The 57,671-nt window shown below is 37.3% G+C and carries 62 protein-coding genes (2 of these 62 only partly in view); 30 read left to right on the plus strand and 32 right to left on the minus strand.

Going from position 1 to position 57,671, the window contains the following annotated elements; genetic code table 11:
* A protein-coding gene (locus tag FW768_RS10190) for a serine hydrolase (protein WP_185151965.1) crosses the window boundary here: on the plus strand, positions 1–1,456 show its 3' portion. The gene continues 167 nt to the left of window position 1, outside the view; 1,456 of the gene's 1,623 nt are visible here — the last part of the coding sequence; the start codon falls outside the window, past its left edge; its stop codon occupies positions 1,454–1,456.
* Between the two features lie 31 nt (positions 1,457–1,487).
* Here the strand turns inward: FW768_RS10190 and FW768_RS10195 are convergent, their stop codons facing one another.
* From FW768_RS10195 to FW768_RS10205, 3 genes are all read right to left on the minus strand, one after another.
* Entirely contained in the window at positions 1,488–2,000 is a 513-nt protein-coding gene (locus FW768_RS10195; protein ID WP_153395096.1) for a nitroreductase family protein, read from the minus strand.
* A 41-nt stretch (positions 2,001–2,041) separates the two neighbouring features.
* Positions 2,042–2,683, minus strand: a complete 642-nt coding sequence (locus FW768_RS10200; protein ID WP_153395098.1) for a DoxX family membrane protein — start codon at positions 2,681–2,683, stop codon at positions 2,042–2,044.
* Between the two features lie 79 nt (positions 2,684–2,762).
* Positions 2,763–3,212 (minus strand): hypothetical protein, encoded by a 450-nt coding sequence (locus FW768_RS10205; RefSeq protein ID WP_153395100.1) that lies wholly within the window; start codon positions 3,210–3,212, stop codon positions 2,763–2,765.
* A 155-nt stretch (positions 3,213–3,367) separates the two neighbouring features.
* On the opposite strand from FW768_RS10205, the gene FW768_RS10210 reads away from it, so the two are divergent.
* The gene (locus tag FW768_RS10210; RefSeq protein ID WP_153395102.1) at positions 3,368–3,736 is read left to right on the plus strand and encodes a hypothetical protein; all 369 of its coding nucleotides are present in this window, start codon (positions 3,368–3,370) and stop codon (positions 3,734–3,736) included.
* Positions 3,737–3,807: 71 nt separating this feature from the next.
* Here the strand turns inward: FW768_RS10210 and FW768_RS10215 are convergent, their stop codons facing one another.
* Positions 3,808–4,332, minus strand: a complete 525-nt coding sequence (locus FW768_RS10215; protein WP_153395104.1) for an SRPBCC family protein — start codon at positions 4,330–4,332, stop codon at positions 3,808–3,810.
* A 209-nt stretch (positions 4,333–4,541) separates the two neighbouring features.
* Between FW768_RS10215 and FW768_RS10220 the strand changes: the two genes are divergently transcribed.
* The 7 genes from FW768_RS10220 to FW768_RS10250 all read left to right on the plus strand — a co-directional run bounded on the left by FW768_RS10220 (position 4,542) and on the right by FW768_RS10250 (position 11,001).
* On the plus strand, positions 4,542–6,590 hold the full coding sequence (locus FW768_RS10220; protein WP_153395106.1) for a M3 family metallopeptidase: 2,049 nt from the start codon (positions 4,542–4,544) through the stop codon (positions 6,588–6,590).
* 13 nt (positions 6,591–6,603) lie between these two features.
* Positions 6,604–7,023, plus strand: coding sequence for a hypothetical protein (locus tag FW768_RS10225; RefSeq protein WP_153395107.1), 420 nt, complete (start codon positions 6,604–6,606; stop codon positions 7,021–7,023).
* Between the two features lie 210 nt (positions 7,024–7,233).
* Entirely contained in the window at positions 7,234–7,434 is a 201-nt protein-coding gene (locus FW768_RS10230; protein ID WP_153395109.1) for a YqaE/Pmp3 family membrane protein, read from the plus strand.
* A gap of 163 nt (positions 7,435–7,597) precedes the next feature.
* On the plus strand, positions 7,598–8,329 hold the full coding sequence (locus tag FW768_RS10235; RefSeq protein ID WP_153395111.1) for a class I SAM-dependent DNA methyltransferase: 732 nt from the start codon (positions 7,598–7,600) through the stop codon (positions 8,327–8,329).
* 121 nt (positions 8,330–8,450) lie between these two features.
* The gene (locus FW768_RS10240) at positions 8,451–8,708 is read left to right on the plus strand and encodes a serine hydrolase domain-containing protein (RefSeq protein WP_231128668.1); all 258 of its coding nucleotides are present in this window, start codon (positions 8,451–8,453) and stop codon (positions 8,706–8,708) included.
* 250 nt (positions 8,709–8,958) lie between these two features.
* The gene (locus tag FW768_RS10245; RefSeq protein WP_153395113.1) at positions 8,959–9,474 is read left to right on the plus strand and encodes a hypothetical protein; all 516 of its coding nucleotides are present in this window, start codon (positions 8,959–8,961) and stop codon (positions 9,472–9,474) included.
* A gap of 111 nt (positions 9,475–9,585) precedes the next feature.
* Positions 9,586–11,001 carry a gluzincin family metallopeptidase gene (locus FW768_RS10250; RefSeq protein WP_153395115.1) on the plus strand — a complete coding sequence of 472 codons (1,416 nt, stop codon included), beginning with the start codon at positions 9,586–9,588 and terminating at the stop codon, positions 10,999–11,001.
* An 81-nt stretch (positions 11,002–11,082) separates the two neighbouring features.
* On the opposite strand, the gene FW768_RS10255 is transcribed toward FW768_RS10250, so the two are convergent.
* The 4 genes from FW768_RS10255 to FW768_RS10270 are packed head-to-tail and all read right to left on the minus strand — an operon-like array spanning position 11,083 to position 13,566.
* The gene (locus FW768_RS10255) at positions 11,083–11,772 is read right to left on the minus strand and encodes a response regulator transcription factor (RefSeq protein ID WP_153395117.1); all 690 of its coding nucleotides are present in this window, start codon (positions 11,770–11,772) and stop codon (positions 11,083–11,085) included.
* A gap of 17 nt (positions 11,773–11,789) precedes the next feature.
* Entirely contained in the window at positions 11,790–12,566 is a 777-nt protein-coding gene (locus FW768_RS10260) for a sensor histidine kinase (protein ID WP_153395119.1), read from the minus strand.
* 21 nt (positions 12,567–12,587) lie between these two features.
* The gene (locus FW768_RS10265; RefSeq protein WP_153395121.1) at positions 12,588–13,220 is read right to left on the minus strand and encodes a hypothetical protein; all 633 of its coding nucleotides are present in this window, start codon (positions 13,218–13,220) and stop codon (positions 12,588–12,590) included.
* Between the two features lie 13 nt (positions 13,221–13,233).
* Positions 13,234–13,566, minus strand: coding sequence for a hypothetical protein (locus FW768_RS10270; protein WP_153395123.1), 333 nt, complete (start codon positions 13,564–13,566; stop codon positions 13,234–13,236).
* Positions 13,567–13,850: 284 nt separating this feature from the next.
* Between FW768_RS10270 and FW768_RS10275 the strand changes: the two genes are divergently transcribed.
* From FW768_RS10275 to FW768_RS10325, 11 genes are all read left to right on the plus strand, one after another.
* Entirely contained in the window at positions 13,851–14,690 is an 840-nt protein-coding gene (locus FW768_RS10275; RefSeq protein WP_153395125.1) for a T9SS type A sorting domain-containing protein, read from the plus strand.
* A gap of 92 nt (positions 14,691–14,782) precedes the next feature.
* Complete coding sequence (locus tag FW768_RS10280; RefSeq protein WP_153395127.1) at positions 14,783–16,144, plus strand: phosphatidylinositol-specific phospholipase C domain-containing protein; 1,362 nt, start codon at positions 14,783–14,785, stop codon at positions 16,142–16,144.
* A gap of 162 nt (positions 16,145–16,306) precedes the next feature.
* Positions 16,307–17,545 carry a hypothetical protein gene (locus tag FW768_RS10285; RefSeq protein WP_153395129.1) on the plus strand — a complete coding sequence of 413 codons (1,239 nt, stop codon included), beginning with the start codon at positions 16,307–16,309 and terminating at the stop codon, positions 17,543–17,545.
* Positions 17,523–17,993 (plus strand): VOC family protein, encoded by a 471-nt coding sequence (locus tag FW768_RS10290; RefSeq protein ID WP_153395131.1) that lies wholly within the window; start codon positions 17,523–17,525, stop codon positions 17,991–17,993. The genes FW768_RS10285 and FW768_RS10290 overlap by 23 nt, the downstream gene beginning before the upstream one ends.
* Before the next feature lie 141 nt (positions 17,994–18,134).
* Entirely contained in the window at positions 18,135–18,752 is a 618-nt protein-coding gene (locus FW768_RS10295) for a hypothetical protein (protein ID WP_153395133.1), read from the plus strand.
* A 172-nt stretch (positions 18,753–18,924) separates the two neighbouring features.
* Positions 18,925–19,566, plus strand: a complete 642-nt coding sequence (locus FW768_RS10300; protein WP_153395135.1) for a hypothetical protein — start codon at positions 18,925–18,927, stop codon at positions 19,564–19,566.
* Positions 19,567–19,989: 423 nt separating this feature from the next.
* A complete protein-coding gene (gene tyrS, locus FW768_RS10305) occupies positions 19,990–21,186 on the plus strand; it encodes a tyrosine--tRNA ligase (protein WP_153395137.1) in 1,197 nt (398 codons plus the stop codon).
* A 54-nt stretch (positions 21,187–21,240) separates the two neighbouring features.
* Positions 21,241–21,777 carry a hypothetical protein gene (locus FW768_RS10310; RefSeq protein ID WP_153395139.1) on the plus strand — a complete coding sequence of 179 codons (537 nt, stop codon included), beginning with the start codon at positions 21,241–21,243 and terminating at the stop codon, positions 21,775–21,777.
* 3 nt (positions 21,778–21,780) lie between these two features.
* Positions 21,781–22,302, plus strand: a complete 522-nt coding sequence (locus tag FW768_RS10315; protein WP_153395141.1) for a 3'-5' exonuclease — start codon at positions 21,781–21,783, stop codon at positions 22,300–22,302.
* Positions 22,303–22,428: 126 nt separating this feature from the next.
* Positions 22,429–22,881, plus strand: a complete 453-nt coding sequence (locus tag FW768_RS10320) for a hypothetical protein (protein WP_153395143.1) — start codon at positions 22,429–22,431, stop codon at positions 22,879–22,881.
* A gap of 45 nt (positions 22,882–22,926) precedes the next feature.
* Positions 22,927–23,376 carry a GNAT family N-acetyltransferase gene (locus FW768_RS10325; protein WP_153395145.1) on the plus strand — a complete coding sequence of 150 codons (450 nt, stop codon included), beginning with the start codon at positions 22,927–22,929 and terminating at the stop codon, positions 23,374–23,376.
* A 156-nt stretch (positions 23,377–23,532) separates the two neighbouring features.
* On the opposite strand, the gene FW768_RS10330 is transcribed toward FW768_RS10325, so the two are convergent.
* The 8 genes from FW768_RS10330 to panD all read right to left on the minus strand — a co-directional run bounded on the left by FW768_RS10330 (position 23,533) and on the right by panD (position 30,971).
* Complete coding sequence (locus FW768_RS10330; protein WP_153395147.1) at positions 23,533–25,044, minus strand: helix-hairpin-helix domain-containing protein; 1,512 nt, start codon at positions 25,042–25,044, stop codon at positions 23,533–23,535.
* A gap of 3 nt (positions 25,045–25,047) precedes the next feature.
* The gene (locus tag FW768_RS10335; protein WP_153395149.1) at positions 25,048–26,331 is read right to left on the minus strand and encodes a PP2C family serine/threonine-protein phosphatase; all 1,284 of its coding nucleotides are present in this window, start codon (positions 26,329–26,331) and stop codon (positions 25,048–25,050) included.
* A gap of 12 nt (positions 26,332–26,343) precedes the next feature.
* Positions 26,344–27,387 carry a TerY-C metal binding domain-containing protein gene (locus tag FW768_RS10340; protein WP_153395151.1) on the minus strand — a complete coding sequence of 348 codons (1,044 nt, stop codon included), beginning with the start codon at positions 27,385–27,387 and terminating at the stop codon, positions 26,344–26,346.
* A gap of 22 nt (positions 27,388–27,409) precedes the next feature.
* Complete coding sequence (locus FW768_RS10345; protein WP_153395153.1) at positions 27,410–28,048, minus strand: vWA domain-containing protein; 639 nt, start codon at positions 28,046–28,048, stop codon at positions 27,410–27,412.
* 82 nt (positions 28,049–28,130) lie between these two features.
* The gene (locus FW768_RS10350) at positions 28,131–28,805 is read right to left on the minus strand and encodes a TerD family protein (RefSeq protein ID WP_153395155.1); all 675 of its coding nucleotides are present in this window, start codon (positions 28,803–28,805) and stop codon (positions 28,131–28,133) included.
* Positions 28,806–28,829: 24 nt separating this feature from the next.
* A complete protein-coding gene (locus FW768_RS10355) occupies positions 28,830–29,405 on the minus strand; it encodes a TerD family protein (protein ID WP_153395157.1) in 576 nt (191 codons plus the stop codon).
* A gap of 183 nt (positions 29,406–29,588) precedes the next feature.
* Positions 29,589–30,617, minus strand: a complete 1,029-nt coding sequence (locus FW768_RS10360) for a lysylphosphatidylglycerol synthase transmembrane domain-containing protein (RefSeq protein ID WP_153395159.1) — start codon at positions 30,615–30,617, stop codon at positions 29,589–29,591.
* A 3-nt stretch (positions 30,618–30,620) separates the two neighbouring features.
* Positions 30,621–30,971 carry an aspartate 1-decarboxylase gene (gene panD, locus FW768_RS10365; RefSeq protein WP_062702848.1) on the minus strand — a complete coding sequence of 117 codons (351 nt, stop codon included), beginning with the start codon at positions 30,969–30,971 and terminating at the stop codon, positions 30,621–30,623.
* Positions 30,972–31,370: 399 nt separating this feature from the next.
* Here panD and FW768_RS10370 point away from each other — a divergent pair, with 399 nt between their 5' ends.
* Positions 31,371–31,661, plus strand: coding sequence for an HU family DNA-binding protein (locus tag FW768_RS10370; protein WP_062702846.1), 291 nt, complete (start codon positions 31,371–31,373; stop codon positions 31,659–31,661).
* 126 nt (positions 31,662–31,787) lie between these two features.
* Here the strand turns inward: FW768_RS10370 and pdxH are convergent, their stop codons facing one another.
* The gene (gene pdxH, locus FW768_RS10375) at positions 31,788–32,429 is read right to left on the minus strand and encodes a pyridoxamine 5'-phosphate oxidase (protein WP_153395161.1); all 642 of its coding nucleotides are present in this window, start codon (positions 32,427–32,429) and stop codon (positions 31,788–31,790) included.
* Positions 32,430–32,453: 24 nt separating this feature from the next.
* Here pdxH and FW768_RS10380 point away from each other — a divergent pair, with 24 nt between their 5' ends.
* Together FW768_RS10380 and FW768_RS10385 are read left to right on the plus strand one after the other, a co-directional pair.
* On the plus strand, positions 32,454–33,002 hold the full coding sequence (locus tag FW768_RS10380; RefSeq protein WP_153395163.1) for a YqgE/AlgH family protein: 549 nt from the start codon (positions 32,454–32,456) through the stop codon (positions 33,000–33,002).
* A gap of 108 nt (positions 33,003–33,110) precedes the next feature.
* Positions 33,111–33,692: an N-acetylmuramoyl-L-alanine amidase family protein gene (locus FW768_RS10385; RefSeq protein WP_153395165.1), complete on the plus strand. Its 582-nt coding sequence runs from the start codon at positions 33,111–33,113 to the stop codon at positions 33,690–33,692.
* A gap of 84 nt (positions 33,693–33,776) precedes the next feature.
* On the opposite strand, the gene FW768_RS10390 is transcribed toward FW768_RS10385, so the two are convergent.
* The 9 genes from FW768_RS10390 to FW768_RS10430 form a co-directional block, all read right to left on the minus strand.
* A complete protein-coding gene (locus FW768_RS10390; protein WP_231128804.1) occupies positions 33,777–34,529 on the minus strand; it encodes an aminotransferase class IV in 753 nt (250 codons plus the stop codon).
* 135 nt (positions 34,530–34,664) lie between these two features.
* Positions 34,665–35,051, minus strand: a complete 387-nt coding sequence (locus tag FW768_RS10395) for an START-like domain-containing protein (protein WP_076551122.1) — start codon at positions 35,049–35,051, stop codon at positions 34,665–34,667.
* Positions 35,052–35,241: 190 nt separating this feature from the next.
* Entirely contained in the window at positions 35,242–36,417 is a 1,176-nt protein-coding gene (locus FW768_RS10400; protein ID WP_153399861.1) for an aspartate aminotransferase family protein, read from the minus strand.
* 419 nt (positions 36,418–36,836) lie between these two features.
* A complete protein-coding gene (locus tag FW768_RS10405; RefSeq protein WP_153395169.1) occupies positions 36,837–38,579 on the minus strand; it encodes an OstA-like protein in 1,743 nt (580 codons plus the stop codon).
* Between the two features lie 3 nt (positions 38,580–38,582).
* Positions 38,583–39,056 carry a Fur family transcriptional regulator gene (locus FW768_RS10410; RefSeq protein WP_055984478.1) on the minus strand — a complete coding sequence of 158 codons (474 nt, stop codon included), beginning with the start codon at positions 39,054–39,056 and terminating at the stop codon, positions 38,583–38,585.
* 66 nt (positions 39,057–39,122) lie between these two features.
* Positions 39,123–41,114 carry a KUP/HAK/KT family potassium transporter gene (locus FW768_RS10415; RefSeq protein ID WP_153395171.1) on the minus strand — a complete coding sequence of 664 codons (1,992 nt, stop codon included), beginning with the start codon at positions 41,112–41,114 and terminating at the stop codon, positions 39,123–39,125.
* A 119-nt stretch (positions 41,115–41,233) separates the two neighbouring features.
* Complete coding sequence (locus FW768_RS10420) at positions 41,234–42,214, minus strand: pyruvate dehydrogenase complex E1 component subunit beta (protein ID WP_153395173.1); 981 nt, start codon at positions 42,212–42,214, stop codon at positions 41,234–41,236.
* Positions 42,215–42,472: 258 nt separating this feature from the next.
* Positions 42,473–42,892, minus strand: coding sequence for a DUF2147 domain-containing protein (locus tag FW768_RS10425; protein WP_153395175.1), 420 nt, complete (start codon positions 42,890–42,892; stop codon positions 42,473–42,475).
* A gap of 178 nt (positions 42,893–43,070) precedes the next feature.
* Positions 43,071–44,999, minus strand: coding sequence for an LTA synthase family protein (locus FW768_RS10430; protein WP_153395177.1), 1,929 nt, complete (start codon positions 44,997–44,999; stop codon positions 43,071–43,073).
* 89 nt (positions 45,000–45,088) lie between these two features.
* Here FW768_RS10430 and FW768_RS10435 point away from each other — a divergent pair, with 89 nt between their 5' ends.
* From FW768_RS10435 to FW768_RS10455, 5 genes are read left to right on the plus strand one after another with little or no spacing between them, the layout of a single operon-like run.
* Positions 45,089–45,802, plus strand: a complete 714-nt coding sequence (locus FW768_RS10435) for a CDP-alcohol phosphatidyltransferase family protein (RefSeq protein ID WP_153395179.1) — start codon at positions 45,089–45,091, stop codon at positions 45,800–45,802.
* A 28-nt stretch (positions 45,803–45,830) separates the two neighbouring features.
* Positions 45,831–46,595 (plus strand): 3'-5' exonuclease, encoded by a 765-nt coding sequence (locus FW768_RS10440; protein ID WP_153395181.1) that lies wholly within the window; start codon positions 45,831–45,833, stop codon positions 46,593–46,595.
* 5 nt (positions 46,596–46,600) lie between these two features.
* Entirely contained in the window at positions 46,601–46,999 is a 399-nt protein-coding gene (locus tag FW768_RS10445) for a putative signal transducing protein (RefSeq protein ID WP_153395183.1), read from the plus strand.
* Positions 47,000–47,044: 45 nt separating this feature from the next.
* Positions 47,045–47,650: a fumarylacetoacetate hydrolase family protein gene (locus tag FW768_RS10450; RefSeq protein WP_153395185.1), complete on the plus strand. Its 606-nt coding sequence runs from the start codon at positions 47,045–47,047 to the stop codon at positions 47,648–47,650.
* A 59-nt stretch (positions 47,651–47,709) separates the two neighbouring features.
* Positions 47,710–48,147 (plus strand): universal stress protein, encoded by a 438-nt coding sequence (locus tag FW768_RS10455; protein ID WP_153395187.1) that lies wholly within the window; start codon positions 47,710–47,712, stop codon positions 48,145–48,147.
* Between the two features lie 83 nt (positions 48,148–48,230).
* Here FW768_RS10455 and FW768_RS10460 read toward each other — a convergent pair whose 3' ends face one another.
* Complete coding sequence (locus FW768_RS10460; protein WP_153395189.1) at positions 48,231–48,464, minus strand: DUF6341 family protein; 234 nt, start codon at positions 48,462–48,464, stop codon at positions 48,231–48,233.
* A 42-nt stretch (positions 48,465–48,506) separates the two neighbouring features.
* Between FW768_RS10460 and FW768_RS10465 the strand changes: the two genes are divergently transcribed.
* The gene (locus FW768_RS10465) at positions 48,507–49,412 is read left to right on the plus strand and encodes a DUF6427 family protein (protein ID WP_153395191.1); all 906 of its coding nucleotides are present in this window, start codon (positions 48,507–48,509) and stop codon (positions 49,410–49,412) included.
* A gap of 5 nt (positions 49,413–49,417) precedes the next feature.
* Entirely contained in the window at positions 49,418–50,002 is a 585-nt protein-coding gene (locus FW768_RS10470; RefSeq protein ID WP_153395192.1) for a DUF3109 family protein, read from the plus strand.
* A 50-nt stretch (positions 50,003–50,052) separates the two neighbouring features.
* Here FW768_RS10470 and FW768_RS10475 read toward each other — a convergent pair whose 3' ends face one another.
* The 5 genes from FW768_RS10475 to FW768_RS10495 form a co-directional block, all read right to left on the minus strand.
* On the minus strand, positions 50,053–52,896 hold the full coding sequence (locus FW768_RS10475; protein WP_153395194.1) for a M16 family metallopeptidase: 2,844 nt from the start codon (positions 52,894–52,896) through the stop codon (positions 50,053–50,055).
* A gap of 151 nt (positions 52,897–53,047) precedes the next feature.
* Positions 53,048–53,734 carry a hypothetical protein gene (locus FW768_RS10480; protein WP_153395196.1) on the minus strand — a complete coding sequence of 229 codons (687 nt, stop codon included), beginning with the start codon at positions 53,732–53,734 and terminating at the stop codon, positions 53,048–53,050.
* A 254-nt stretch (positions 53,735–53,988) separates the two neighbouring features.
* Positions 53,989–55,323, minus strand: a complete 1,335-nt coding sequence (locus FW768_RS10485) for a trigger factor (RefSeq protein WP_153395198.1) — start codon at positions 55,321–55,323, stop codon at positions 53,989–53,991.
* 143 nt (positions 55,324–55,466) lie between these two features.
* Positions 55,467–56,033 carry a hypothetical protein gene (locus FW768_RS10490; protein ID WP_153395200.1) on the minus strand — a complete coding sequence of 189 codons (567 nt, stop codon included), beginning with the start codon at positions 56,031–56,033 and terminating at the stop codon, positions 55,467–55,469.
* A gap of 31 nt (positions 56,034–56,064) precedes the next feature.
* Positions 56,065–57,671, minus strand: partial view of a TonB-dependent receptor gene (locus FW768_RS10495; RefSeq protein ID WP_153395202.1) — the 3' portion only. Its footprint extends 778 nt past the window's final position; only the last 1,607 of its 2,385 coding nucleotides appear in the window; its start codon lies off the right edge, out of view; it ends in the stop codon at positions 56,065–56,067.

The following is a 57,671-nucleotide window of genomic DNA, read 5'->3' on the forward strand; positions in this document are numbered from 1 at the left end:
TTATGGCATCAAAAATTTCCAGACCAAAGAAAAGAATACTAATCAGACTATTTACCGGATCTACTCTACCACCAAATCATTCACAGCTACCGTTGTTTTATTGCTGGAAAAACAGGGAAAATTATCTCTGCAGGATAAACTATCCAAATATTTTCCAAAATTTCCAAAAGGAGACAGCATTACCATTGAACAATTACTTACCCATACTTCCGGCATTCAGAACAATACCAATTCTGAGCAGACCAAAGATGAAGAAACATTTCTGAACTATATAGCGGGCCAGCCTTTAGATTTTTCTCCCGGCAGCAAATGGAGTTACAGCAATTCCAATTATTACTTATTAGGATACATCATCAACAAAACGGCAGGAATGTCTTACCAACAGGCTGTAAAAAAATATATTCTAAATCCTTTAAGCATGACCAGTACAGGTTTTGGATTTAAAGATTTAAAAGATAAAAACAAAGCAACAGGCTATGATTTTTTATCCAAAAACAATTCCAGAGAAGGGGTAAATTATGATTATGACCACCCTCACGCTGCGGGCGCCATGTATTCTACAGTAGAGGATCTTTACAAATATGAAGAAGGACTTAAGAATTTTAAAATACTGGATAAGGAAACTTTGGAAAAGGCGCAGTCCCCTTTCCATAATTACGGCTATGGATATGGATGGACCGTTGAATCAATACAAGGGAAAACGGTGATCGGACATGGTGGTGCGGGGCCTGGCTTTCTATCTTTCTTTTCAAGAATTCCTCAGGATGATATTTCTGTTATCATATTAAGCAATATTTTCGATGGTGGTGTTCCGGAAGTATACAAAGGAACCATCTCTTTACTGAACAACCATCCTTATCATCTTCCTAAAAATGTAAAAATCAGTCCTGAACAGCAAAACCGGATAAAGGGATTATACCAGTCAGCAGACAGGAATATCTATATTTCTGCAAACGACGGATTAACAAGCTATTTTGATTCTAAAGACAGCTCTGGAGATACCTTCTTTCCGGAAAATGAAAAAAAGTTTTACGTTATCAATTATGAAAATGATAAAATTTATTTTGAATTTGAAGCGGGCAAAAATGGAGAAATAAGCTCTTTAAAAATAACCAAAAACGGAAAACTGATGAGGGAAGCTAAAAAAATAAGCAGTTCTTTTCTATGGGGAGCAGTAGGAGCCTCCACTCCAAATGGGTGGAACGGACCAGATGTAAAATTAGCACCCAGTTCCAAAAATAAAAATATTCTGGAAGCCAGAAATGTCATATTAAAACCAGGTGACCTAAAATTTCGGGCCAATAATGAATGGGCGATGGAACTGGGCATCAATGAAGCCAACCATCTGGTAAAATATGGGAATAATATCAAAATAACAGAACCCGGAACCTATGATATTATTCTGGATATGACCAATGAAATTAACCCTGCTTACCAGGTAATTAAAAAGCCGTGATTACAGGATTAATTTCACAGGTATAATTCATTTAATTAAGTTTCCCCAAGTAGAAAAGTCCAAGACATTTCTGGTTTTCTTCAATAGTCAGGGATTCTTTCAGATGGTCTACAATTTTGGGTGAACTCCAATAGCACCCTATTTCATTGGCTGTACAGGTAAGATACATATTTTGTACAGCCATTGAGGTAGCTGCAATTTCTTCCCATTCAGGAACCATTCCGCTAAAATTAACGACAATGGATACTACCGCATCTGCTTTATTGATTTTAAATCCTATATCGTTATATTTTTTCTCCAGGAAAAGCTGTTCAGGCTGTGTTGCCTTATAAATAGCCTGCATTTCGGAAGCTAGCTTTGCTTTGTCTTCGCCTCTGAAAACTTTAAATCTCCACGGTTTCGTCCGTTTATGATTGGGAGCAAATGCTGCTGAGCTGAGAATTTCATCAATCAGTTCCTGAGAAATTTCATCATCGGTATAATCTTTCGGAAATATACTTCTTCTGTGCTCTATGATTTCTTTTAAAATTTCTGCTTTATTCATGCTGCAAATTTACAACATGAACGCAAACGCACCGCATTTATTTACACCTGATTTTTCAAAAAAAGATCCGGGTTTTTGTATGCTTTATACCCGGTTATTACAAAGGTACCCACCATCAAAATCCCCAAAGCTGCAGAAATCCCCTTCATGTAGATATTTTCACCGACGGGCCCAAGCAGATAAAGGGTTACAAAACTGAAAATATAAATCATTCCCGTCATTACCCAGCTTTTGTCCGGATCCGGAAAGGCTTTCACAGAAGATGACTGATTGTAGCTGAATAAAGGCATCAGTTTATGTTTATCCCATATAATCAATGCCAGTACGGCAATCATCATCAGGGAAGTAATCATCCAGGTTCCGGTAAAAGAGAGGCTTATCGTAATGACCCATATATTACTCAGGATTGCCATGAACATGAGTGCCCCCAATAATGCAAAGCGCTGTGTCATCAGTAAAATTCCTGCTGCCACCTGTGTGAGTCCTAAAAAATTCCAATAAAAACCTGATTGATATAATGCTTCAAAAAAATACCCGATGGGATGATCTGTAGAAATACGGGTAAATCTCTCTCCCATCAGTTTCACCAGCCCTGAGGGTAGAAAAGCAAATCCTACGAGGTATCTTAAATGTATGATGATCCACTGATTGAATCGATTTGTTCTTAACTTTTCAAATATCACAGCTTTAGTATTTTGCAATGCAAGGTACTAAAATATTTCAAATCCACAAATTTCTTTCAATATATTTGTAATGAGATCCCTAAAGTACTTCAATAATCTCCTGGTGGATATTATTCAGAGTAAAAGCATCTCCTGATTTCATTCCCATCATTTTTCGGGCCATAGGACTTTCGGGAGAAATGGCATAAAAACGATCTCCTTCAAAAAAGAATTCACCTAAAGAAACAGAAATATAAAAACGGGCTTTATTGGTAATCACAAGAGAGCCGAGTTGTACTCTTTCCGTAGCATTGTTCAGCACTTTTGCCATATTTCTTTTCAGATCATTCAAAGCACCTAACTGGCGCTGCATCTGGTAGATCTCCTCTTGCATTTCTTCCCTCATACTGTCATATTTGGGCGTTTTTTTAATGTCACGGCTTGCTTCCAGCGTAAATTCGATGAAGTTTTTAAGTTTTTCTATTTTCTCTGCAATAACAGTCTTAACATAGTTTCGGATATCACTTTTTTCAAATACAGTCTTCTCCATACATCTAATCTTTACATAAAGGTATATTTTTTTCCTGAAAAAATTAAGCCATTCTGATCAGGACAGCCTATTATTTTAACAGAACCCATTTTTTCATCTAAAAAATCTAATTCTCCCCGCATTATCCGTAAATGTTATATTTTAGCCTAAAAAAAATGAAGATAGGTTTAATCATATGGGCTTTGATTTTTATACTGCCATTAAGCTCATGTGTTTCTGATGAAGAATCCGTCAGACAGGTAAATTCAGCGTTTAAGGGTGAATATGCAGGAACGTTCAGCGGAGATGAAAACGGCAACATTTCTTTTACAATATCAAAAGAAGGAACCATGGATGGCAAACTGGAATTTCCTCCCGCTAATACAACAGAGATCATAGACGGATATGTGAATTCCGACGGTAAATTTGATATGAATACCAAAAATAATTTTCATTTTACCGGATACCTGAAACAAACCCACACTACGGGAAGTTGGAAAAGAGGTCCGTTATCCGGGACGTTCAGTTTTGACAAAAAACAATAGTAATAACACTTCTATTTTGAGTTGCAATAAAAAAAGAGACTTTTTATAGCCTCTTTTTTTAGTATTATTAATTATTGTTCTGCCTGTTTCTTCAAATCTCCAAGCCCCTGATTAAACATTTTTTCCATATTCATGTTCATCAGAGGCTTCATGATCTTCATTACCGGATTCAGTTCATTGTCTATCATCCAGGTTACTTTGGTTCCGCTTCCTTCAGGAGTTAAAACAAATGCTGCTTTGGCATTACCATTGAATGGTTTGATAAAGTGAAGTTTTGTCACCAGTTTTTGATTGGGCACTATTTCAGTAACAGACTGTTCTCCTTCACTTCCCTCTCCTATCCAATGATAAGAATCTCCCATTTTGTCACCTTCTCCGGAATATGTGATCTTGATATTTTTGATTTCTTTAGAAAAAGGATCCCATGTGTTATAGCTTTTCAGAGAGCCTACATGCTGCCATACTTTTTCTATTGGAGCATTAATGGTTACAGCTTTTTCGAAATGATAATCTTTGCTGAATGTTAATATCGCAATGATACCATATACGACAAGAAGCAGAATGATTGTGCCAAGAATTTTTAAGATTGTTTTCATAGTTTATCTATTTTTAAGTTTATTTTGAGTTGAAATGGTAAATCCTGTCACCAAAATTAGTCATTCTGTTTTCTCTGCAGCTTTCCATATGACAAGATTATTAAAGTTAAAGTATTTTTGTCATATCCTGACATCAAGGCATTATTTTTGACCATTTTCAGCTTTGATTCAGGGATGAATCATTATTTTTACCTTAAATAAAATTGAAAATGAATATTTTAACAGAAACTTTTAATACGCCATATCACGCAGCCCCTTTCAATGAAATCAAAAATGAGGATTACCTTCCGGCTTTTAACGAACTGATTAAACGATCTGAGCAGGAAATTGATGCCATTGTCAATAATCCAGAAGCACCAACTTTTGAAAATGTTATTGAAGCCCTCGCCTATTCCGGTGAACAGCTGGATGTGGTTTCGAATATATTTTTTAATTTAAATTCTGCGGAAACCAGTGATGAGATCCAGCAGATCGCCCAGGAAGTTTCTCCCATCCTGACGGAATATTCTTCTAAAATTTCTCAGAATGAGGCCCTTTTCAGCAAAATCAAAAAAGTATATGATGAGAAGGAAAAATACCAACTTAACGGTGAACAGGAAATGCTTTTAAATGAAACCTACAAAGGGTTTGTAAGAAGCGGAGCCCTGTTGAATGAGGAAGACAAAGAAAAATTAAAGAAAATCAGCATGGATCTGTCTTTAAAGTCCCTTCAATATGGACAAAACGTACTGGCTTCTACAAATGCTTATTTTAAACATATCACCGATAAAAAAGAACTGGCTGGAATTCCGGAAGCCATCATTGAACAGTTTGCTGAAGACGCTAAAGAAAGAAATCTTGAAGGCTGGGTGGTTACCTTGCAGTACCCAAGCTATATTCCGTTTATGACGTATGCCGAAAACCGTGATCTGAGAAAGGAACTGGCTCTGGCCAACGGTAAAAAATCTTTCAATGGTGATGAGTTTGACAACCAGAATCTGATTAAAGAGCTTCTTACTTTAAAGCAGCAGAAAGCTGAGCTTTTAGGATATAAAAATTATGCGGATTATGTTCTTGAAGAAAGAATGGCTAAATCTCCGGTTAAGGTTTTTGATTTTTTAAATGAACTTTTAACCAAAGCAAAGCCTTATGCTGACCAGGAAATCGAAGAACTGAAATCTCTGGCAAAAGCTGACGGAACTGAAGAAATGCAAAACTATGATCATACGTTCTATGCCGAGAAGCTCCGTAAAGCCAAATTTGATCTGGATGACGAAGAACTAAAACCTTACTTCCCACTGGATCAGGTACAGGACGCCGTGTTCGGACTGGCAGGAAAACTTTTCGGGCTTAGCTTTGAAGAAAGAAATGATATTCCGAAATATCACGAGGATGTGAAAGTGTATGAGGTAAAAGAAATTATAGCTGTTTCCAGTACCGGTAAGATAGAATCTGAGTACAAAGCATTGTTATACGTTGATTATTTCCCAAGAAAAGGTAAAAGAGCCGGAGCATGGATGACCAGCTATAAAAGCCAGTATCAACAAAACGGTGAAAACTCCCGTCCGCACATTTCTATTGTATGTAATTTCAGCAAACCGACAAAAGATACACCTAGCTTACTGACCTTCCAGGAAGTAACCACTCTTTTCCATGAATTCGGACACGCACTTCATGGCATGATGGCTGATACTCAATACCCAAGTCTTTCCGGAACTTCCGTAAAATGGGACTTTGTAGAACTGCCTTCCCAGTTTTTGGAGAACTTCTGCTTTGAACCTGAATTCTTAAAAACATTCGCAAAACATTATCAGACAGGAGAAGTACTTCCTGATGAAAAGATTGAAAAAATTGAATTGTCTAAAAACTTCATGGAAGGTTACCAGACGCTCAGACAGATCGGTTTCGGGCTGCTGGATATGAATTATCATACCAAAGTGAAAGAGCTGGAGAATGAAAGTATAAAAGAGTTTGAAGATAAGTATACTAAACCTGCTACCCTTTATCCGATTAATCCTGAAACAGCCATGAGCCCAAGCTTTTCGCATATTTTCCAGGGCGGATATTCTGCAGGGTATTATTCTTACAAATGGGCTGAAGTACTGGATGCCGATGCTTTCCAATATTTTAAGGAAACCGGAATTTTTAATCCTGAAACCGCAGCAAAATATAAAATCCTGCTTTCTTCCGGAGGAACAAAAGATCCTATGAAGCTGTATAAAGACTTCAGAGGAAGCGAGCCTAAGGTGGAAAGTTTACTGAAAAGAGCATTTGGATAAAAAATAGACAATTATGAAGCAGGTACTTAATACTCTTGGAGAGATTTTTATAAAGACTTTAAAAATCACTCTTAATAAGATTACTTCCGAAAGCATTGACGAAATTTTAAACAACAGAGATGAGCCTGAATTTTCATCATTGTGGATGCAGGCTTACCAGGCCGTGGAGGAAAAGGAAATGAAGGAAGCTTTAAGGGATCAGGTTGACGAAATCAGAAAGGAAATCTTTTTATTCACTTTCAGAACAGCCAACTCATCTGATCTTCCGGCCTATATTTCTGAAGATTTTGAACTGATTGCTTCTTACTGCATTCATGAAATTGAAAATCCCTGGGTTACGAATCTGTTTTTCACGTATCTCAATCATCAGATTCCTTATGGAGAACTGATGAAAACGGATAAGACCATGAAGGAATTAATTGATTCACTATAAAATTCCGGATTATTTAAATAATAAAAGATAGGTGTAGGTTTTATTCCTGCATCTATTTTTTTATAATTACCTCCCCGAAAAATGAAAAATGGGATACAGAGAAGCAGTCATACCTAATCTCTTCACCAAATAATATTTTCCAAGCAAAAGCCACTCCTATTTTTTAAAATATAACTAACTTTCGTATTCATAATATTAAAATCAGAAGCCATGTTATTAGCTATTCTTCTCCCCTTTCTATCCTTTATGGTTCGTGGAAAAATCATTACAGGAATTGTCTGCCTGATTCTTCAGATTACATTGATAGGCTGGCTTCCCGCAGCGATCTGGGCTGTTTTATCCTTAAATAATGAAAGAGCAGACCAACGAAATGAAAGATTAATCCGTGCCATGCGCGAAAATCGGAAATAAGCTGCCGACCGTGAATATATTATACAGATCCTTTATTTTTTTTAAAGGATTTTTTATATTCAAAAGCGCTTACAGGAATTGTAACAGGAAATCAGAAAGACTATTTCATGGATTATTTTCGTTTTTAATGAAACAAATCTCTTAGAAAAACAACCTATCCTATATGAAAGAAAATAAGTACGACGAACCTTCATTTTTTGAGCAGTATGATAAAATGCTCCGCTCTCAAATCGGGCTGCAAGGAGCCGGGGAATGGCATGCCCTGAAAAATATGTTACCGGATTTTAAGGATAAAAATGTTCTTGATCTTGGCTGCGGATTCGGATGGCACTGCCGCTATGCTGTTGAAAATGGAGCAAAATCTGTCATTGGAATTGATCTTTCAGAAAAAATGCTTGCCAAGGCGAAAGAAGTCAACAGCCTTGAAGGTATTCAATATGAAAGGAAAGCTCTGGAAGATCTGGAGTATCCTTCAGAAAAATTCGATATTATATTGAGCTCATTAACTCTGCATTATGTGGAATCTCTGGATACGGTCATTCAGAATGTTTACCGATGGTTGACTGCCGAAGGACATTTTATATTCTCAGTGGAACATCCTGTGTTTACCTCGGAAGGAGGCCAGGATTGGACTTATGACAAAAATGGCGAAAAAATAAGCTGGCCTGTCGACCGATATTTCATGGAAGGAAAAAGGAGCACAACATTTCTCGGCGAAAATGTCACCAAATACCACAGAACTTTAACCTCTTACCTGAATACCCTGCTAAAACACGGCTTTAGAATCAAAGAAATTGTAGAACCAGAACCAAGCCATGAAATGCTGAAAGAAATCCCTGAAATGAAAGATGAACTCCGCCGCCCAATGATGCTTCTGGTCTCAGCAGAAAAATAGTATTCTAAGATAAAAAGAAGCTAAACTAATATCATCACTATGAAACTCAGAATCATTATTTTATTCTTACTTACCCATCAGCTGTATTTTACACAAAAAAAAATCTTCCGGATCTAAAAATATGGAAGCCAGAATTGATAGTATTATTCTCACTGGTTTTAGTAATAAAAATGAGCCTGGTGGCGTATTTATGGTGGCTAAAGGCGAGAAAACCCTATACCGGAAGGCCTTCGGGAAAGCCAATCTGGAACTGAATTCAGATATGACTCCGGAACAGGTCTTCCAGATCGGCTCAATGACCAAACAGTTTGCTGCGGTGGCTATCCTTATGCTGGAGCAACAGGGAAAACTGAGTGTTAATGATCCGGTTTCAAAATAGATTAAAGATTATCCTTCCGGAGATAAAATTACGATTCACCATCTGCTTACCCATACTTCAGAGATTATTTAGGGAGCAAAGGATAGAATCAACTTCGTTGATTCGTCGAAGCATGTGGATAAGCATACCTCTTCATCAGCGACAAAGTCGTTTCACTTTGCCCACTTCAAATAAAGCGGAATTATTCATCAACTTTGCGTTAATTTTTTTGCAGACTTGAAGAAATATAAAATTTAAACAGTCTCTAAGTATGAAAAATTCAAAATGGATCAGCTGGAAAAGCTATTTTCAAAAGCATTTACCTGTAAAAATAGGAGCCACCTGTACTCTTATTTCCCTTTTACTTGCCTGTACAGGCTTTGCAGCTATTGTATCGGTTATTCCTGTCGCCTTTGCTGTTGAATTACTGATCTCGCTATTTGGAGATCATCAAGAGGGACCGGGTGGTTTGATATTGCTGTCATTCGTTTTTATCAGTGCTCTGATCATGACTTTCTATTATGTAAAGAATCTGGCAAGAAACATATTCACGATTACGAAAAAAGAATTATTCCTTATTATGTTCCTCTTTTACTGGATTGTGCACTCTCTGGGTTTTTATATTTACTGGGGCCTTTTTACGGATTTTAGCAATGACGGGCAGATTATTTTGGGTTCTATCTTCAGCTTTCCGGTTTCCAGTCTTGCTTTTATTATCATCGGTTTTTGGATTGACTCTATCATTAAAAAATACACTCCGGAACATCAGTTACCTGAAAATCATTAAAAATTCTATTAGTTATTTCAAAAAATTTGGAGGATCACGGCTTAAATAATATCTTTATCAGACAGCATTTCTCAGAAATTGCTGAAAGAAACTAAATACCATATGCAATCAATGTTCAGAAAACCAGACATTAAAATTACATTCTCGTTTTTCATTATTTTATTATTTTCATTACAAGCCATAGCCCAAGAAAAAAGTCCTTTGCTTACTGGCAAAGTCACTATTTCCATAAAAGAAGGAACTTTTGACTGTGATCTTACTTTAAGTGATATTCCCCGTATTGAAGATTATGTCATCCGCCTCAATTCCGGGATGAATATATTACACTTTAAAAGTAAAAAGCCCAATGATTTTGTACTAGCTTATGAAAAAAGTACTGTTGACAGTACTTCAACAGGCGAGTCACTTGCCTACTATTTTCCGAAAAACAAAAAAGAAAAATTTCTGCCTCAATCTGTACAATTGAAGTATACCGGCAAGTTTCCTATTGCCAAAGATACTATTGAAAATTATACTAAAGATGACTGGAGAGGAAATATCGCCTTCAACTATAATTCTCTGAGAGCCGAAGGTAACCAGGGCGCCTGGTATCCTATTTTATTTGATATGGCCAAGGACAAAAAATATGAAGAAGTGCGATATGATATTGAATTTACCTGCAGCGACTGCTCCACTCTGTATGTCAACGGAAATCCCCCTGTAAAGGCTAAAAATTACCGTTTCAAAAGTGATGTACCCTATGAGCTGGCGGTCTTCCTTGGAAATTATGATTACTCCAATATCGCCAATACCTATATCCTGAATCCTCAACTTACGCAGGAACAGATTAAACAATTCAGCGAAATGATTAATACCTATAAAAATTATTATGCTGAAAACCTGGAAACTCCTTTTGGGGGGCCGGTGACTTTTGTAGAAACTACCCCTACTTCCCGCGACAACGGATGGCTGTTCGTATCTTACCCAACCATCATGAATATAGGCTGGGGAGATAATGGACTTAAAAGCCTTTTTGATCCTAAAACCCAGAACTGGTTCAAGCCTTTTATTGCTCATGAACTGGCTCATTACTATTTCGGAACTTATAAACAATTCAACTCTGAGCTTGGCGGAATTATCTCAGAAGGATTTTCGGAATTCCTTTCTCTAAAAGTAGCCAAAGATATTCTGGGTAAAGAGGTATATGACAAAAAGATAAAGGATAAACTTAAAAATATTAAGGATTTTACTCCAATGCCTTTAAGCACTATCAAAACAAAACCATCCGATGATGATTATATTGAATATGCTTACGAATCTACTCCTATTCTTCTGGCGGCTATAGAAAAAGAAATAGGTGAAAAGCAAATGTGGAAATGGATGGATGCCCTTCTGAAAACACCTACCGTTTTCACCAACTACTCATTCCTGATATCAACGTTAAAAGCATCACTTAAAGACGATAAAAAATTTGAATATCTCAAAATCCGTTATTTTGAAGACAAAAAGCATATAGAACATGCCATACAGACTTTAGAACAGAAGTAAACAAGATGACAGCAGAACACCCTGCTGTCATTTTTTATTTATGCTGAATAAGTAGACCATAACTTCCAGCCTTCCTAAATCCTACTCAAAATTATCTTTCAGATAATGGGTATCCACAATTTTACTTTCTATGGCATACACTACAAGGCCTGCCGTATTTTTTGCCCCGGTTTTCAGGAGAAGGTTATTGCGGTGGCCTTCAACTGTCCTCGAACTTAAGAATAATTTATCTGCAATTTCCGAAGTACTGTACTGCCTGCAAATAAGCTCCAGCACCTCTTTTTCTCTTTTTGAGATATGATTGGCATCAAAAATACTGGAGACCTTTTTACTGGAATCCGTTATATTCTGATGCAGCGCTTCCATAACTTCCCCATTATAATAAAAGCCTTTCTCATACACTTCCCTCACCGCTTTGACCAATTCTGCCGGGCTGGAATTTTTTTTAAGAAAAGAACAGGCTCCCGACTGGATCATATTGATGATAAAAGATTTGGTATTGTAACTGGTCAGTGCAATTATTTTTACCTGAGGATATTTTGTATGGATCTGTTTGGTTGCTTCTACTCCGTTTACTTCCGGCATATTAAGATCCATCAGAATTACATGTGGCAGCTCTTCAAGAACAGCAAGAGCATCAAGAATCTCTTTGCCATTGCTGAAATCTCCGGAAAGCACCATATCTTTTTCTCTTTGTATTAAAAAGGAAATTCCCTGGCGGAACAGGGCTTCGTCATCTACAATGATCACCCGGATTAAGTTTTCTTTCATCTTATTCTGATTATCAATTAAAATGTAAATTCTACCGTAGTTCCCTTGTCTTTTTTACTTTCTATTTTCAGGGTACCATTGATGAGCTCTATTCTGCTTCTTATATTTCTCAGTCCCAGACCGCCTTTTAGGGTATCGTCATCCGGGTCAAAACCTTTACCGTTATCTTCATACCTGCAAACATTTTTTCCGTCTCTTCCTTCAAATATAATCCGGATATGAGTGCTTTCGCCATGCTTTATGGAGTTGTTGGTAAGTTCCTGGATTATTCTAAAGATATGTAAATTTTTTTCACTTTCAGCCTTTGCAAAATATAAATTGCTGGTATAGGAAACCTGCACTGTTTTTGAAAGATTGATTTCTGAACACAGGGCATCTATGGCCGCGTGCAGTCCGAATTTTTCCAATATGGGAGGAAGCAGGTCATGCGAAATCTGCCGGGCACTTTCTGCGGTTATATTAATCAGGTTTATTATTTTATCCTTAAGCTCGGTATATTCCTCTTTTGTTAAATATTCGCAATCCAGCAGATGAACATTCAGAGAGACCACACTTAGTTTTGAGCTGATATCATCATGCAGATCCTGAGCTATTCTCAGTCTTTCTTTTTCCTGTGAACTGATCATGGCATGGGTAAGATCTTTTTCATACCTGATTTCCATTTCTTTTTTCTGAAGAAGATTTTTGGTGATCTTTTTATTGGAGAAATAGTAGAAAATAATCAGTGCGACAGCCAGTAAGGTGAATGCCAGAAAAGTGTAGACTATCGTGGAAATAATGGTATTGTCATTCATGGTATAAAATCTTCAAAATAATTATACTCTTTTTCTGTGGAAGGAAAAATACTCGATCAGAATAAAAATCTGGTACACAATAAACATCACTGCATTGATTACCCAGATCTCTTTATGCACATTTCTATCCATAACCACGTACAGATTCCCTGATAAAAACAGCACTGTACTGCTGATCAGATACATAATGAGCCCCAAAACCATATAATTATATTTTTTTTCGCCATCCAGTATATTATATAAGTGAAACAATCCCAGAATAATGATGGCGTAAGAGGTAACAAAAATTTCAAACAGATTGAAAATGTAATATTTTGCCGGATCTGCAATGTATTGCAAAATCAGGACGGTGGGAATAATCATTAAAAAAAACTGTGCAGTTTTCTTCTGATACCGTTCCGTCAGAATCTCACGAAAGAACAGTCCCAGCAGTAGGAATTGGCCTATCAGATAATAATGAGAGAAAAACAGATTATTGATTTTCTGATAGCTCAGTATGTAAAATACAGCTTCACATATTGATATCCAGATTAAATAGCCCATAAAAAATCTATAGGCCTTCCCGGAACCGGAAAAGCCTATGGTATATACGGTCAGGTTAATCAGCAGAATACCTTTTCCAATTAGCGATGGTATTTCAATCCATTGATACAATGATCCTTCTATTTTAAATTGTTTCTTCCCACCATTTATTAGCAGAACATGCAGTAGGGCAAGGAGTTGTCATATCATAAATATACCATCTTCGATCGGGATCTACCATATCATTACCATACGGATCAACGCCTACCATCAGAAATTTATACTCACCCTCATCGGTAATGGCATTATATCCGCGAAACCTTTCGGTTCCGTTGTCAATCTTAAAGATTTCATACACATCAATGGATGGGAGAAGGTGAGAAATGATCTGGATACCTTTAATTTTTTCCTGTTTCTGCCAATTATTTATCCATCTTCTGGCGTCTTTTAATGGCACATGTAATACGGGTTCTTCCATAGTTTAGCTTTTTTTAAAGTTACGTAATTCGTTCATAATATAGAGTATTAATCTCTGTATATTTTACAAAAACAAAGAGTTGAGATCTTCTGTTTCTGTTTTCAAAAGTAGAATAATCCAGGAATTGAAAACCACGTATTTCTACCTGTTTTTCAATTCAGCCTGTAATACGCTGTTTTGGCCTTTTATTTCACTGTTACTTTGGGGTAAGATATGACAGGGAAAAACCAGCCCTTGTTACATGCTTTAAGAACAAAAAATATCCATTTTTAAAAATCTATATCATGAAAAAAATTTTCTTTTTTGCAATCCTTGCTTTCTTAAGCAATATTGCAGGCATCAGTGCACAGACAAGCACAATGACTTTTGAGAATGCAATTAATGGCAGCACAAGCTTTACCAATAACGGGTATACGTTTTCTATTGTTTCACAAGCAGGAACTTTTAGAATTCAGGCCAATTATCCGGGTACAGGATGGAACGGAACAGCAAATGATAATGTTTATATTGATAATACGGGAACCACCAATATTAACTCTCCTTCTTTCAGCGTTAAAAGTACTTCCAGATTCACTGTACCAAAGTTTTGGGTGTTTTTAAGCAATACCCAGCTGAATCAATCTAATTCATCAGGAACATTGATCATTACAGGAAAACTAGGAGGTGTCACTAAATTTACCACCACCAAAACATCGGGATTCAACACTACTTTCAATGCAACAGCAGGAACAACAGGGGTCTACAATGGTTTTACCCTGATTGATCTAGCCACCCTGAATAATCAGAACAACAGCAACACTCCAATTGACGAGCTCCAGCTGCAATCTACCGGGAGCTATGTTTATATGTGCCTTGACGCCTTTACCTGGGCAAAAACATCCACACTGGGAACAGCCGAAAATAAGATTAAAGACAAAACGGCAATATACCCTAATCCTACCTCAGGAATTTTCCATCTGAATGTGGAAAAAAACAACAGAGTTTCTGTTTATGATCAATCAGGAAAGCTTGTGAAGTCCACAGAAGCTGTAAAAGGTGACAACGAGATGGACATTACCGCACTTCCCGACGGAGCTTATCTTATCACCACAGATTCCGGAAGCTATAAAATCATAAAAAAATAACAGCGGAAAAATAAAATGGAGACCAGAAACCATTTATCAAACGGGGCAGATTCCGAAAAGCCATATGAGTAGGGAAACTAATCAATATAAAAATGAAAACATTTTCACAAAACTGGATGAGCCATCTTCCCAATCATCTGAAAATTACTGATCTTACTATTCCCGGAACTCATGACAGCGGAACTTATCCGGCCTGGGATTCAAGCTACCTTACCAAATGCCAGTCCCTGAACATCTCTGAACAGTTAAATGCAGGTATACGATTTCTGGACATCCGTTTAAAACGCGGAACGCGGGCAGACAAGGATCATGTGCTCTGGGTGTATCATGGGATTGCAGATATGGATATCAGTTTCAGCGGAACCATTATGAATGAATGTCAGAAATTTCTTTCAGAAAACCCGGGAGAAACCATACTGATGTCCATCAAAAATGAAAGTGACCCCGACAGCAGTAAAGACAAAAACAAATTCTATGATGATCTGACCGGATCTGTCAATATAGGACATTTCCCGGGCCTTTTCTACACAGAAAACCGAATACCCGCATTGAGTGAAGTAAAGGGAAAAATAGTGCTCCTCCGTCGGTTTGGACTGGGAGACCGGGCTGACATAGGAATTGACCTTTATGACCAATGGCCGCATGACAGCACCAAAGAATTCAGCAATCACGGCATCGCCTTGTATGTTCAGGACAGGTATGATGACTGGAAAGATGATATAGAAGATAAATTCATAAAGGCTGTAAAACCTGTCCTGGAAAAAGCTTCATCATCACTTCCGGACAGTCTTTTCATTAATTTTACCAGTGGAACCAGCGGTAATATATTTTATGAAGGACCAAGAGGCATTGCAGAAATTGTCAACCGTCTTTTTTTTAATTATCTGTATAACAAACCTAAATCCCGATATGGAATTATTCCGATGGATTTTCCGGAAATCCCGCAGGATAAAGCCCTGATTAATCGTCTTTTCTCCTGTAACCCTTTTTCTTTCAGTTCTGAAACCATGCAACACGGACAGATTTATGAAGTTCGTACAAGACTGGACCTTAACAAATGTATGGATGTCAATCAAAACAGCCAGCAGGACGGAACCCCAATCATTGTGCATACCGCAAACGGCCAGCCCAATCAAAGATGGAAACTGGAAGCTGCGGGAGACGGTTATTTCTATCTGCATGCCCAGAATACTCCCGACTCTGTTCTGGATGTAAATGGCTTAGGAAAAACTGACGGAACAGCTGTTATTCTTCAGAAAAAGAATGGCGGGGATAATCAGAAATGGAAAATCAACCGTCTGGAAAACGGATACTTCACCTTAAATCCAAAACATATTTCCACCATGTCACTTGATTTATTTGGGGCATCAACAGAAAACGGATCATTAATTAAAATTTTCCAGGCTTCAACCGGTGACTGGGCAGAGCAATGGGCATTTATTCCGGTAAGATGATTCCAAACAATATAAAAAATAATTACAATGGGAGCACCCCAATTTCTGAAGCATTTTATCTTATTTAATTTTAAGGCCAATAAAAAATAGACAGAATCTGATTTGTCTATTTTTTTGTTTCTCACTTTGTGTATCTTTATTCACACGAAAAAATATCAGTTAATGGACCATCTTCATGGAAAAGTAAAATCGGTGAAAGAATATGTATTGGATACTATTCGTGAAGAAACCCTCTACACCCCGGAAGGACAGATGTCAGAAAAGAAATTATACAGGAAAGGTGTTCTGACAAGTATCGAAAAAAGATATGGAAAAGAGGGTATGCAAGTCAGGGAACTTCACCGTCTGGGAAAAAATATGCCTGATACGATTGTCTATCATTTCACGGATCCATCAGGAAACCTCAACAAAAAAGAGACTTATGATCTGAACGGCAATTTTCTGGAGGAAAAAAAGATGGGGAGTACCTTTATCACCTATAATTCTACAGGAAAACTGGTCAGCTTTATTAAAGACGGGATCACTCTTTTTACCAAACAGTTCAATGCACAAAATCAGGCTCTGGAAGAAATATCATTTACCGATTCCGGTGAAGAATGGTCTGTTGTTACCTATTCTTATGCTGGAAATTCTATTACCAAAAAAACATTTGATGCAGAAAAAAGACTGGTGAGGCTAAAATATCTTGTCTTGGATGAAAAGAAAAGGATCTTACAGAGTTTTGCCTTTTCCAGATATGATATTCATGTTTATGATCTGTATGAATTGTATAACAAGGAAATCACCTCCAGGATTACACCAGAAAATTTCAAAAATATAATCTCAGACGGTCTCCCGGAACAGGCTGTTTTCCCTTTACAAAATAACGGACTGTATGCAGATGAAATTAAAAATCTCCTTGAAGAATTTAGATATGATATGAATGGAGCACTTCTTCCCGGCTACCCACCGATCCATTTTTTCAATGAATTAATAACATTGGGTTATGATGAATCTGACCGGGAAATTTACTCTGCAAGATTCGTTTACTGGCCTGATTTTGACGAAACGGAACTTACTCAATTGGAGTTTTCAGAAAATAAATACGATGACCGCGGACTTTTAACGGCCCACACCAATACTATCACAGAAAAAAATTATGATTTCGGAGGCAGCTATACATATACTTACGAATTTGATGCTGAAAACAGAATCATCAAAAAAATCAAAACGGGCAGCAGCTTCAGCATCACTGCTGTTTCTTATGAAAACGGAAACAGAATTGAAATGGAAGAAACTGAAGATCACCGAAAGTTCACCCATATTTTTGATTCCCATAATAATTTAATCTACTACGAAGATGCTTCAGAAAAAGAAAACGGAAAATGGTCACAGTCCTATGAAATCACCTATTATAACTAGAAATTATTTATATTTTGCATTTTTCCTGCTCTTATTAAATGCCTGCACTCCAAAAGAAACTCCTATAAATACATCCAATCCCGTTGTTTACTTTGAAATTCCCGTTACTGATCTGCAACGCGCTGAACAGTTTTACAAGGCTGTTTTCGGGTTCAGCTTTGAAAAAGAAATTATCGACCGTTATGAAATGGCATTGTTCCCTTTTGAAGAAAAAAGCAGCGGCATTACCGGAGCTCTGGCCAAAGGAGATGTTTACAAACCCAGCAAAGAAGGCGTTATTATTTATTTCAAAACAGATAATATTGATAAGACTTTAGACAAAGCCGTTCAGAATGGCGGAAAAATTCTCTATCCGAAAAAAACAGATGATAAATATGGTTTTGCCGTAGCTGAATTTGAAGACTCGGAAGGAAACAGAATTGCCCTTCACGAAACTCTAAAAAAATAAGGAGTGTAAAGACAGTTCAGACGGTATTTACACTTATGATAGAACAAATTAATTATTATTATCAAATTGTGAAAAAAAAATCTTTACCTTAGTTCACGGAAAAGGGCTTACCACCTTAAAAAACCAAGCTATGCATAACATATGGCAAATGAACTTTTTTTCATAAAAACCAATCCTACTATTGCCAAAATTAATTTGTTCAATAAGATTGACCGCGAGGAAGAACAGATGATGAAATTTCTTCCGGATGATGCCCGGGTAAGCCTTGAAATTATTAAGAAAAAGGTAAAGGATTCTGTGGAACACCTTACCAAAGATGAACTTTCCACTATTTTTGCATGGTTCAACAGCCTTTATCCTTCCGACATTGAAGAAACCAAAACACAGCTTTTCATCAACGGAATTGATCTCTTCTATGAAATCTCCCATAAAGACCGGGTGGCAAGTTTCCAGCAGCTTCTTACCGATTACGAAAATTATTCCCAGCAAAATCTGGAATTCATTATGGATTCCCAAAATTTCAATCAGTTTCTGCTTTACGGAATATTTATCACGGATATAGCTTCGGAAGAAAAAGGCAGTGTGAATATGCTTTCCCATTATTTAAAGACCGACCATCCTACGCTCTACTCTTTTGCAGAAGGCCAGTTCAAAAAAAGTCCGGAAATAGAAAATCATTCTGAATTGCAGCTATCTTTCGGAGAACTCTATGATCTTACCCGATTTTATAAAGGTTCAATCATTAAACTTGACCAGTAAATATTTTAAAAATCATTCAAAAAAATCTGCGGGAGAAAAAAATAGCTTCATAAGTACCTATAACAGGAATAATCATGTAAAAGGTTCTACCCAACAGGTTAAATTTGAAGAATCCGGTAGAGCCGGTGGTAATAATTAAGTATAATTGCTATTTTTAATAAAAATTATAGCCTTGGATGAAAATTATTTAGAAGCAGCACAAAAATATATCCAGGAAACTGCTGGAAATGGATTCGGTATTCCTGATGAAAGTATTGATATTCATGAAGATGTATTCTGCTTCTGTTATCAGCCTGACCTCTATTTACAGACTTTGAACCCCGTAGATATGCAGATCGGACCCGGACCTCATGTTTTAGTTAAAGCAGATGAAAGGATATTTCCTTATTCCGGTTCATATTCTTATGCAGAAGCCATTCAGGAAACCAGGATGAAACTGTACAGGGAAAAAATCATTAAAAGTATACATTCAGGCTATCAGCTTGATAAAGAATATATCCTGATCATCGAAAAAATACATCACGAAGATCAGCTGGTATCTGTTTTAAGAGAATACAAAGCAAGTTTTATCATACCGGAAATTATAGGAAATTCTATTTATCGTACAGCAAGAACTTACCAAAAAAGCGAATTGAAAAAAAGGTTTGAACTTCTCCCTGCAGAATTTAATAAACTTCTTGGAGATTTTTCTGCTGCATTAACCAACATTATTGAAACTTATTGCTGTGAATTCAGCCTGAAAGAGAAAGATCATTATCCGTATGCATCATATACCGGAAATGCCGGAGAAAAGGATTATGAAACGATCTGGTAAAACGGCCTACGCGGTTCTATAATAAGAGAAGATTTACTCTGTTTTGGAAATGAATAATTTATGGCATGGTATTGGATAAAGGAATGGCAAGTAAAATTGTTTTGAACCATTATTTTAAACCATTAGGATTGGTAAAATGATTAAAATTTTTAAGTTTTTTTGCTAAAATATTACCTTACTTGTTCCAAACAAGGCATCTTAATGGTTTAAATATTGGAATTCTATGAAAAAACAGTTATATTTACAATACACATGAAACACCTGAACAGCATATTGCGTCTTCCATTCTTCAGTGAGTATTACTCCCCGATCAGCCGTTCGGGAAGACCTTCTATATCTGTGATTCAATAAGAATATTCTAACCAATCATATAGAGCCCGGACAACAATGTCCGGGCTTTTTCATTTTTAAAATTAATATAACATGATCAGTACATTACAAACAAATGCCGCCATCATCCTCCCTGAAAACGGACTGGAACAGAAACTGAAACAGGCAGAAGAAGAGAACAGAAAACTAATGATCAAGCTGGGCTTTGATCCCACGGCTCCGGATCTTCATTTAGGCCATGCCGTAGTTCTCAAAAAACTGAAACAGTTTCAGGAACTGGGACATCAGGTTATCATTGTAGTAGGAAGTTTTACAGCAAGAATCGGAGATCCTACAGGAAAAAACAAAGCAAGAAAACCTCTGACTGCTGAAGAGGTAAATCATAATGCACAGACCTACATCAGCCAGCTTTCAAAGGTTCTTGATCCGGAGAAAACCCAAGTTGTTTTTAATTCTGACTGGCTGGATGCAGTCAGTTTTTCAGAGGTCATTCAGCTGATGTCAAAAGTAACGGTAGCCCAGCTGATGCACAGAAACGATTTCAACAAGAGGTTTACGGAAAATACACCCATTGCAATGCACGAACTGGTTTATCCTATCCTCCAGGGATTTGATTCGGTGAAGATTGAATGTGACATTGAAATGGGCGGTACAGATCAGCTCTTCAACTGTACAATGGGAAGACAGCTTCAGGAAGTTCATGATCTGCCGGCACAGATTGTTATGTGCATGCCCCTGCTGAAAGGTCTTGACGGAAAGGAAAAAATGAGTAAATCTCTTAACAACATTATCGGACTGACGGATGAACCTAATGAAATGTTCGGGAAAACCATGTCGATCCCGGACAGTCTTATTGATGAGTTTATTGATCTTACCACCGATTTTTCCATTGAAGAAAAGAACCATTTAAAACAAAAGATAGAAAACGGTGAAAACCCGATGAACATTAAAAAATTAATCGCCAAAAATATCATTGTCCAATACCATGATAAAGCTTCAGCAGAAGATGCTGAACAATTTTTTGAAAATCAGTTTCAGAATAAAAATTTTGAAGAGAAAGTCTATGAAAAAGTTTTAATGAAATCTTTGAAACATCAGCATACGATTTCTTTAGTTGAACTTTGTCATCATTTAAAAAATGACCTCAGCAAATCTGCCATACGAAGACTGATTCTGAATGGAGGAATCCAGATTAATGATATCAAAATAACAGATCCTGAACAGGAAATTGAACTGAAAAAAGAAATGAAGATCAAAATCGGGAGAAGAAGTTTTTTTGAACTGGTATAAACTTTCCAACTGCAGGAATAATTTCAATATATTCGCTGGATCAAAGAAAAAACAATGACCACGAAAGAAATTTTCCTGCTCGTTCAGGATGAACTTTACGCGCAGAACGTTGATACGGAAATCAAAGAAGATGAAATTGTATGGACAGACCATTACGGAGCTGAAAATTCGGTATTGGCATGGCAGACCGCTGTCAGTGATAACGGATGGGCAGCCTGGTGGCTTCGCAACGATGTAGGCAATGATATGGTAAAAATATGGCTCAGAAAAGATACTGTTGTTACCTGGCACCCACCGCTTAATACCATGTGCCAGCCTTCGGTTGGAGGCCGTTTGATGTTTTTTGAAAATTATCTTATTGCCCGGTATTATGATAAGCATGGAGAGAGGATTTTTATTTTCAATATTCATACTTTAAATAAAACAGAGATATTCGTTATACCCTCAAAATTTAAATCCTATGGCAATGAACTCATTGTAGGAAACAGCTTCAACAATCAACTGCTAAAGATTACTACGTATCCGGACCGTATGGAAAAGGAAGAAGTTGATGAGGAATATATGAAGATCCGAAATATTAAATTTGATTAAGTTATGAGCTACTTTATGGTGGATATAGAGTCAGACGGCCCTATTCCCGGAGATTTTTCAATGGTCTGTTTCGGTGCTGTACTGGTTGATGAAAAACTGGACCGGACTTTCTACGGAAAGCTCAAACCCATATCGGATCAGTTCAATCCTGATGCGCTGGCGGTTTCAGGCTTCAGCAGAGAGGAAACAATGAATTTTGATGATCCGGAACAGGTGATGCTGGCCTTTGAGGAATGGATTAAAGAAAACTCTAAAGGAAGACCTATTTTTATCAGTGACAATAATGGTTTCGACTGGATGTTTATCTGTTGGTATTTTCATCACTTCACAGGCAGAAATCCCTTTGGTTACTCTTCCCGTAGGCTTTCTGATCTGTACTGCGGACTGGAAAAAGATACGTTTGCTCAATGGAAGCACCTTCGTAAGACAGAACATACCCATAATCCCGTAGATGATGCGAGAGGAAATGCCGAGGTTCTGCTTTATATGAAAGAAGAAATGGGGCTGAAAATTGTTCTGAAATAACTCAATCAATCGGATTATGGGAAGAAATACGGCCATTTATATGTTTGATATAAAGAAAGCCATTTTCATTCTATAGACAAAGATCGTGCAGCATCGGAACAGATACTTCAGGAGCTGTACAATGGTTTGGGGATCACGCTGCTTTATGAGGTTCCTACTTCTACCGTGTGCTACTGTTATATGTTTCAATACGGAAATTACACCCATTACTTTCCGGTTGATCAAATGACAGACGAAGATATCGGTCTTACTGTTGATTCAAAAGATTTTCTGAGGTTCAATGATTATATGATTCTTCTGGCCAAACAAATTCTGGACAGCAGACTGGATGGCTTTGAATATACTTTTACTGAACTTGAAGAAAAAACAGTCTTTGAAATTAAGGATAATCCGGGTAATAGAACTATCTTGGAAGAAGCGGAAAATGAATTCGAATATCTGAAAAAGATGTTCAACAAAGACAACATCGCTACACAAACAGTCTGCAGGGCCTATGATTTTTTTCTATGTTCTGCAGCCATGAAATCTAAAATTAATGCTGATAAAAATACAAGAATCATTATTTTAGACTCCTGTTAATGGTACTGCAATGGTATCTGTAAGATGAAATGAAAAAATAAAACAATGGATCCTGACCTGCACTATGAAAAAGCCAATGAAGCTGATATTGATTTTCTTCTCAGCCTGAGAATGAAAACCATGAATCCTCATTACGAAAAATCCAATTTACCTACTGACCGTGAAGCTACTTTGCAAAGAGTTCTTTACCAGTTTGATAAAGCCCATATTATTTTCTTACACCATCACCCCATCGGATTATTAAAAATAAACCGGACAGAAGACAAAACAGAAGTTCTTCAGCTGCAGATTGATCCGGAGCAGCAGGGCCGCGGGCTGGGAAAAAAAATATTGAAAGATATCCTTGATGAAGCCTCAGAAACAGGAAAAACAGTCACCCTGAGCGTATTAAAAACCAATAAGGCACAGAACTTATACTCTGCTTTAGGATTTAAAATTATTGGTGAAGATGAGCATTCTTATTTTATGGAATTTTCAGGGGAGAAAAAATCATAAAACCTGCAATTAAGAATTTAAAACATCCACAAAAATCTGTGAAATCTTAGCGATCTGTGGGAAATATGTAACTACAACAGACACAAAAGATTTAACACTTTATCAATAAGTTTAACTGCATAAAAGAGCACCTTAGTTTTTAGAAATCTACGATTTTTATTGATTCGCCAGCGTTACATAAATTAGTCTGCCTCCTTCTTCAGCAGATAAAAGGATCTTTTTGCCGTCAGTCAGTTCAGTCATTGAGCCCGGCGGAATTTCTTTCTGTTCCGTAACATCTTTCATTGAAGTAAGACTTTGATTGACCAACACCCATTTTCCCTGATGAAACGTAAAATATCCTACAGGCATTTTGTCCTGCATGGTAAGATTTTCATTTCGGATCACTTTCCGGGAAACGTGCCATTTGAAAAGATACTGGTTATTGTAAACCATTAATCTGTGGTTTTCGGGTTTCCATACCTCATCATCAAATTTAAAATATAGATCCAGCACGGGTAGTGTTCCCTGATGCGGTGTACCACAGAAAGGACATTTTGGATTGCTGGTGTTATCAAAAACATACCATTTTTCCGTACAGGATGCGTTAGAGCAGGGTTGTATAAGGTCTACTGTCTTCAGCAAGGCCGTTTCCCATTCATTAGCCAGGGGACGTCTTATCGGGTCATGAAGGCCATCAACAAAAGCCTTTTTGAACAACTCAGAAAGATAAGGACCGGTAATGGTATACGGAATTTTTTGAGGATCGCCCCAGAAAGTCTCCCACTTTTTCAGATGATCAGGCTTGACATGGTTCACAGAATCATCAGGATGTTCCACAAATGTAGCTTTTTCACCCATAGAAAGTATTTCATCCTTTTCAGAATCCAGATCCCATATTTTTCCTCCTCTCAATGGATGTCTTCTCAAGAGGTACATATAGATCAGCGCTGCGAGGGCATGAAGGTCTGTTTTCTGGTTAGGCAGATGTCTTCCGGGATCCTGAATATTCAGATGTTTGGTCTTCAGTACTTCAGGAGCAATAAAATCAGCGGTTCCAATCACTTCGGGAGGGAATAATTTTGGTACCACTAATCCGTCAATATCAATAATACAGGCTGATTTCGTTACCGGATCCACCAGAATATTATTATAAGAAAGATCCGAATGAGCCAGGCCCATCTGGTGAAGCTTTTTCACTCCCCTGCTGATATTGATGGCAATCTGAAAATAACTCAGCCAGTCACCCAGTTCCGACTGGTCAAGCCTTAACGGGTACTGCTGGTTTCTGAACATCGGGGAAGTAAACCATTTCCCCACTTTATCTTCACCCTGGATATTATCTGAACCGATATACCCTTTAGCAAAGAAGAATTTATTGTGATATACGGGAACAACAATTCCCGTAAGCTTTCCTTTTTCCACAATATCATACGGCCATCTGAATATTTCGTTCAAAAAGTATTCTGATGAAGTTCCGCTTTGTATATTTCCGAGATAAGTAGATACGATCCGCATGATACGCTCTTTCTGTCCGGCATCGATGGGATTTCTGTAAAAGGCTACGACATAATCTCTCTCGGGAGAAAAATAGACATCTTTTACTCCTCCCCGAATGGGATTTTCATCTACATATTCATATGATTTGGATGTGTCTAAAATAGAAACAACCTTAACAGTCTTTTTCATGTTTTAATAGATTATGGCAAGGGTTCTGTCATCGTGATTTCCTCTGCTCCAGAAATCGGCCCATTGCAGAAGCTGACGGTCAATATCTGTATCGTTGATAAAGTCAACTTTTGCACGGTCATCATTATTTCCGTTGAGGTCATTAAAAAAAGTTGTCCAGCTTTCCAGATCTTCCAGTTTATTTTCCGTCATGAATTTCGGATCATAAATCCCGTCAGTCATCAATACCAGATAGGAAAAATCATTCACACAGGTCATTCCGAAACGGGAAATCATCTGATCATTGAAGATCTCGTCCATGGTAATAAAGCGGGTTCCTCCGCTGAATTCTCCTACGTCCATCCGGTTTAACAGCTTTACTTCGGAAAAATCAGGGCTGATGAGATTAATCGGACAGTCTCCTACTCCAAAGGTCAGAAAAACATATCCGAAATCAAACTTCTTAGCCAGCGCAAAAATAAGTGTGGTATGAAAATCTTTGATGGAAAGTGAATGTTCAGATGCTGTTTTATCTAAAACCTGATAGACATACTTTACACTTTCAGATAAAATTCCGGTAATATTTTTTTCTGCTTCGGAATGTACTCCGGATGTAACGTTATAAATGACTTTTATATTTTTTTCAAGCTCGCTTAATTTTGCTTCTGAGCCAAAAAATTCATTCACTGAATGTACAGCCAGCCTGGAACCTTCCCGTGCCATTTCCGCGGAACCGGCTCCATCAGATACAGAAACAATATTCCATCCTTCAGAAAGTTCATTTACGGCAAAATCGTCTTCCCGAAACCGTCCGTCATGGGCGTGTGAGCGACCTCTTTTGGAGGCAGCCACCATTTTTTTATCTAAAAAAGTTCCTTTCCATGAGACTTCATCAGATTTATAGAAAATAGCGTTGGTATCACCGGGAATATTTTTCCAGAGGTCTTTGGGGTCTGCATTGACATACAGCTGAACTCTTTTAAGGTCTGAATTGTTTTCATCCCGGATATGGTAAAATTCAATATCCAGATCATACACACTACCTCCTGTGGGAATTCCGGTAATCCTATTTTCTTCAAATTCCAGTCCGGTTTCCTCAATATTTCCGATAGTTCTGATTCTGATATTGGGAAAATCCTCCAGTTCAAAACTGAATTCATAAAACTGTCTTGAAGTAGCATTTTTCAGGACCAGATAAGCTTCTCTGAACTCTTCTTTTTCTTTAAAGATCAAAGCCCTTTCCCTCGCTTCTTCACCTCCGGAAGCTTGTTCTTCTTTCCCGCTATTATTAAAAAAAATACTGCCCATATTGTGCTACTGTTACCCCAACGTTCTGTTAATATCATACCCTCCGCTGGAGAATCCATAATGATCGGATGTTCCGCACCATGGACACTTGTTGTATCCTTCTCCTTTCAGACAGTGAATTCCGCCGCAGGAACAGGTCGCCAGCGCAATAGGGTTGGCACAGTGAGGACAGGATGTTCCGCCCTGAAGTTCTTCAATAGAGATTTTCAGATTATTTCTCTGGGATGAAGAAAGTCTCATATATGCTTTTTCATCAATTTTATAGGCACCGTCCAGTTTATAATATCTTGTGGACATGCCCATAATTCCGGAATCTGTAAAGGCTTTCTTAAACTTCATCAGATACAGTTTTTCAGTTTCTGAACATTTACCGTTCAGCACTATAAAATTGTTGTCCGGAAATCTTTGTTCCATTTCAGGATCTACCTTTTCCAGAATAATGGAGTCGATCTTTGACAGATTGATTCCTTCTTTATTGGCTTCGGTAACACTCTGGCTGGTGGTTTTAATAGAATCTGTTACCCATCTGAAGAATTCTTTATAGGAATTTTCATCGGAGTTGTTGAAAAGCAGTACATTTTCAGCTAAAGAACCGAGCAGTTTATAGTTGGTATTTTCTCCGATGGATACGGCAATGGTATTGGCTTTTCCTCCATATTTGGTATTCCATCTTTCGATCGCTTTGGTAGCATCGTCTGTAGGAACTCCATCTGTAAACAGAAAAACAATAGGTTTCCAGTCGCCTTTCCTTTCGTAGGTTGTTTTTACAATATCCCGGTCTATGCAGTCCATGACTTTAATCAATCCCTGGGATAGTGATGTTCCGCTTCCAATCGGAATTTTCGGCGGATAAAAGCTGATGATGTCCTGAAGCGGAGTAATGACTTCGGCTTCTCCGGCAAAACCGATCACAGAAATATAAACCGTTTCCAGTGAATACGGATCTTTTTTTAATTCTCTGATGATGTTGGCAATACCTTCCTGTACCTGTTCGATAGGCTCTCCTACCATAGATTCAGAAATATCAACCAAAAAATAAATCGGTAGTCTTCTCATGATTATAGTGTAAAGACGGTAATTAAATAATAATATTAAGCTCTGATGGCGGCGGCGGAAGCGTTACATTTTCTCCCGCATTCTGTGAATGCCCTCCCTGTGTAATGGAAGAACTTACCCATCTGAAGAAAGAAGAAAGCGTAATCGCATCTGTTGTATCCAGTTTTACCACATGATCAGTCAGTTCTTTCAGAAACTGTTCATCGGCTTTCGGACCTGCTGCACAGCCTACAATCGCGCCAAATTCAAGACCTCTGATCACAGGAATCATCTGTCTGTATTTCTGAATATCAGAAGGTTTTCCATCCGTAAATATAAAAAGTAACGGCTGCCAGTCTCCTTTTTCGTCTCCGGATCCTTTTACCAGATCCTTCTGAACGAGTTCCGAAACCATTTCCAATGCAGCGCCCGTATGAGTAGGCCCGCTGTCCGGACAGGTAATTTCCATTGGATAAAAGCTCGCAAGATCAATCAGCGGAATGATATTTTTAACCTCTCTGTCGAAAGTGATGACACTCAGGTGAAGGCTGTCCATGGCCTGAGGATCTGCTCTGAGCATGCTGATAAGCCCGTTAAATCCGTTATTAAGTGCCTGGATAGGTTCTCCGTTCATAGAGCCGGAAGTATCCAGTAAAAAGTATGCTAATAATCTTCTGGTCATTGTAAGACAAATATTAATTCTGAAGCCGGCAGGAAGTATTTTACTATTCTCTGCCGGCTTTTAAGTTGTATAGAAGGTTAATTTAGTTGCTGTAGGCGTACTGCTTCAGAATTTCTATAAAATTATCTGTAGGATGTGGTTCACCTATAGCACGGAACTTCCAGTCACCATTATGACGGTAAGCTTCCGCAAACACCATGGCACACATTCCGTTCATACTTGAATCTCCGGAAAGGCTGTATTTTGTGATTTCTTTTCCTTTAGCATCTACGGCTCTGATGAAAGCATTTTCAATCATTCCGAAATGCTGATTATTCTGTTTTCCCTGATAAATAGTTACCAGAAATAGTATTTTCTGATAGCTTTCATCCAGCTGATCCAGTTTTACAATAATCTGCTCGTCATCTCCGTCTCCAGCTCCGGTTCTGTTGTCTCCGGTAAGCCACACGTTTCCGCTTGGATGCTGCATTGAATTAAAGAAAACAACGTCTCCCTGATAAAGAGCGATCTGTCTTCCGTCCTGAGTCTGAACTGTTTTCCCCAGATTGGCTACTTTTCCGTTTCCATCCAGAAGAAATGCCACTGCATCAAGATCGTACTCAGCTTCTTTGCTGAATAGTTTTCCGAAGAAGCCTCCGCCCTGTTTTCTCACGTCCCATCCTAAACCGATTGTTACTTTTGACAGGTCATAGACACTTTCTCCGCGGTCATTTTTTCTTAGATCAATGGTCTGACCTTTCTGTAAATTAATTGCCATAGCTATAGTTTTATATAATTGATATTATTTAATGATTTGTCCGTTATAATATTTTTCAAGGAAGAATCCAAGGTCTGCTCTGTAGCCGATTCCTGAAGCTTCAAATTTCCAGCTACCGTTTCTTTTGTACAGTCTTCCGAATTCTACACCAGTTTCTATAGAGAAATCTTCATCCAGTTCATATTTTGCGATTTCCTGATTGGAGCTGTTGTCTACAATTCTGATATAAGAATTTCTTACCTGTCCGAAGTTCTGTTTTCTTCTTTCAAAATCCTCGATGGTGACTACGAAAAGGATTTCCTCTACTCTAGGGTCTACTTTTTCAAGGTCTACAATGATTGCTTCATCATCATCCCCATCACTGTTTTTACCATTGGGATCATCTCCTGTGTGTGTTAATGCACCATCCGGAGATTGCAGGTTATTATAAAAAACGAAACATTCCTCACTTACTAATTTTCTGTTGGAGTCAATCATGATAGCAGAAGCATCCAGATCAAAGTCGAATCCTGTCCCGTCATTCGGGTCCCAGCCCAGTCCTATCGTCATTTTTGTCAGTCCGATTTCAATCTTTTGTCCTTTCTGTAAATTAATTGCCATAGTGTTTTAGATTATTAATTATTTTTTTGATTAAGATAGATTTGATTTGTGAATTGACCAAATTTATACATAAAAAAATAAATGTCACAGGATAAACCAGATAAAGTTTCATTTTTCGGGGCGTAAAAGCATAAAAAAGTCCGGTTTCTTAACCGGACTCATTATTAAAATATAATAGTAATATTAATCTTTAAATTCTTTATCGGAAACAGCATTATTTCTTGCCTTTGCCAGCATCGGAATGGATATAAGTCCCATTACCAGCATGATCGTAATCTGAAGTGGAAGTGAGATAAATGAATAGGTAAGTCCCATTTCACCACCCAGATCTGCACTTTTCCCTACTGAAATGAACAAAGCCATAAATCCGTACTTCATCGCCAGATTAAAAGCTCCAATCCCGCCGCTGGCAGGAATAATCATCCCCAAAGTTCCTACAACAATTATAAAAAAACCGTCAGCAATAGTAAAATCTGAGGTCTCCGGAAGAGCAAAGCATACCAGATAGGCTGCAAAATAATATGAGATCCAGATTCCTAAAGTATAAAGTATGAATTTTCCTTTCTGTTTCAACTTAAAAATAGTTGCCAGTCCCTGAAAGATACCATCAATAAAGTTCACGATCTTTCCTAAAAACGGTATTCCGGCCAGCTTCTTTTTAAATACAAAGAACAGAACCGTTCCTACTGCCAGGATTAGGAGGATAACTAAAATCTTATTGGGGTTAATATTGATTCCTGAATTCTTATAAAAAGACAGAATGGCATCGTATTTAAATAACAATGTTAATCCCAGAAATCCAAGCATACATGCAAGATCCACCACTCTTTCCAGAATAATTGTTCCGAAAGATTTATCTACCGGAACTTTTTCCACACCGTACAAGGCAGTAGCCCTCGCAAGCTCCCCGCTTCTTGGAATGGTAAGATTCATGAGATAACCAAATGATATTGACCAGAGAGAATTGGAATTGGAAATCCGGTGTCCCATGGGTTCAAGCATCAGATTCCATCGGATTGCCCTGAACCAGTAAGCTAAAATCCCGAAAACGGAAGCAAACAGCACCCAAAGATAATTGGCTTTTGCCAGCGATTTCTGAATCACTTTGAAGTCAAGCCCTTTTAGGGCCAGCCATAAAAAAAAGCCTGCAAAAGCAAGCGATATTACTATTGTTAGTATGGATTTTAATGGATTTTTTGATTTTTTCTCCATAGATTACGTCAACAGATTTGTTTTTTCATCCGGGAAAACGATCTTCGGCTGGAAAGTTTTTGCTTCTTCAGGAGACATCTGTGCATAAGCAATGATGATGATGATATCATCTTTCTGTACTTTTCTGGCGGCAGGACCGTTCAGACATACCTCTCCTGATTTTCTTTTTCCTTTGATCACATAGGTATCAAAGCGCTCCCCGTTATTTACGTTGACAATATAGACCCTTTCTCCTACTACCAGACCGGCAGCATCAATAAGATCTTCATCAATCGTTATACTTCCAATATAATTAAGGTCTGAGGCAGTAACCCTCACCCTATGGATCTTAGACTTGAAAACTTCTATTAACATACTGCAAATTTATTAATAAAAATTCATAAATCGAGCTTTTGTAATCATTTTAAAAGTCCCACAAACACAGGGGTTTAATTTCAAATTATATAAGTTTTTTGAATATTGCTTGATAAATTATCAAACATATGATAAAAAAAATTAATAGTCTACATGCAATTTAGGATTTAATAAATACAGAAAGTAATATTAATTTTTTGCTAAAGTCAATGCACATAAGCATTTGGCATGATTTTAGTGACCCGTAACGCAGGTTTTCCGTGAAAAACCAAATTATCATATTTTGACTATTTTCACCAAAAAGCAAAAAAATTATATAAGTTTTAATAAAAAAATTGCACAAATAGAAAATAGTATTATATTTGCTATAATTACGAACTAACTTTAATATTAAAAATTATGAACAAGTCTGAATTAATCGACGCAATCGCAAAAGATGCAGGAATCACTAAAGTTGCAGCTAAAGCTGCTTTAGAATCTTTTATTTCTAACGTAACGACTACTTTAAAGAAAAAAGACGGAAAAGTTTCTTTAGTAGGATTCGGAACTTTCTCAGTAGCTGAGAGAGCGGCTAGACAAGGTATCAACCCTGCAACTAAGAAACCAATCAAAATTGCGGCTAAAAAAGTTGCTAAATTCAAAGCTGGAGCTGATCTATCTAATGCAGTTTCTGGTGCTAAGAAAAAATAATCATTCAGATTACAAAATTCAAAGACCGCTTCTTGGAAGCGGTCTTTTTTATAGCAAATAGTTTTAATTTTATATATACCTTGCCTGGCTATGCGATTAATTACATCAAATTAATTTCATAATTTATTACGGGGCCAATCTGGAGATTTTCCAGTCCAGATCTTCCAGCTGATAAATAATCCGGTCATGGAGGCGATTGGGTCTTCCCTGCCAGAATTCAATTTCATAAGGTTTTGCAAGGTATCCGCCCCAGTTTTCAGGTCTTGGAACTTCGGTGTTTTCGTATTGTTTTTCCAGTTCTTTCAATTTTTCTTCAAGAAATTCACGATTTGGAATGACCTCGCTCTGTGGTGAAACGGCTGCTCCAAGCTGGCTTCCTTTCGGCCTTGAATGAAAATATCCATCACTGAGGTTCCCAGCTATTTTTTCAAGATCAGCTTTGATGATGATCTGTCTTTCAAGGTTCGGCCAGAAGAAATGCAGACAGGCCTTGTGATTCTTTTCTATGGCTTTTCCTTTTCTGCTGCTGTAATTGGTATAGAAAATAAATCCTTCATGGGTATACGCTTTAAGCAGCACCATTCTGGTTCTCGGGCATCCGTCTTCTTCTACAGTGGAAACAGCCATAGCATTGGCTTCAGAGATCACAGCACTCTCGCTGGCCTCTAAAAACCAGTCTCTGAACTGCTCAATAGGATTTTGTTTTATCTCACTTTCAATAAGTTGGGATTTCTCATACACTTTTCTTTTGTCGTGCAGGTTTTCCATAAATATTTTTTATTAAATTTGAGTATGAATTACTCATACAAAGGTAAAATATTAATCTCCACCCCTGACATTTCCGGCGATATTTTTTCCAGATCGGTGGTTCTGATCATTGAACATAACGAAGGCGGTGCATTTGGTTTGATATTAAATAAAAGGAACAACCAGATGAGTAATAAATTCAACAATTTCTTTGATTTCAAAATAGAGGTATATGACGGCGGGCCGGTAGAAAATGACAAAGTATTTTTTATCGTAAAAGGCAAAAAAGTAACAGAGATCTATTCTGAGATCACCGATGATTTCTATTTAACAGAAGACATTGAAAATATCATCAGTGCAGTCCTCAACAAAGAACTGAGCATTGATGATGTAAAGATTTTCTCAGGATATTCCGGATGGGCTGCAGACCAGTTGGATAAGGAGATCCAGAGAAAGATGTGGACTGTTGTGGATGTATATAATCTAGACTACACACTACCCAATGATCAGACCTTATGGAAATCAATTATGCAGAACCTGGGCGGCGAATATCTGCTTTGGGCCAACTCTCCCGAAGACATTTCTCTTAACTAACTGTATTCCTATTCACTACACCTTAAAAACATTAACAAATTTTAAGATTACGTTAACCAATTTTAAAGAAAGAATTTCCGTTATTTGAAAAACCAAAAATCACTGAAAATGAGAGGGATTAAACTACTTACTTTATCAGCATTTTCCGCGGCATTCTTATCTTTTACTCCGGTTAATAAAAAGGTTATTGTTATTGATGCCGGGCATGGCGGAAATGATAATGGTGTTGTTCACGGAAATATTGCCGAGAAAGATATCACCATGAATATCGCGAAAGAAATCAAAAAGTTTAATGATGGCCAGAATCAGTATGAAGTAATTCTTACCAGGGATTCTGATACCTATCCATCTCTTTCTGACAGAACAGCACTGATCAACAAACTTAATCCTGAAATTGTGATTTCCCTGCACGTTAACGGAAGTCCTCAAAAGGAATCTCCTGATCAGGGGACCGAAGTTTTTGTTCAGAATACTGACAACTCAAAACAGCTGGCTAAAAAGATATCCGAAAAATTTGATGTCCGTAAGGTTGAAGAGCGTAATCTTCACATTTTACGGGAAACAAAAGCTCCTGCGGTATTGGTAGAACTTGGATTTATCAATAATACCAAAGACAGAGAGTATATCACCAGCGAAAAAGGACAAAAAGAAATCGCTCAGAAATTCACTGAAATCATCAGCGAATACTAAATAAAAATACAATTTCTGATTTATTCAGAATAAAACCCGGTAAAGGACTGTGGAACTTTTGTTGTTTACCGGGTTTGTCAATTTTTAAAAACTTTTTTTCCAGCTTTCTACCATTTCCAGAAAACGGCTGTTTTCAAAAGTTTTATTTCTTATTTTACCTACAGAAAATATACCTTTTTCATCGGAGATCATTAAAATCTCTTCGGCTTTCTGGGATTCAAACGCTATAATTTCATGTTCCTGAATATCTGCCAGATTATTTTTGTGCAGGAAGGTTACAAAATTTTCCATAAAAGGAGAGATGTAAGCTCCTTCTGTCTGTTTCGGCACCTTAATCACGTTTCCCTCCAGAAATAAAAGGTTTCCTGATGTGGTACGGGCAATTCTTTTATTAGGGTTAAGCAGGATAACATCGTCAAGATCATTTTCCTGGGCATAAATTCCACCGTAGATATTTTCAGGGCAGTGTACCCGGATATTACTCAACAGATTGTTATTGACATTGATTTCTTTAATCAGATCCAGCTCTAAAAGTCTTTGCTGAACAGAAAGAACATCTGCTACTTCTGTCACTTCATAAAAATAAGAAACTGAAGATTTTGCCAGCGTTATTTCATCATTATTTCTGAATACCTGAAAATTAATAATCCCGTTTTGAATTCCTTTCCCTTCTATAATATCTTTGTAAAAAAGGGTTTGAAAAAATTCCAGAGTATAGGTCAGGGGAATATTCATTCTCATCTTTCTCATGGAAGCCATCAGGAAAAAATAGCATTCTTCATCCATGATAAGTTCTCCGTTTCTCACAAAGAAAGAAACCTTCACTGCGTCTCCCATCAGAAACGCTCTGTTCTTTACATTTAATTCGTCTGATGTAAAATATTGATTTTCCAATTTTTGATGTGATTTATTTATAAAAAAATAATGAACGATAAATCGTTCATCAGTTTTACCATTTTACCAGTATCCGGATTACGCCGCACCTAGTTTTATTCTAAGGTTTTCTATCAGATTTTCCCAGTACATTGCGTTTTCTTCTTCATCTCCTTCTTCACAGAAATCGGTGATATTTAAAGCTAGATCTTCTGTAATGTCATCTATAATGATGGTCATTTCAAAAAAGTTCTTCGTTCCTTCATCTTCTTCCCATCTGAAACGGACGAAACCTTCAGGCTTATATCTGATCAAAGTAGCCTTTTCGGCAGGCCCTCCGCCCCAGCTAAAAAAGAAATCATCGCCTTTCTCAGTTACCTCATCCGCAAACCATTCAGATAATCCCTCTGCAGTTGCCAGATATTCATATAAAATCTCTGATAAACAATGCATTGGAAATTCGTAATGGACTTTATGTTTCGCCATATAATCTTTGTTTTTATCGTCCCGCAATATATAAATTAATTTTTTTATTACACAAAAAAGCCATTACTTTTTTACATAATCTGCATGATATTTATCAGAGATCAAAAATCTGTAACAGACTTCATTTTCAGGGATAAAAACTATAATGCTGAGCATAAAAAAATCTCTCCGGACCGAAGAGATTTTTTATTTAATTTTCATTTAAAACATCCAGAATAATCTGACAACCCTGTCTGATTTCATCCATCGAAATAGTAAGCGGAGGTGAAATTCTCAGGTATTCATTTCGGTACAGCTGCCAGAAGACAATAAGTCCTTTTTCCATACATTTTTTTGCCGTTTCCAGCGTGTATTCCGGACTTCCCAGATTGACAGCCAGCATCAATCCTTTTCCGTTGATATTTTTAATTTTCGGATGAACCAGAAGTTCTCTGAATAGTTTTTCTTTTTCTGCAGTTTCTTCCATAAGACCACTTTCCAGTACTTCCTTTAAAGTAGCGTGGCTTGCTGCTGCGATCAGAGGGTTTCCTCCAAAAGTGGTAATATGCCCTAACTTCGGTGAGTGTGACAGAGTTTCCATAATTCTTTTAGAGCTCATGAAAGCTCCTACTGGTACTCCTCCTCCCATTCCTTTTCCCATTACAAGAATATCAGGAACGATTCCGAAATGCTCAAAAGAAAAAAGTTTTCCGGTTCTTCCGAAGCCCGGCTGAATTTCATCTAAAATAAGAAGGGCTCCAACTTCTTCGCATCTCTTTTTCAGTTTGATGAGATAATCCTCTGCCGGCACCAGAAATCCCGCTGCTCCCTGAATTGTTTCCAGAATCACACAGGCTGTTTTTTCTGTGATCTTATCAAAATCATCTTCATTATTGAACTCAATAAAGCTGATCATCGGTAATAAAGGCCGGAATTCTCTTTTATGGAATTCATTTCCTGATACACTTAATGCACCGTGGGTATTTCCGTGATAGGAATTCTTAAAAGAAACAATTTCTTCTCTTCCTGTATATCGTTTTGCCAGTTTAAGACTACCATCTATAGCTTCTGCTCCACTGTTTACCAGATAAGTAATTTCTAAAGGATCCGGTGTTGCTTCTGCAAGCAGCTTACACAATTCAACAGGCTTTTCCTGAGCATACTCTCCATACACCATGACATGAAGATATTTATCGGCCTGCTCTTTGATTGCGTTTATCACTTTAGGATGCGAATGTCCCAAGGTATTGGCTGAAACTCCTGCTACAAAGTCCAGATATTTCTTTCCGTCTGTTCCATAAATGTAGCATCCTTCTGCTTTTTCAACTTCAAAACCTGCCGCAAATTGAGTGGTTTGTGCCTGATATGTAAAAAAATCCTTTTGCATTTCCATTGTCTCGAAAAATTTCAGCAAAGCTATAAAACATTCATTAGATGCTCAAATTAATGGGGCAAAAAGATAGATGATGATATTCTTTTTTGTGATTGATAAAAACTGTTGATTTTTTTAATTATTTAGGCGGACTAAAGTCCACCTCTATTGTATAAATACTGCAGATTATATATATTTTCGCAGATTCTGCAGATTGAGCAGATCTTTTATTCTGTCATAAACAGAAATCTTAGATTTCTAAAAACTAAGGTGTTCTTTTATGCAGTAAGCTTTTAAACGTATTGAGACTAAAGGGTTGAATCTTTTGTGGTTAAATATTTCCCACAGATTGCTCAGATTACACGGATTTTGTGGTGTTTTTTAATTAGTGACAACTAGGCATAAAAAAGACCAGTCGTACGCTGGTCTTTTGTTTATTTTCTAACTCTTTTCGGTTTCTTGGCTTCTTCTTTTGCCCTTTCTTTCTCTACGGCTTCCTGAGCCTGATTATAAAGGTCATTTTCTGCCACATATTTTATTTCCTCGTAATTCGGAGAGTCTACAAGGATGTCCTGCCATTTTCTTATCCGGTCTTTGGTATTCCAGTTGAAATCCGGAAATTTTCTTTTTTCAGGTTCTATCATACTCATTGGATAGGTATCTGAATTGGCTCCGATACTGCATGAAATAACCTGCAATCCTGTTTCTTCAAATAAAGCTCCGATAATTCCGCAGGTTGAAAGGGTAATTCCGATTCTTCGGGGTTTCTGGGTTTCCTGATCAACATCATCTGCATACGCAATGGCCTGGGCATTTCCAACTACACGAGCCTCTTTGATATTGTTATGCTCATAGTAAACAGTCATAAACTTCCCTTTTACCTGGTTGAATTCATCTTTCAGATTCAGGGAGTCAACTTTGCTTATTGCGAAAGCATTTCCGATTACTTTAAGTGAGTCTAAGTCTTCTGTTTTTGTATTGAAATAAGCTTCAATCTTATCCCCCGTTACCTGCTTCTCGCCGCTCCATAAAATAGGTTTGGTGTACATGTGCATAATTCCATCAGTCTCATTGAAGGCAATGGAATCTGCTCTTCCTTGTGCATTGGACTTATATATTCTTCCTTTTCTATAAGCTCTTAAGAAGTTTTTCTTGATTTTTATATCTGCAGAATCAGGTTTTTGGTAAGAAATAATCTTTTCAGCGGCAAAGTAGATGGAATCTTTTTCCATAATCTTTACAGCATAAGGACTTTTGGTCATCATGGCAGAATCTTTCTTTTCAAAAACTTCACCATAACCTCCTTTCATATACCTTTTTTCCAGAGGATCGTCTAAGGTTACATTCCCTGTTGCTTTTCCGAAACCAGTGATCTGATTATAATACATATCGTCCCCGGTAAGGATTTTATCGTTATAAAAGATTTTCGAATTTTTATACAGGAAAGCTTCTTTAGTTTCCATTTTATAGGTCCCTTTTTCTGTATAAATTCTGTTTTTAGGATTGGCTCTGTTGGTAATGGTGGTTGGTCCTATAAAATCAGCCACTTTTGTATTTTGATTCTGTTTGATATTAGCTCCTTCTATGATATACTGAGGAGTATCTATCTTTACATTTCCTGTAAGATCAACCAGTTTTGTAGTGAGAAAATAAGTCGCTGACTTGGTATAGGTTACATTCTTTCCATCAGAAATGGTTCCTCCGGTATTGAAGTAAGCCTGATTGGAAATTCTGTCATAATACAGAATATCGGTTTTTATGGTTTGTTTCGGATCGGTAAGAACTACGTTTTTCCTAGCAACACCTTTCTGGGTATTGCCGTCATATTCCATTTCTCCTGCAGTGATCACTGATCCGTCGGTATTCTGGAGTTTGGTATTTCCGATTGCTTTTACAAAATTTTCTTTCTCATAAATGATCAGTTCATCCGCTGTAAGAATGGATCCCTGATGTTCAATCTGAACATTGCCAACGAAATACTGGTTTCCATCATATTTTTCGGGATTTTTTTTGATCTCATCTGCATGAATGATCTTTATTTTATCTTCAGGTTTTTGTGGTTGCTGACGTGGTGCCCCTGCAGCCGGCTGAAGATACGGATCTCTTTTCACAGGCTTAGTGTCCTGTGCGGAAGCGAGCGCAGAAATAAAAATTAACAGGAAAAGGAATATTCTCATTGATTAATCATTCTTAGTACCATAAAAATACAGCGAATGCGAATCAATTTTTACGCCAAATGCATCTTCAATTGCTTCTTTTATTCCCTGGATTCTTGGGTCGCAGAATTCTATAATTTCTTCAATTTCTTTATCAGAGTCTTTTTTGTAGATCACCAGGTGGTCATGCTGCTTATCAAAATAAGACTTTTCATAAGATGAAGAGGTCAATGTCTTTTCTCCAAATTGATGCTTACGGATTAAACCGGCATCAAGGAAAATCTCAATAGTATTGTAAATCGTTGCTTTAGAAACATGATATTTTTTCTGCATCATCAGAAGATACAGATCATCAACATTGAAGTGATGATCCATATTATAAATCTCTTCTAATATCGTATATCGTTCAGGAGTGTTTCTAAACCCTTTTTCTAATAAGTAGTTTCTTAAAACATCCTTGATCAAAGCAATATTTTTTTCTTTTTGTACTGTATCCATCAAAAAAATTATCTACAAATTTATTGATTTTTATTTAAATAGACCTTATGGTTTAATACGCCGGGATTAAGAGTTGTGACGGAAGAATCCTGATTGTTCTATTTTATTGTCGTAAACGGTCAGCTCTGTAATTGGTGCAGACTCCACTTCAACGTTGTGGGAAGATACTCCCCATGCTTTAAAGTCATCACTTCCGATGTATTTCACGAAGTTGTAAATATTCAGGGTAATCTTCTGTTTAACTGTTAAAAGTATATCGTTGATATATGTATTATCTATAATAACATATTTCAGATCCGGCGGAACATTATGAGCCCTTAATGACGGATGGCTGCTTCTTGAAGGAATGGTTCCATCGGCCATCAGGTCTTTAAGAACCATATTAAAGTAGTCATTGATTCTTCGGTCTACTTTAAATCCTAAAAGGAAATTCACTTTATACACAGTTCCCGGAAGGATTTCATCCACCGTATATTTGAAAGTATATGGATCTTCCTGATTGACAATACTTAAAATAAAGTAATGATCAGCTCTTTTAGGCTGTTTTTTGATGATGGAATAGATAATTTTTGATTCTACTTCATCGTTTCTTTTAGCTCTGCTCAGGTAGGCCAGATTGGTAGCATATTTCGGGATAGACTCATCCAGTTTCATGTCTTTCAGAATCGATACGTATTTATCAATTTTTACATACTGAATAAAGTTCGCTTTAATCAATCGGCCGTTGTACCATGCATACATACAGACTGCTATAAATCCTCCTAATACCATAGTCAGCCACCCTCCGTCTACAAATTTGATCACATTGGCATAGAAGAACCCTGATTCAAGGAACAGATATACAATAGCAAAACCTAAGATAAAAATCTTATTGACTCTGGTACGGCTCAGCCAGAACAGGAGCAGAATAGTCGTCATCAACATGGTAATGGTAATGGTAAGACCATAAGCGGCTTCCATACGTTCTGATTTCTGGAAGAAAATTACAACTACAAAACAGAAAGCCATTAGCCCCCAGTTAATTCTTGGAATATACATCTGTCCTTTAATCCCTGAAGGATATTCGATATGCTGGTTGGGCCAGAAAGAAATGGACATTGCTTCAGAGAACATGGTAAATGAACCTGTGATTACGGCCTGGCTGGCAATAATTGCAGCCGCTGTTGCCAATATAACACTCGGAAGAACCGCCCATTCAGGCATGATTCCGAAAAAAGGATTAACTCCATTATGTACCTGATGGTAATTATCTAACAACCATGAGCCTTGTCCTAAATAGTTCAGTATAAGCATTATTTTAACAAAAATCCAGCTTATTCTGATATTTTTTGCTCCGCAGTGTCCCAAATCTGAGTATAACGCTTCGGCCCCTGTTGTACAGAGGAAAACAGCTCCCATAATCACAATTGCGCTTGATGAGTGGGTGATCAGGTTATAGGCATACATTGGGTTGAAAGCTCTCAGAATTTCAATATGATCGAAGATATGCAGTGATCCGGAAACTCCCAAAACCAGGAACCAGGTTACCATAATCGGTCCAAAGAATTTACCAATAGAAGCCGTCCCGAACTGCTGTACCACAAAGATTACAAACAGGATTACCAGTGTAATGAGCACTACAGGGGTTTCCGGATTGTATATTTTAAGACCTTCAATGGCCGACATTACGGTAAGAGACGGCGTAATAACACTATCTGCTACCAATGTGGAGGCTCCAATAATGGCGACGACATAGAGCCATTTTTTCTTCAGTTTTTTGACTAATGAATACAAAGCAAGAATTCCTCCTTCTCCCTTGTTGTCTGCCCTTAAGGCAATGATTACATATTTCAGGGTCGTCTGCAGGGTAAGGGTCCAGATAATACAGGACAATGCTCCTTCAATATACTCATCGAACGGCATAGCGGCCCCGTCTTTTCTTGCGTTAACGATCGCCTTCATTACGTAAAGCGGCGAGGTACCAATATCCCCGAAAACAATCCCTAGAGATACTATAACACCTACAAATGAGAGTTTCTTAAGGTCAAAGTGATGACCGCCCTCTGTAACTTCTGCCATATCAGCCAATTTTAATTTTTAAAAGCGCAAATTTATACTAATTTTATGACGCCAAGAATTTTTCTTCATGAATATAATAAATGAAAAAACTTCCTTTCGGAAGTTTTTCTCTATTATCTTTACTTTACGTACATCGCTTTTTTAATTTCCTCTTTTACTTTTTCAAGTTTAGGGAACCATTCTGCAAACAATGCAGCTGAATAAGGCGCAGGTGCGTCAGGGGTAGTAATTCTCTTTATAGGTGCATCAAGATAGTCAAATGCTTTCTGTTGTACCATATAAGTAATTTCAGAGGATATTGAACCGAAAGGCCATGCTTCCTCAAGAATTACCAGTCTGTTTGTCTTTTTAACTGATTCTAAGATGGTATCGAAATCAAGCGGACGAACTGTTCTAAGGTCAATAACTTCTACAGAAATACCTTCTTTAGCCATATCTTCAGCAGCCTGTAAAGCCAGCTTCATAATTTTACCGAAAGAAACTAATGTTACATCTGTCCCTTCTCTCTTGATATCAGCTTTTCCTATTGGAAGGTAGTATTCTTCTTCAGGGATTTCCATTTTATCTCCATACATCTGTTCAGATTCCATGAAAATAACCGGATCATTATCCTGAATTGCAGTTTTCAATAATCCTTTTGCATCATATGGGTTGGAAGGAACAACAACTTTAAGTCCTGGACAGTTAGCAAACCAGCCTTCAAAAGCCTGAGAGTGAGTTGCTCCAAGCTGTCCTGCAGAAGCAGTAGGGCCACGGAAAACAATTGGGCAGTTCCATTGTCCACCACTCATCTGACGGATCTTCGCTGCATTATTGATAATCTGATCAATTCCTACCAATGAGAAATTAAAGGTCATAAATTCTACGATAGGTCTGTTACCATTCATTGCAGCTCCCACAGAGATCCCTGTAAATCCAAGTTCTGCAATTGGGGTATCGATTACTCTTTTAGGACCAAATTCATCCAGCATTCCTTTTGAAGCTTTGTATGCACCATTGTATTCTGCAACTTCTTCTCCCATCAGATAGATAGATTCGTCTTTACGCATTTCCTCGCTCATTGCCTGTGCAATTACCTCACGAAAAGTATATTCTGCCATATTTTCTTGAAAAATTTAGACTACAAAAATAGTGTTTTTTTATTATACACATAACAAAAAAGGCATCTCATTGGATGAGATGCTTTAATATTCATTGTATTTAGCGAACCTGAGTTCGGGTTAAGAAGTTTAAATATAAAAGAAAAGACCGGAAGTTGCTTTTAGTTTTACATATTGAAAGTCATCAGAAAATCAAATTAGATAAAAAAACGGTATTTCATTGCTGAAATGCCGTTTTTAAATTCTATTTAAACTTGATTAGTTTGCTTTGTCCCAGGTCTGTGTTCTTCCAAATACCGACATTCCAAGATATCCTCTTACATTAAGCTTTTCGCCATTTTTGGTAATGGTACACTTGTATGTTTTTCCTGTTTTAGGATCTGTAATGGTTCCTCCTGTAAATTCATCACCGTCTTTTTTCAGACCTCTGATAATTTCAAGTCCTACGATTGGCTTTCCTTTTCTGTCATCTTTACAAGCGCTACAGTTTGGATCCGCAGGTTTTATAAGCAGTTGGGAAACTTTTCCGTAGTATTTCCCGTCTGATTTTTTAAAGATTTCAACAATAGATTTTGCCTGTTTGGTTTCATCATCTATGGTCTTCCATTTACCTTCTATCTGCGCAAAAGACATTACGCTGAACAATGAAAGTACAAAGGTTGCTAATAATTTTTTCATATTTCTATAGTTTTAATTCTGATATATTGGCTTTATTGCCTATCTATTGATAAAAATATAAATTAATTTCCAACCTGCAAAAAATTTTATTATACGGAGCATATTAAGAAAGGGCAAAATAAGCAAAAGGGTGATCTGTAATTTCTTTATTGCTCTTCCTATATTGCTACTTTTTTACTTAATTCAGTTTTCTGTTGATTACTCTGTCCATATAATCCTGATACCAGGCCATTGCGGTCTTTTTCCCTGTTTCTATTTCCGGACTGTTTATTTTTCCCATCAGATTTTTCTCAAACCCAAGATCTGCTTTATCATATACTCCTATGATTTCTTTTCCGTTAAAACGGTACATATAGTTTCCAATGATGAACTGTTCTGTAGTTCCATCTGAGTTTACGACAAGTGATGGATATTTTTTATCACTTACCAGGCTTCTCCCCCAGCTTCTGATACGTTTATTGTAACCTATAAGGTCTGCCAGTGTAGGATAAATATCAATCTGCTGTGCTATTTCCGGGCTCACTCCTTTAAGGTTATACTTTGGATTAGGAGAATAGAAAATCAACGGTACTGCAAAACGGTTCATGGCTTTTTCATATTCACCATAAGCAATCTGGTTGGTATGGTCTCCGGTAAAAACAAAAATAGTATTATTGAACCATGGCTGCTTTTTGGCGGTTTCAAAGTATTCTTTGATGGCATAATCCGTGTATTGTATCGGCTCATGCATTTCTATCGTTCCTTTTTTGAATTTCCCCTGGTACTTTTCAGGAATTTTGAAAGGATGATGCGATGAAGCGGTAAATACTGTACTCATGAAAGGCTGTTTTTTTCCTACATTTTTAGCAAAATACTGAAGAAATGGTTCATCCCATATTGCCCACATTCCATCGAAATCTTCATCATGGTTGTATTCATTCTTTCCGAAATAATGTTTAAACCCTAAGATATTTCCAAATCCCAGGAATCCCATGGAACCGTTCGGAGCTCCATGATAAAAAGAAGTATCATATCCAAGATCATTACACACTGAAACAATAGACTGAATTTTCTGATTGGAATACGGTGAGCTGGTAAAAGCATCGGTAAGACTTGGAATTCCGGCCAGCACGCTGCTCATCCCATGAATAGACTGTCTTCCATTGGCAAAAGTATTAGGAAAAATAAGACTTTGTCCAGCCAGACTGTCGATAAACGGGGTGTAAGAAACATAGCCATTTATATTTTTATCTTTATTGAATGCCCCGGAATATTCCCTTCCAAAAGATTCAACAATAAAAATAACAACATTGGGGCGGTTTTCTACTTCCCTGCTGTATTCTTTATAAGGCTGAACATGGTCATCAATATATTTTTGATCTACAAAATGAACTTCTTTGAAATTATTGGTTCCTAATGTTCTGAAAAATGAAAATGTACTGTTCAGAACAATATTCCCCTGCAGCGGATTGACAACAAAACGGTTGGCATCTACCAGGTTAATAGGTCTTGTACTGTGTTTGAAATCTCCCCGGATTCCGCCAACTACTAAAACAGCTGTTCCGCAGAGAACAAGGATAGACCAGATAAAGTATGGAATGAGTTTTAAAGGTTTATACTCTGTGATCTTCACTTTTTTATAAAGGAACACCCAAAGCGCCATCAGAACAATAAACCATATCAAAACAAACGGATGCTGCCCAATGGAAACCGTGAAAACTTTAAAAATATTGGATTCGTGCTGGGCAACATTCAGCGCTGTAGAAGTTAATCTTGCCTGTGAAAACTTATAATAAACAAAATCACCGAAGTTCATGGCGTAGGCAATTCCATTGGTGACAAAGTACAGCCAGAATAAAACAGTCTGATACACTTTTTTTGTATTAATGACTATCGGAATAAGGCTCAGCAGGATGAATAAAGCGTTAACGTATAAAATCGCTGTGGTATCAAAGGCGGTTCCATGAAAGGCCAGGTTGAAATAATCTGAAACGGAATCCACTTTTATGAGCTCCTTATTGAAATACCAAAACAAAAGCCTTGCAATCTGATAAAAAACATATGCTAAGAAAATCCGGTACAAAAGGACCAGAACTTCTTGTTTTCTAAATTCTTTAAAAAATTTCATTCGGCAAATTTACATCAAAATCATATGAATGTATTTTTTCCTGCATAATATTTCAGGATAAAATTTGGAAAAACTGTATTTTTGCGGATATGAATTTCATAAAAAATAATCTTGCCAACTTACTGACGCTTGCTAATCTGCTGGCAGGCTGTATAGGGGCAATACATCTTATTCTGGGAGATTACCAGACCACTGCCATCTGCCTGATCCTCTCTTCTATCTTTGATTTTTTTGATGGATTTGTAGCCAGAGCTGTAAAATCTAATTCTAATCTGGGGCTTCAACTGGATTCTCTTGCTGACATGATCAGCTTTGGGCTGATTCCGGGGCTTACCATGTTTAAAGCACTGGAACCTTTCGGAAGCGAGCTTCTGGGAATGCATTTCCCTTTTGAGATTAAATACATCGGGCTTTTGGTTACCGTTTTTTCATGCCTCAGACTGGCTATTTTTAATCTTGATGAAGAGCAGCGTTATTATTTTAAAGGCCTCAACACTCCTACCAATACTGTTTTATTATTTGGGTTGTATTATGCCTTCAAAGAAACAGGAAACTTCAGCTTCTTATTTGAGAACGAATTATTTTTGATAGCACTGACCATAATTACTTCATGGCTTTTAATCAGTCCTATAAAAATGATGGCGATGAAATTTAAATCCAAAACATTAAAAGATAATTATCCAAAGGTAATATTACTGGCAGGCGGTATTGCTATTCTGGCTTTTTTCCAGATTGTAGGAATCCCTATGCTTGTGATTTATTATATATTGGTATCACTTATTTTTCAGGGACAGTTAAAATAAACACATTTTCAAATTATTAATCATCAACATGAATTTAAAACTCCATAAACCTCTTTGCATTTTTGATCTTGAAACCACAGGAACCAACATCGGAAAAGACAGAATTGTAGAAATCTGCATATTAAAAGTAAATCCTGATGCGTCCAGAGAAAGCAAAACCTGGCGTGTAAACCCTGAGATGCTTATTCCAAAAGAATCCAGTGAAATCCACGGAATTTATGATGAAGATGTAAAAGATGCTCCAACCTTCAGAGAAATTGCTCCCAAAATTATGGAAATGCTTGCAGGAACTGACTTAGGAGGCTTTAATTCTAACCGTTTTGACGTTCCTCTTCTGGCTGAAGAGCTTTTAAGAGTGGGTATTGATTTTGATCTGAGTAAATTCAGACTGGTAGATGCCCAGACCATTTTCCACAAAAAAGAACCGAGAAATTTAGGGGCTGCCTACCAGTTCTATTGTGGCAAAACCTTGGAAAATGCACACTCTGCGGAAGCTGATGTAATGGCTACTTTTGAAGTACTGGATGCACAGGTGGGAAAATATGATGATATTCCGAATGAGATTGCTCCTTTAAGTGAATTTACATTCCACAATAAGAATGCAGATCTGGCAGGATTTATCGGATACAATGATAAAATGGTGGAAGTTTTCAACTTCGGAAAATATAAAGGACAGGGTGTAAAGGCTGTTTTCCAAAAAGATCTTGGATATTTCGGATGGCTTCAGAATGCAGACTTTCCTCTGTATACTAAGAAAGTATTCACAAAGATTCAATTGACTGGTAAATCCTAAACAAAATGTCAGAACTTGTCCGTTTTAAATTCTATGAAACTGCTCTGGAAGCCAACAGGGACAAACAGATCCTTGCTGAAAACGGGGTCAACAGTTTCATTGCCAACGAGCAGCTTATTCAGTCGGACTGGCTCCTGTCTCAGGCTGTAGGCGGCATCCAGCTTCAGGTATTTGAAGAAGATCTGGAAAAAGCAAAACAGATCCTGCAAGAGTATAAAGACAATGAAGCGTTTTCACTGGAAGCTGAACATACCATTGTAAATCCTGAATTTGATTTTGTATGCCCCAAATGTGGTTCTAACCATATTTACAGAGATGACAGGGCAACCAGCTTTTTTGGGATCTCCATCCTGAAGAGCCAGAAATTTGTCTGCTATCATTGCGGTAACGAATTCATACACTAACAATTCTCAGTATATCACTATTCTATCATTAAAATAAAAAGAATTATGAAAATTATCTGTATAGGAAGAAATTACAGCGAACATGCAAAGGAACTGGGAAATGAAATTCCTGAGAAACCGGTTATTTTCATGAAGCCTGACACTGCCGTATTAAAAGGAAATGATTTTTATATTCCTGAATTTTCAGAAGATATCCATTATGAGCTGGAAGTGGTTCTGAAGGTTTCAAAAGGCGGAAAATATATCCAGAAAGATTCTGCAAACAAACATTATGAAGAAATCAGCCTTGGAATAGATTTTACGGCAAGAGATCTTCAGAACGAGCTTAAATCCAAAGGACTTCCCTGGGAACTGGCTAAAGGTTTTGACGGATCTGCTGTTGTCGGAAATTTCTTCAAAAAAGAAAACTTTGATCTTCAGAACCTTGAGTTTTCTTTATTACAGAATAAAAGTAAAGTTCAGGATGGCAATACAAAAGATATGATGTTCAGTTTTGATGATATTATAGCTTTCGTTTCCCAGTATTTTACTTTAAGAGTAGGTGACCTGATCTTTACAGGAACACCAAAAGGAGTTGGAAAAGTGAATGAAAATGATATTCTGGAAGCGTATCTGAAAGATGATAAAATTCTTGATATCCGAATATTATAACTTATTTAACATAAATTCCGACAATTTTTTCCTATCTTTAGGTAACAAAATTAGAGGTCATGATAAATATTGTATTACCCGTAGATTTTGGGGATAAAACAGAACAACTTGTAGAAGGTGCCGTAAAATTTGCAAAACAGCTGAACGGCAGAATTTTCCTTATTCACGTAGCACCGTCCGATATTGGTTTTGCCATTGGTGATATGGGATATCAATATTTTCCTGAGGTGGAGCAAAACGAGATCAGAGAAGAGCTGGTACAGCTGAATAAAATAGAACAGCGCATCATTGCTCACGATATAGACTGTGAGCACCTTTTGAAGCAGGGACTTGCCAAAGAAACAATCCTGGAATATGCTAAAGCAAAAAATGCAGATTACATTGTGATGGGATCACACGGAAGAAGCGGAATCTACGATGTATTCGTAGGAAGCCTTACAAAAGGTCTTACCAAAGATTCTCCTGTTCCGGTGCTGGTACTCCCTATTCATGACTAGAGAATACAAATAAATTTAATCGTTAATAAAAAAACCGATCGGAAACAATCTTCCAATCGGTTTTTTACTATATAACCAATTAATTAACCTTCTTTTTTGTAGATTTTCGGATCGTAGTAAGGGTTCTTGCCCTCCGTTGGAGAATAGTAGTCTTTATCTTTATCGCCACCTAGTTTTGCAACCAGGACATAGCACCAATACGTGAACAATACACAGCAAACGATAAATAAAATCCAGTTCAGAACATTTCCAAATGTATCATAAAAACCGAAAGACCATTTGAAAACTTTACTTAAGAATAACCAGAAAGACGTCATTATTTTCCTTTTTTAAATTAACTTTGTACAAATTTATAAAAAATGTTTAAATTACTTTCAAAAGAAAGCAATATTTTTTCAATTCCTGTTTATATTGGTTGCCTTCTTTTAGTAGTATTAATATTTAACATACTGAATTTCAATACTTATGAAGCTATAATTGCCGGAATTACTTTTCTGGGAATTGCTTTAGGATATTTTTGTTTTCACAGCATTGCTCTGAATTATCAAACTCATCTGCCCTTATTTTTATATACAATTTTTATTTTCGGGCTGTATCCTGGAAATCTGGACATCGGCATTGCCGTTTCATTGCTTACCAATTCATTTCTCATCCTTCTTCTGACCAGTACGGATGAAGATATCAGAAAGAAATCTTATGTTCTGGTAGGATCTATTGTTGCTTTGAACTTTATTTTCCTGCCAACCACCTGGCCTATGGCTGTTTTTGTTATTATTCATGTGATTGCTACCTCTCAAAGAATTGCACTGAATCTTTTCAGATTTCTTCTGGGAATCATCCTGATTGCATTCAGCTATTTTTCAATTATGTTCTTTTTCCGCTTTACTTCATGGAATATCGATTATTTTCCGTTTGGAAAAATGAAACCCATGACTGACTATAGTGAGCTGATTCCGCTTCTTCCGGTTGCCCTGATGCTTATATATGCTGTATATGACCATTTTACCAACTATAATAAGAAAAGCCCGATAAGCCGCTACAAATACACTTTCCTGCTGGTTTTTTCCGTGGCTCAGCTGATCACCATTATTCTGTATATGAATAAAAGTTATGAATATCTTCTGCTGCTGGCATTTCCCTCCAGTATTATCCTGAGCAGAATGATGAGATTTTTACCTAAGTACTGGATGCAGGAAGTGAGTCTGTGGCTGATTATAATCAGCCTTATCACATTCAAAGCAGGTACATATTTTGATTTATTTTAAAGATTATGATTCAGATAGACGATAAATTGATTTCTGAGGATATTTTTTCCGAAGAATTTGTTTGCAACCTTACGAAATGTAAAGGTGCATGCTGTGTGGAAGGAGATGTAGGTGCTCCACTGGACAAAGATGAACTTGAAATTTTAGACAGCATCTTTGACAAAATCAAGCCCTATCTTACTCCGGAAGGCATTAAAGCCCTTGAAGAACAAGGTACATGGACTACTGATCCTATGGACGGAATGTATGTTACCCCAATGGTGGAAGACCGCGAATGTGCTTATGTAACCTTTGATGAAAAGGGAATTACAAAATGCGGAATTGAAAAAGCGTATGAAGACGGAGCTGTAGACTGGCAAAAGCCTATCTCATGCCACCTCTATCCAATCCGTATTACAGAATATTCCACTTTTACGGCTCTAAACTATCACGAATGGAATGTCTGCAGCGATGCCTGTACGCTTGGAAAAGAACTTCAGGTACCTGTTTACAAATTTCTGAAAACTCCGCTGACCAGAAAATACGGTGAAGCGTTTTACGAAGTTTTAAGTGAAGCTGCCGATGAATGGAAAAAAGAATATGGTTCATAAAATAAAAAACCGCAGAGTGATCTGCGGTTTTCTTATATAAATAAAAGCTTTTAGTTGGCTGCACCTACTTTTTTAGCTTCTTCTTTTTTAGCATTTTCCCATCCGTCTTCCGGCATTAGTGTTGCTGTAATTCTTCCTTTAGAAAGATATTTTTTCGCCACATCCTGAAGATCTTTTACGGTAAGGGCTTTTACTTTGTCCTGATAGTTCAGGATGTCGTATTTATCGCTTCCGTCCAACTGATTTTTAGACAAAGCACTCATCCAGTACATATTGTCTTTAAGATCTGTCTTATTATCATTGTACTCTCCTTCTTTGTATTTGTCAAGATCTTTCTGCTCAGGACCTTTATCAATCAGTTTCTGAAGTTCTGCAATAGCACTTTTCGTTAATTTGTCAGCATTTTCAGGTCCGCAAGGAAAGCTGATACTGAAGCTGTAGGTACTGTATGGAACTTTGTTCATTCCTCCTCTGGCTCCTCCGCCGTAGATACCGCTTTCATCTTCTCTAAGCTTCTCAATTACTTTAATGGTTGCCACTTCTCCAAGAGCAGATAAAGCCAAAGCTTCTTTCTCATTGTAAGGAGCTTCTCCACTGTAAGAAATCGTTACCATACTCTTAGGGTCTTTTCCTTTTTTGTATACTTTGGTAAAATCACCCGTCATCTGTCTGTAGCCTGTATCTTTGAATGAGGTTGTTTTTCCTGCGGAAGGAAGACTTGCAATATACTGCAATACTTCATTTTTGAATTTAGCTTCGTCAATATTTCCTACGAAATAGAACTGGAAGTTACCGGCATTAGCAAATTTCTCTTTGTAAATGTCGTATGCCTTTTTATAGTCTGTATTCGCCCATTCTTTTTCCATTGGAACCACTCCGATAAATCTAGGGTTCTTCTGATTCATGAATTTAGCATGTTCGCTTGAGAAATAGAACTGAGGATTAGACAGAAGGTTATTCAGCATGGCTGCCTGTTTTTCTTTATAAGCATTGAATGCTGCCGGGTTGAAGTTTAAATCTGTGAAATAGGCATACATAAGCTCCATTGCTGTTCCCAGATCCTTTTGTGAAGATCTTCCTGAAATCCCTTCAAAAAGAGGGGTAATCATTGGGTTTACACCAACCTGCTTTCCTGCAAGATAATTGGTAAGATCTGCTTTGGAAAGGCCTCCTACTCCTGCTTCTGATAATGCAGAGAAAGCAAATTGTGTTTTATTGAAATCAGCATCCGAAATTAAAGAGCTTCCTCCTAAACTTCTTGCTGAGAATACAATTTCGTCATCTTTGAAATCTGTTTTCTTGAAAGTCACTTTTGCACCGTTGCTTAACGTCCAGGTTGTTGTTCCCAGTTTTGCATCCGTTTCCGTTTTTGCAATTTTTCCTTCAGATTTGAAAGGTTTTACCAGATTTTTGATGGTTGCTTTCTCTTCGTAAGGTTTAAGGTCGGCCATTTTCACCGCTTCAAAGGTATTCAGTACCATTGCTTCGGTAGGCATTGTTACATTATCTTTTTTAGGACCTGTTATCACGATTACCCTGCTGTCATCCTTAACCATTTTCTTGATGACATCGTTGGTCTGTGCCAAAGTAACGGAAGGAAGGAATGATTTTGTATCTTCATATTCCCAGGCAATTCCAGGCATAGGCTCCTGCTCCAGGAAGTTTCTTACATACTCATCTACCAGCATATCACTTTCCGTTTTGTCACGGTTGTTGTAAGATCTTTCAAGGTTGGATAAAACCTGCGCCTTTGCACGGTCAAGTTCAGTTTGTGTAAACCCGAACCTTTTTGCTCTTTCCACTTCTTCCAATAGAACTTTAAGCGCACTAAGCTGATTTCCTTCTTTCACCATAGCAAATCCCTGTAAAGCTTCTTTAGTTCTTGCGTATGTTCCTCCGTGATATACGGAACCAAACGTGAAAGGCGGATTATTTGAGTTAATAAGCTCTCTCAATCTGTTGTTCAGCATGGTTGTAGAAAGATTTTCTATAATACTTTGATTGTACTGCTGGATCGTTACATCCGGCTTATACGCTTCAGCATCTTTCATAATAAACTGAACCATAGAATTGGTTGCATCAGGATCAGTTTCAATCGCTACCAGTGTTTCTTTATGGTTAGGAAGGTCAAATACTTTTCTTTCTCTCGGCTTGGAAGGATTTTTATATTTTCCGAAATTCTCCTTTACCTTTTTCTCCACTTCATCCACATTGATATCTCCAACCACTACAAGAGCCATAAGATCTGGTCTGTACCAATCCTGATGGAATTTTCTGATGACATCCGGTTTAAAGTTTTCCAGCACTTCCTTTTTACCGATCGGCAGTCTGTCTGCATATTGGGATTTATATAAAAGCTTAGGAAGATATTTATCTGACATTCTTTTATCAGCGCCAAGACCTAATCTCAATTCCTCTAAAACAACCCCTCTTTCCTTATTGATCTGCTCATCGGAAAGTGTTGCATTAAAGGCCCAGTCTTCCATTACTTTCAGACCTGCATCCAGATTTCCCGGCTTATCTAGAGGAACAGGAAGCATATAAACAGTTTCATCAAAACTAGTGTACGCATTAAGGTGCTGCCCGAACTTCACTCCTATAGACTGCAGAAAGTCCACTAATTTATTGTCCGGAAAATTTTTGGTTCCGTTGAAGTTCATGTGCTCCATAAAGTGAGCAAGACCTCTCTGGTTTTCATCTTCAAGAATAGATCCGGCATTGATAGCCAGACGGAAATCTACTTTCTTTTCAGGTAATGTGTTTTTTTTGATGTAGTACTTCATTCCGTTGGAAAGGGTACCGATTCTTACAGAAGGATCCACAGGGATATTCTGCCCGAAAACATTTGAGGACATCAGAACGACCACCGCAAATGACGATAAAATTCTCTTCATGTTATTTGATTTTATTTTGAGCCAAAAGTATCAATTATTCACCACGTAAAGAAATGCTAAAATCCGGATTATAGTTAAATTTGAGTTAAAATTAAAAATCCAGCAAAAAGCCGGGTACTTTCCCGGCTTTGTTATTAAAAAAATCAATTTTTTATTTGAATTCACTATCATTGATTACCGGATTAAGAGTAATCTTGGTAGTTTTAATCGTTGCTTTCTGCCCGTTTCCTTCAAAGTCTACTTCTGATGGGAATTTTAATCCATCAACAGTCATATAGCTTTTAATAGTCATACCTCCCTGCTCAGATCCTACTTTATATAAAAGTCCTGTAGAGGCATCAAAGTATGATTTTCCTTTATCAGAAACCAAAACATTATAATCTTTACCATCTAGTTTTTCTACTGAAGCTGATTTAAAATCCGCCTCTTCAAAAGCTAATGCTTCAACCGGACCTCCTTTTTTCAAAGCTGGAATCTGGTCTGCCGGAAGATCCATTTTCTGCCCCATCTGATCTACATATCCTTTTTCACCATCAAAAACCTGAGTCATAGACTGGCCCATTACAGACTGTACAGATTTGAATTTATTTCCTGATTTTTGGGTAGTCATTGCAATTTCCATCCCTTGGGTACTCATCGTATTTTCAATGGTAATAGACTTTACAGCTTCTAATTTATTTTTACCACCCAAAGCGTTGAAATATTTATCCAAAACATCTTTAGGTGTTAATTGTGATTTTGCAACTTCCGTCTTAGCAGGAGCTGCACTTTTCTTTTGAGCCGCTGCCGGAACCGAAAAAAGTACGGCACAGAAAAACGGAATGATAATCTTTTTCATAATAATGATAATAAGTTTAAAGTGTAAATATATGAATATTGGAGAAAATAAAATCAATAAAAGAAATTATCCTCAGGGCTGAATATTGGCAAATACTTTATGGATGGGAGATTGATGCAGGAAGATGGGCCTTGTCATTAACTTCCAAATTCAGATTGTTGTTGAAATATGATTAACTAACTTTAACAGGATGGTCTGTTTAAACAAAAAAACCGCCATAACTGGCGGTTTTGAAATATTTATATCAAGAAATATTATTTCTTAAGTTCTTCTAAAAACTCATCGTGAGAGATTACAGTTTCTTTTTTACCTGCTTTCTCAAGGATAACGTCTTTTAGTTTAGCCATAGCTACTTCAGAAGAAATTTGTCTTACCTGCTCCTGATCTTTCAACATTTCAACAGCATATTTCTGGATTTCTTCATCTCCTAAGTGGTGAATTCCGTAGATTGCCAGCTGATTTCTTACCAATTGCTCAGCCTGAGCCAATACATCAGCATAATCTAACTGAATTTCATTGTCAGTCATCAACTTACCTTCAATGATCTGGTATCTTAACTGGTTTTTCTCTGCTTCAAGAATTGCTTTAGCCTGATCTTCAGACTGGATGTTCTGATTAGAGAACTGTAACCACTTTACAAGGAAAGTTTCAGGAAGTTTTACTTCTTCTTTGTCTGTAACCTGCTCCAATACTTTATTCACAAAGTGAACGTCTGCATTCTGCTGGAAGTACTCATCCAGTTCAGATTTCACTTTTTCTTTAAGTTCTTCTTCAGACTTGATGTTTCCTTCTCCGTATACTTTATCAAAAAGTTCCTGATTAAGCTCAGCAAGGTTTAGTGAATAGAAGTCTTTTACAGTTACTTCCACTTCAGCGTGGTGTAAATGTTCTACTTCCTCTTTGCTGAATCCTAATTCTTTAGCTAATTCTTCATCTCCTGCAAGAGTTTCTTTCGTTACTTTTACAGATCCGTCCATTTTCAATCCTTTTACCAATTTGAAAGCTTCTTTGTTTTCAGCTGTAATGGTAACGTTCTTTGGATGGTGGTGGTGCTCTCCTTCTGCATCTTCTTCTACAACCTGAGAAACTTCTAAAGCAATGTAAGAATCTTTAGTGATCTTATCCTGAGGAACCTGCTCTGCGAAACGTCTCTGCATGTTCTCGATGCTTTTGTTGATCTCTTTTTCAGAAGCTTCTACTTTGTAGTGAGGAGCTTCGTATGACGCTAAATCTATAGTGAATTCAGGCTCATATCCAACTTCAAAAGCAACTTCCAATTGATCAGCATTGTAATCGAATTCGTTTACTGGCTGAGGAACAGGCTGTCCAACTAGTCTTAATTTGTTTTCGTTAACGTAGTTGTTCAAAGCGTCAGAAACCTGTTTGTTGATTTCTTCAAATGCAATACCTGCTTCATATTGTTTTCTAACCATACTTAAAGGCACTTTCCCTTTTCTGAAACCAGGAACTTGCGCATTTTTAGCATAATTAATCAATTGCTTTTCTACTCTTTCTTTGTAGTCAGATTTTTCCAATGTTACGGTAAGTAAAGCACTTACGTCATCATGGTTTTGTGCGGTAACCTTCATTATTGATTAAAATTTTAGGTTGCAAAAATATGAAATTTTTATGAAAATAACTCATTAATAATAAATTCTTAACGGTCAAATATTTATAAATGAAAAACCGCTGAAAAATTCAGCGGTCGGTTACTTTAATATTAAGGTTTTTATTAGTGAATATCAATTAAAGCATCTACATCACTTTCTCCTCCTACCACACTTCCCAACTGGTTATCGGATGAAGGTGAATTTTCATTGACAGAGGTTGGTGCATGGATAAGTTTGATATTGGCTTTACCGTTGGTTGTTGTACTTACCACAGTCCATTCTGTTTTAAGCCCTAATCTTTTCCCGTCTGTTCTTATAACATCATCTGCGGCTCTTTTCACTTTAACATCGGCTCCTGCGAAATTAAAAATGATAAAATGTTCGTCTTTCTCTTCCAGGATCTCGTCGTTAGCGCTATGGTAATGATCATCATGCTTCACCTGAAAATCAAGTTCTACCGTATAAACATCACCGGCATGAGCATGAATATGAGCATCTGCCACTCCTCCGATATAATTAATAGTTTGGATATCTGCCGCATCATTTTTATTCGTAAGCTTCACAACCAGCTTTTCGATTTCTTCATGTTCGTGGATATCTTCCGGAATACTGTCGTTATCATCATTTCTACAAGAGAATAACAGAACTGCAGCGAAAAGTATAAGTGTTATATTGAATATTTTTTTCATTTTGATTTAAATTTTAAGTATTAATAATAAATTAGAAATTGTATTTCAGAGTAACCACGAAATTTCTTCCCGGTTCATACATTACTAATCTTAACCTGTTAAGATATTCTTTGTAAAGAGTGTTCGTAATGTTATTTATTCTGAAATTCAGGTTAAAGTTTTTGAAAATATCTGCCCCGACAGATGCATTAAATGCAACATATCCCGGAGGAGGCGTGCTCATATCGATGGTTTTTGTTACAAGCGTTCCATTTTCTATAAAGGTGATATCAGGATTTCTTACCGGAAAACGTTTCTGATGTGTAACAATATCATTTTCCAAAGTTATATAAAACTTGGAAGGTTTATTGAGTTTCAACTCAACGCTGTTCCTAAGTTTAGTCGGCATCATCAGGATAAGAGGTTCATCATTCGTCAGATCATTCCCTCTCAAAGTACTGAATGCGGATCTAAAGTTCAGGTTATCAAGAATCCGAAGTTCTGCTTCTGCATCCAATCCGTACATTCTGGCTTTAATCTGCTGATACGTCCAGATTGGGAAAACCCCTCTATTGGTTGACTGTATCCCTGTTGGAACCTGATTAATAAAGCTATCGGAGTACATAAAGTAAGGACTTGCTTCAATATGTAGCCCTTTCAGCACATCAAACTGAGCCGCCAAAGAAAGATTTACATTATAAGCCGTCTCTTTTTTGATGGTCAGGTCGCCTTTTTCCATCACTGCTGCAGAATGGTGAAGTCCGTCTGCAAACAATTCTGCAGGATTAGGAGTTCTTTCTGCTCGGGATGCATTCAGCTTCACTTCAAAATTACGGACCGGAGTATAATTCAGGCCGATATTGGCTGAAAGATTATGATAATCCAGAATCGGACGGGTTAGAATTCTGCTGTCATTTTTCTGCACAAAAAATTGTGGGAAAAGGTCGGCATATTTACTTTCCCATTCGGAAGCATCATAATATTTATAGGCATCGTATCTGCTGAAATCATACCGTACAGCAGCTTCTGCATTCAGTTTACCGTTAAATCTATATTTAAACACAGAAAACGCTCCGGCATCATAGCGATAATAATCAGGAATCAGACGTCTTGCTTTGGTAGCCGGGTTTGGATAATTATCCTGATATCCCGCAGAAATTCCACTCTCCAGGCTCCATGCTGAGCGTTCAAGGAGGTGTGTTAAACTTGCTGTATGGGTAATCAATCTTAAATCCATGGAAGGAACAGCATTCAGCTCACCCCTTCTGATATCAAACTCTTTACGTCTGTTTAATTGAAAACTATACTGGAAAGTCAGCTTTCCAAAATCGGCAAAACGCTTGTAAGCCATCACTTTTCCGATATGATGCTCAACTTCCTGTTTCGGGCTGTTGATATCATAGCTGAAACCGTCGTAAAAATAGGCCTGACCAAGATTTACGGCATTGTAATAATCTATCGGTCCTCCAAGGTGAGCCCCTTTGTAAATCCCGAATTCCTGATTGATTCCGCTATAAGCCACTTCAAATCCCTGCATAAAACTCTGCTTTCCGAAAGAAAAATTAAAAGAATTAATTTCCAGTCCGGTATTTTGCAGCGTGTGATGAGGAATGTACTGGTCTCCCAGCTTCTTGTAGCTTCCTCCGGTTTTTACAAACC

It is taken from the genome of Chryseobacterium vaccae (assembly GCF_009602705.1).
Taxonomy (GTDB): Bacteria; Bacteroidota; Bacteroidia; order Flavobacteriales; family Weeksellaceae; genus Chryseobacterium; species Chryseobacterium vaccae.

Excerpts from the sequence above, each read along its gene's own strand:
- FW768_RS10360 (WP_153395159.1), bottom strand. The coding sequence starts at position 30,617 with ATGGAGAAAAAATCAAAAAATCCATTAAAATCCATACTAACAATAGTA.
- FW768_RS10445 (WP_153395183.1), top strand. The coding sequence starts at position 46,601 with ATGTCAGAACTTGTCCGTTTTAAATTCTATGAAACTGCTCTGGAAGCC.
- FW768_RS10195 (WP_153395096.1), bottom strand. The coding sequence starts at position 2,000 with ATGAATAAAGCAGAAATTTTAAAAGAAATCATAGAGCACAGAAGAAGT.
- FW768_RS10335 (WP_153395149.1), bottom strand. The coding sequence starts at position 26,331 with ATGGGCAGTATTTTTTTTAATAATAGCGGGAAAGAAGAACAAGCTTCC.
- FW768_RS10395 (WP_076551122.1), bottom strand. The coding sequence starts at position 35,051 with ATGGCGAAACATAAAGTCCATTACGAATTTCCAATGCATTGTTTATCA.
- FW768_RS10205 (WP_153395100.1), bottom strand. The coding sequence starts at position 3,212 with ATGGAGAAGACTGTATTTGAAAAAAGTGATATCCGAAACTATGTTAAG.
- FW768_RS10280 (WP_153395127.1), top strand. The coding sequence starts at position 14,783 with ATGAAAACATTTTCACAAAACTGGATGAGCCATCTTCCCAATCATCTG.
- tyrS (WP_153395137.1), top strand. The coding sequence starts at position 19,990 with ATGATCAGTACATTACAAACAAATGCCGCCATCATCCTCCCTGAAAAC.
- FW768_RS10485 (WP_153395198.1), bottom strand. The coding sequence starts at position 55,323 with ATGAAGGTTACCGCACAAAACCATGATGACGTAAGTGCTTTACTTACC.
- FW768_RS10380 (WP_153395163.1), top strand. The coding sequence starts at position 32,454 with ATGAATTACTCATACAAAGGTAAAATATTAATCTCCACCCCTGACATT.
- FW768_RS10285 (WP_153395129.1), top strand. The coding sequence starts at position 16,307 with ATGGACCATCTTCATGGAAAAGTAAAATCGGTGAAAGAATATGTATTG.
- FW768_RS10475 (WP_153395194.1), bottom strand. The coding sequence starts at position 52,896 with ATGAAGAGAATTTTATCGTCATTTGCGGTGGTCGTTCTGATGTCCTCA.
- FW768_RS10390 (WP_231128804.1), bottom strand. The coding sequence starts at position 34,529 with ATGGGAGACGCAGTGAAGGTTTCTTTCTTTGTGAGAAACGGAGAACTT.
- FW768_RS10330 (WP_153395147.1), bottom strand. The coding sequence starts at position 25,044 with ATGAAAAAGACTGTTAAGGTTGTTTCTATTTTAGACACATCCAAATCA.
- FW768_RS10410 (WP_055984478.1), bottom strand. The coding sequence starts at position 39,056 with ATGGATACAGTACAAAAAGAAAAAAATATTGCTTTGATCAAGGATGTT.
- FW768_RS10415 (WP_153395171.1), bottom strand. The coding sequence starts at position 41,114 with ATGGCAGAAGTTACAGAGGGCGGTCATCACTTTGACCTTAAGAAACTC.
- FW768_RS10440 (WP_153395181.1), top strand. The coding sequence starts at position 45,831 with ATGAATTTAAAACTCCATAAACCTCTTTGCATTTTTGATCTTGAAACC.
- FW768_RS10480 (WP_153395196.1), bottom strand. The coding sequence starts at position 53,734 with ATGAAAAAGATTATCATTCCGTTTTTCTGTGCCGTACTTTTTTCGGTT.
- FW768_RS10250 (WP_153395115.1), top strand. The coding sequence starts at position 9,586 with ATGTTCAGAAAACCAGACATTAAAATTACATTCTCGTTTTTCATTATT.
- FW768_RS10290 (WP_153395131.1), top strand. The coding sequence starts at position 17,523 with ATGAAATCACCTATTATAACTAGAAATTATTTATATTTTGCATTTTTC.
- FW768_RS10405 (WP_153395169.1), bottom strand. The coding sequence starts at position 38,579 with ATGAGAATATTCCTTTTCCTGTTAATTTTTATTTCTGCGCTCGCTTCC.
- FW768_RS10275 (WP_153395125.1), top strand. The coding sequence starts at position 13,851 with ATGAAAAAAATTTTCTTTTTTGCAATCCTTGCTTTCTTAAGCAATATT.
- FW768_RS10450 (WP_153395185.1), top strand. The coding sequence starts at position 47,045 with ATGAAAATTATCTGTATAGGAAGAAATTACAGCGAACATGCAAAGGAA.
- FW768_RS10435 (WP_153395179.1), top strand. The coding sequence starts at position 45,089 with ATGAATTTCATAAAAAATAATCTTGCCAACTTACTGACGCTTGCTAAT.
- FW768_RS10325 (WP_153395145.1), top strand. The coding sequence starts at position 22,927 with ATGGATCCTGACCTGCACTATGAAAAAGCCAATGAAGCTGATATTGAT.
- FW768_RS10310 (WP_153395139.1), top strand. The coding sequence starts at position 21,241 with ATGACCACGAAAGAAATTTTCCTGCTCGTTCAGGATGAACTTTACGCG.
- FW768_RS10465 (WP_153395191.1), top strand. The coding sequence starts at position 48,507 with ATGTTTAAATTACTTTCAAAAGAAAGCAATATTTTTTCAATTCCTGTT.
- FW768_RS10240 (WP_231128668.1), top strand. The coding sequence starts at position 8,451 with ATGGAAGCCAGAATTGATAGTATTATTCTCACTGGTTTTAGTAATAAA.
- FW768_RS10355 (WP_153395157.1), bottom strand. The coding sequence starts at position 29,405 with ATGGCAATTAATTTACAGAAAGGACAAAAGATTGAAATCGGACTGACA.
- FW768_RS10350 (WP_153395155.1), bottom strand. The coding sequence starts at position 28,805 with ATGGCAATTAATTTACAGAAAGGTCAGACCATTGATCTAAGAAAAAAT.
- FW768_RS10490 (WP_153395200.1), bottom strand. The coding sequence starts at position 56,033 with ATGAAAAAAATATTCAATATAACACTTATACTTTTCGCTGCAGTTCTG.
- panD (WP_062702848.1), bottom strand. The coding sequence starts at position 30,971 with ATGTTAATAGAAGTTTTCAAGTCTAAGATCCATAGGGTGAGGGTTACT.
- FW768_RS10345 (WP_153395153.1), bottom strand. The coding sequence starts at position 28,048 with ATGACCAGAAGATTATTAGCATACTTTTTACTGGATACTTCCGGCTCT.
- FW768_RS10400 (WP_153399861.1), bottom strand. The coding sequence starts at position 36,417 with ATGCAAAAGGATTTTTTTACATATCAGGCACAAACCACTCAATTTGCG.
- FW768_RS10455 (WP_153395187.1), top strand. The coding sequence starts at position 47,710 with ATGATAAATATTGTATTACCCGTAGATTTTGGGGATAAAACAGAACAA.
- FW768_RS10230 (WP_153395109.1), top strand. The coding sequence starts at position 7,234 with ATGTTATTAGCTATTCTTCTCCCCTTTCTATCCTTTATGGTTCGTGGA.
- FW768_RS10210 (WP_153395102.1), top strand. The coding sequence starts at position 3,368 with ATGAAGATAGGTTTAATCATATGGGCTTTGATTTTTATACTGCCATTA.
- FW768_RS10430 (WP_153395177.1), bottom strand. The coding sequence starts at position 44,999 with ATGAAATTTTTTAAAGAATTTAGAAAACAAGAAGTTCTGGTCCTTTTG.
- FW768_RS10270 (WP_153395123.1), bottom strand. The coding sequence starts at position 13,566 with ATGGAAGAACCCGTATTACATGTGCCATTAAAAGACGCCAGAAGATGG.
- FW768_RS10260 (WP_153395119.1), bottom strand. The coding sequence starts at position 12,566 with ATGAATGACAATACCATTATTTCCACGATAGTCTACACTTTTCTGGCA.
- FW768_RS10315 (WP_153395141.1), top strand. The coding sequence starts at position 21,781 with ATGAGCTACTTTATGGTGGATATAGAGTCAGACGGCCCTATTCCCGGA.
- pdxH (WP_153395161.1), bottom strand. The coding sequence starts at position 32,429 with ATGGAAAACCTGCACGACAAAAGAAAAGTGTATGAGAAATCCCAACTT.
- FW768_RS10385 (WP_153395165.1), top strand. The coding sequence starts at position 33,111 with ATGAGAGGGATTAAACTACTTACTTTATCAGCATTTTCCGCGGCATTC.
- FW768_RS10295 (WP_153395133.1), top strand. The coding sequence starts at position 18,135 with ATGGCAAATGAACTTTTTTTCATAAAAACCAATCCTACTATTGCCAAA.
- FW768_RS10420 (WP_153395173.1), bottom strand. The coding sequence starts at position 42,214 with ATGGCAGAATATACTTTTCGTGAGGTAATTGCACAGGCAATGAGCGAG.
- FW768_RS10215 (WP_153395104.1), bottom strand. The coding sequence starts at position 4,332 with ATGAAAACAATCTTAAAAATTCTTGGCACAATCATTCTGCTTCTTGTC.
- FW768_RS10460 (WP_153395189.1), bottom strand. The coding sequence starts at position 48,464 with ATGACGTCTTTCTGGTTATTCTTAAGTAAAGTTTTCAAATGGTCTTTC.
- FW768_RS10425 (WP_153395175.1), bottom strand. The coding sequence starts at position 42,892 with ATGAAAAAATTATTAGCAACCTTTGTACTTTCATTGTTCAGCGTAATG.
- FW768_RS10370 (WP_062702846.1), top strand. The coding sequence starts at position 31,371 with ATGAACAAGTCTGAATTAATCGACGCAATCGCAAAAGATGCAGGAATC.
- FW768_RS10225 (WP_153395107.1), top strand. The coding sequence starts at position 6,604 with ATGAAGCAGGTACTTAATACTCTTGGAGAGATTTTTATAAAGACTTTA.
- FW768_RS10220 (WP_153395106.1), top strand. The coding sequence starts at position 4,542 with ATGAATATTTTAACAGAAACTTTTAATACGCCATATCACGCAGCCCCT.
- FW768_RS10340 (WP_153395151.1), bottom strand. The coding sequence starts at position 27,387 with ATGAGAAGACTACCGATTTATTTTTTGGTTGATATTTCTGAATCTATG.
- FW768_RS10235 (WP_153395111.1), top strand. The coding sequence starts at position 7,598 with ATGAAAGAAAATAAGTACGACGAACCTTCATTTTTTGAGCAGTATGAT.
- FW768_RS10255 (WP_153395117.1), bottom strand. The coding sequence starts at position 11,772 with ATGAAAGAAAACTTAATCCGGGTGATCATTGTAGATGACGAAGCCCTG.
- FW768_RS10470 (WP_153395192.1), top strand. The coding sequence starts at position 49,418 with ATGATTCAGATAGACGATAAATTGATTTCTGAGGATATTTTTTCCGAA.
- FW768_RS10245 (WP_153395113.1), top strand. The coding sequence starts at position 8,959 with ATGAAAAATTCAAAATGGATCAGCTGGAAAAGCTATTTTCAAAAGCAT.